Source organism: Mycobacterium sp. IS-1264 (genome assembly GCF_001954195.1).
In the GTDB taxonomy this organism is placed as follows: Bacteria; Actinomycetota; Actinomycetes; order Mycobacteriales; family Mycobacteriaceae; genus Mycobacterium.
Window position 1 is genome coordinate 1 of sequence record NZ_MBES01000058.1, and the last position, 57671, is coordinate 57671.

Here is a 57671-nt window from a genome sequence, read left to right on the forward strand (position 1 = left end):
GTTTTCGCTCCGGCCGGGGGGGGGGCCGGGCCGCGCTGCACAAGGTGGCGCATGATCCCCGGCTGGCCCGCTCCAATCTCGTCGCGACGGTGCGCGCCGATCTGCTGCGGCGCGCCGCCCGGCCGGCCGACGCGGTGGCCTGGTACCGAATCGCGTTGGAGTCCAACGGTTCCGAGCCGGGCCGCGAGTTCTTGCGCCGACGCATCGCCGAGTGCGGCGGATAGTCAGGAGGGGTCCCGTGCGCCCAAGTCGCCGTTGAGATATCGGGCGCGGCAGGCGCGTCGCGCCAGCTTGCCGCTGGTGGTTCGCGGGATCACGCCGGCCGCCACCAGCAGCACGTCGGCCAGTGGCAGGCGATGCCGGCGCGATACCGCCGCGCGGATGGCATCGATTACGGGTTGCAGATCGGCCCGCCCCCGGGCCGTCGCGAAAACCGATCGCCAGCGCGCGATTGGCGGCCACCACGGGGGAGTCGGTCATCCGCCACAGCCGGTCGTAGGCGGCGCAGATCGCGACCCAGTCGGTCTGCTCCCAGGACGGGGCCGTCGCGTGCACCGCCGCGATCACCGCCTGCGGCAGGTAGGCGCCCGTCGATCCCGCGGCCGCCCGCAACCGCTGCAGGCCGCGCGCGATGCGGCCGCGGTCCCAACGGCGCCGGTCCTGGTCCTCGAGCGGCACCAGCATGCCGGCGTCGTCCACCCGGGTCGCCCGTCGCGAATCGTGTAGCAGCATCAGGGCCGCCAGGGCGTGCGCCTCCGGCTCGTCGGGCATCAGCGCGCACAATTCTCCGGCCAGCCGAATTCCCTCGTCGCACAGCTCGTCTCGAATTGCGGACGGCCCCGCGGTCGACCAATAGCCCTCGGTGAACACCGAGTAGATGCAACCCAGCACGTGCGGTGTGCGCTCGGCCAGCAGCTCGGCCGGAGGCACCCGCAGCGGGATGTTGGCGTGCCGAATCTTGTTCTTGGCACGCGTGATTCGCTGGCCGATGGCCGGCTCGGTCTGTAGCAGGGCGCGGGCGATCTCGGCGACGGTCAACCCGGACACCAGCCGCAGCGTCAGCGCCAGCTGCGACTGCCGGTCCAGCGCCGGGTGCGCGCAGGTGAACATCATCCGCAACTCGTCGTCACGGACCGGGTGCACGTCCACCCGGTCGGTCCGGGCCCTGATCTCGTCGACCACCGCCGCCAATTCCTTTCCGGGACGGATGGATTCGCGACGCAGCCGGTCGCGCGCGCGGTTGCGGGCGACGGTCACCAGCCACCCGCCGGGACTGTCGGGCACGCCGTCGCGCGGCCAGGTCCGAAGCGCCTCGGCGCAGGCCTCCTGGACGGCGTCCTCGGCGACGGTGAGGTCCCCGGACCACCGCGCGAGCGCGGCGACGGCCGGTCCCCATTCCCGGCGGAAGACGCCGTCCAGGTTGGCCATTCGCGAATCTAGAGCCCTGAAACCCCGGCCAGTTGCCGCAGCTCCACGGTGGAGGCGGGGATCATTCCGGCCAGCTTGACCGCCTCGTCGCGATCCGCGGCGGCCAGCAGGTAGAAGCCGGTCGCAATCTCGGCGCCTTCCGCGTAGGGCCCGTCGGTCAACAGCACCTGGCCGTCGCGGACGCGCATCGTCGTCGCCGTCGTCGGCTCGCGCAATGCGGCGCCCCCGACAATGTGATCGCCTGCGGCAGCGGCGAATTCACCGTGCCGCGCCGCTTCCGCCTCCCATTCCGGCGTGCCCGGGGTATTGGCGGATGCCGGCGACTCCAGGAGCAGTGCCAGCCATTGGCCGCCGGTGCCTTTCCAATCGGGATCGAACGCGTGGTAGGTCGGCCGGACTTCGATCGCGCCGTGCTGGGCGGCGGGAACGTCGCGGGCCAGCTTCAGCGCCTCGTCGAGGTCCTCGGCCTCGAACACGTAGTAACCGCATGCCACCTCGGCGGCCTCGGCGAATGGACCGTCGGTGACCACGGGCGAGTCGGGTCCGCCGGTGATGCGCACACCCGTCGCCGTCGGTAGCAGGGCGTCACCGGCGCGGATCGCCGAGCCGGCCTTGGCGTGGAAGTTCTGGTAAGCCGTCATCACGGGCTCCCGCTCGTCGGGGGTCAGCTCCCGTTCCTGGCTGATCAACAGCGCGAAATACTGCATGTTCGTCACCTCCGGTCGTGAGCGAAGCCCTGTGCTCCACTCTCTACCTGTTCGACGAACGCCGCAGCGCCGATCCGACACCCGGCGAAAAAAATTAGGCGGCGGCCCCCGGCTTGAGGTAGGTCACCAGGCTGACGTCAAGCATTTCTTCGGTGAAGTAGTGCTCGCAGCCCCGCAGGTACTTGATGTAGCGGTTGTAGACCTCTTCGGAAGTGACCTCGATGGCCTTGTCTCTGTTGGACTCGAGCGTGTCGCCCCAGATGTGCAGCGTCTTGATGTAGTGCGGGCGCAGCGAAAGCGGTTCGGGCACCACAAAACCCGCTTTCTCGCCGTGGTCGACCATCATCTGAGTGGACGGCAGCCGGCCACCCGGGAAGATTTCGGTGATGATGAACTTGATGAAACGGGCCGTCTCGAAGGTCAACTTCTTGCCGAGGGCCGCCATCTCGTAGGGGTGGTAGCTGACGCTGCTCTGGACGGTCATCCGCCCGTCCTCGGGCATGATGTCGTAGCACCTCTTGAAGAAGTCGTCGTAGTTCTCGTGCCCAAAGTGTTCGAAGGCCTCGATCGACACGATGCGGTCGACGGGCTCGTTGAAGTCCTCCCAGTTCTGCAGGCGGACCTGGCATGACCGGTTCGTGTCCAGGGCCCCCAGCACCTGCTCGCAGCGGGCGTGCTGATTCTTTGACAACGTCAGGCCGATGACATTGACGTCGAACCGCTCGACGGCGCGCTTCATGGTGGTGCCCCAGCCGCAGCCGATGTCCAGCAGGGTCATGCCCGGCTTGAGGTCCAGCTTGTCCAGGTTGAGGTCGATCTTGGCGTACTGCGCCTCTTCCAGCGTCATGTCGTCGTTTTTGAAGTAGGCGCAGCTGTAGGTCCTGGTCGGGTCCTGGAACAGGGCGAAGAAGTCGTCCGAGACGTCGTAGTGCGCCTGAATGTCTTCGGGAGCCGTCCGTATCTTGGTCGGGCTAGCCGGTTGATCAGCCATTTTCGCCTTCTTCTCCTGGATGATGGTCATTGCCTGGGGCAGGCACGCATCTCGGTCGGTGTCAAAGGATACCCAATGTCAAGGCGGGGTTTGACCGACACAGGCCGAATTTCGACGGGGCGCGGCCGGTCAGCGGAACTGGTAATCGCTCAGCGGGAATCGTGATCCTTCACGTACCGCGTTGCGCGTCGACGTGGGCCGCAGCAGGGTCGCCTCGCCATCGGGGTTGAAGTAGTAGGACCGCGAGGTGGCACAGTCGCCCGCGTAGAACACCGTGTTGTCGAGAAGGTCGGTCATCCGTTCCAGGAAGCGCGCATTCGCTTCCTCGGTCACCTCGAATTCCGTCGCTCCTCTGCGCTGCATTTCCCCGAACAGCCGGTCCATGTGCCGCATCTGGTATTCCATCGTGTTGAAGAACGACAGGCCGGAAAAGGCGAACGGACTGGCCAAGCTCAAGTAGTTGGGGAAGTACGGAATGGACACCCCCTCGTAGGCCTGGAACCGGTTCTCTCGCCACCACTTCCCCAGGTTGCGGCCTTGGCGCCCGATCACCTCGATGGCCGGAAAGTTGGTGTTCCAGAGATCAAAACCGGTGGCCAGTGCCAGCGTGTCGATGACGGTCTTGCGCCCGTCGGCGGTGACGATGCCGTCGGGCTCGATCCGCTCGATGCTGTTGGTCTCCAGATGCACATGCGGCTTGGTAAAGGTCCGGTAATAGCTGTTGGACCAGGTGGGTCGCTTGCAGCCGAAGTCGTAGTCGGGCGTCAGTCTGCGCCGCAGTTCCTTGTCGCGGACCGAGATGAACCGGTTGATTTTGGCAAGATCCGCCGCGGCAATGTTCAGCCGCCGGAACTGCCGGTAGTGCAGCACACCGGTCACCATCATCAACTCGAAGAGCGTGTCGGTGACCAGCCGGAAGGCCCGGTGCACCAGCGGCACCCGAGCGAATACCCGCTGCAGCCAAACCGGGATCGCGAAGTCGATCTTGGGCACCACATGGATCGCCGTCCGCTGGTACACCGTCAGCTCGGCGACTTTGGCGGCCAGCTCGGGTATCAACTGAACCGCGGTCGCCCCGGTACCGATGATCCCGACGCGACGGCCGTCGAACTCGTAGTCGTTGTCCCACGCGGTGGTGTGGATGACCTTGCCTTCGAAAGTCTCCATTCCTGGGATGTCGGGGGTGTGTGGCTGGGACAGGAAGCCTGTCGCGGTGATCAGAAAACGTGTCGTCAGGCTCGTGCCGTCGGCCAGCGCCACCTGCCATAACCGCTGGTCCTCATCCCAGCTTGCGCTCTCGACCGTCGCGTTGAATCGCATGTGGCGGCGCACGTCGTACTTGTCGGCGACGCGTTCGGCGTACCGCTTCAGTTCGGCGCCCGGCGCGAACAGCCGCGACCAGTACGGATTGGGCTCGAACCAATACGAGTAGGTGGTGGACGGGATGTCGACGGCCAGCCCGGGGTAATGGTTGACGTGCCAGGTCCCGCCCAGGTCCGAGTCGCGATCGAGGATGACGATGTTGTCGTATCCAAGCCGCTTGAGCTGGATGGCTGTGCCAATCCCCCCGAAACCTGCACCGACTATGACGGCGTCGAGATTGTCCATGGTGCGTGAAAGGGTCCTTTCGTGGAGCCGGGCAACCGGCGCGTCGCCAGCTGCCCTCCACGGCGAACTTGATCAGGTGAAATCTTAGTAGGAAATCCGATTCGTCGCCCACACGCCCTGGCCACGGGTTGGTTTGAGCTCAGTCACATCTATATAAAAATGCGCGCTACTTCTTCTCCAGGGTGAATTGGTTGACGTCGGCGTAGCGCGTGCGGAATGCCTTCGCGCAGCCGGTCAGGTACTTCATGTACCGCTCGTAGACCTCCTCGGACTGGATCGCGATGGCCTCGTCCCGGTGCGCCTGGAGCGCCTCCGCCCACAAGTCGAGGGTCCTGGCGTAGTGCAGCTGCAGTGATTGCCGGCGGGTCAGCGTGAAGCCGGCCTTCGACGAGTGCTGCTCGACCTTCTCGATAGACGGCAACCGGCCGCCCGGGAAGATCTCGGTGACGATGAACTTGATGAAGCGGGCCATCTCGAAGGTCAGGGGGATGCCCTGTTCAGTGCACTCCTGCGGCGTCAGCCCGGTGATCGTGTGCAGCAGCATCACCCCGTCGGCGGGCAGGACGGTGTGGGCCATCCGGAAGAAGTCGTCGTAACGCTCGTGGCCGAAGTGTTCGAACGCGCCGATCGACACGATCCGGTCGACGGGCTCGTCGAACTGCTCCCAGCCGTTCAGCAGCACCCGTTTGCTGCGTGGGCTGTCCATCTCGTCGAACATCTTCTGCACGTGGGCGGCCTGGTTCTTCGACAACGTCAAGCCGACGACATTCACGTCGTAGCGCTCGATGGCCCGCCGCATGGTGGCGCCCCAGCCGCAGCCGACGTCGAGCAACGTCATGCCCGGCCGCAGGCCCAGCTTGCCCAGCGCCAGGTCGATCTTGGCGATCTGAGCCTCTTCCAGCGTCATGTCCTCGCGCTCGAAGTACGCGCAGCTGTAGGTCTGCGTTGGGTCTAGGAACAGGCGGAAAAAGTCGTCAGAGAGGTCGTAGTGCGCCTGCACGTCGGCAAAGTGCGGCGTCAGTTTCTCGGCCATGGCGTGGTGCGTCCCCCGGCTAATCGTTACTTGGTGAGCGTGTACTGCGCGACGTTGGAGATCCCTTTGCGGAAAAGGTCCGCGCAGCCGGTCAGGTAGCGCATGAAGCGGTTGTAGACCTCTTCGGACTGGATGGCGATGGCGCGTTCGCGATTGGCCTGCAGATTGGCCGCCCACGTATCCAGAGTCCGCGCGTAATGCTGCTGGAGATATTGGATCTTCTCGATCGTGAAACCGCTCTCTTGCGCCAGGTCGACGATGTCGCGTTCGCCGCACATCTGGCCGCCGGGAAAGATTTCCGTGCCGAGGAAGTGGAAGAAACGCAGGTCCGTCATCGTGATCGGGATGCCGCGCTCCTTCCACTGCGACTGCGGATACGTGAAAATGCTGTGCATCAGCATCCGGCTGTCCCCCGGAAGGGTCTTGTAGGCCCAATCCCAGAACGCGGGCCAGCGTTCCTTCTTGAACGCGTCGAAGGCCTCGAAGCTCATGATCCGATCGGCTTGGCCGTCAAACTCTTCCCAGCCCTGTAGCCGCGCCTCGGCGTGGCGCGTCGTGGGGATTTCGGCCAGCCGGGCCTTGCTGCGCTCGTAGTGATTGCGGCTCAGCGTGAGCCCGATGACATTGACGTCGTACTTCTCGACCGCGCGGACCAGCGCTCCGCCCCAGCCGCAACCTACGTCGAGCAGCGTCATGCCGGGTTCGAGGTTCAGCTTGTCCAGCGCAAGGTCCAGCTTGGCGAGCTGCGCCTCTTCCAGCGTCATGTCGTCGTTTTCGAAATAGGCGCAGGTGTACACCATGTTGGGGTCGAGGAAGAGCGCGAAGAAGTCGTCAGAAATGTCGTAGGTTGCTTGCGACTCTTCGTAATACGGCTTCAGCTCCGCCATTAACAGACATCCTCCCGACGCCAACGGTATCAACCCTGTGAGACGTGTGTGAAATTCGGCAGGGATACCCTAAACGCCGCCCTGTCCGGGATTTAGCGGGCCTCGGCGAAGTTACTAGTCAGCACGCTGATCAGCGGATCCCACAGTTGCTGAGGCAGGTCGTGGCCCATGCCGTCGAACAAGATTAGCCGAGCGCCGCTGATGGCGCGCGCGATCGCCCGGCCACCAAAGGGCCGCATCAGCTTGTCGGAGCGGCCGTGGACCACCACCGTCGGCGCGGCGATGCGGCGGTCGTAGGGCGCCAGGCTGCCGCTGCCCAGGATCGCCGCGAAATGGCGGGCGATGCCCTGCGGGTAGTAGTTGCGGTCGTACCCCTCGGCCGCGTCGGTGCGAACCTGCTCTTCGGGCATGCGATAGCGGGGGCTGCCGATGATATTGCTGACGCGCACCGCGTTGTCGATGATCACATCGCGCGGCGCGTTCCGCGGTGGACCCTTGAGGAGCGCGAGCAAAGCGCTCGGGGCCGGCGGCGGCAGGAACGGTGAGTTGTTGCTGGAGAACAGGATTCCCAACGTTTTCGTCCGCGTCGGGAAGCGTGCCGCGAAAACCTGGGCGATCATGCCGCCCATCGATGCCCCGACGATGTGGGCGTGCTCGAGACCCAGGTGATCGAGCAGCGCGGCGGCGTCGTCGGCCATGTCCTCCAGCGTGTATGCCGCGTTGCTGCGCAGGCCGAGCCAGGACCGGGCCAGCCGCGTCACCAGCGGCTGCCCGGAGCTGCGGTGCTCGGTCTTGCTGGACAGGCCGACGTCGCGGTTGTCATAGCGGATCACCCGCAGGCCCTGCCCAACGAGCTTCTCGCAGAACGCCGTTCGCCACAGCAACAGTTGCGCGCCCAGGCCCATGATCAGCAGCACGGGCGGGTCGGCAAGGTCGCCCATGTCTTCGTAGTAGAGCTTCACCTCGCCCGGGGCGTCGCGCGAGGTGGCCCCCGCTATCGCGTAGCCGCTGCGGATCTGCACTAGACCGCCCCTATACCTCGACGTCGGTCTGGTGCTCGCGGCTGACCTCGACCATGAAGTTCGCGAAGTATCCCGTCAGCTGCGGATCCGACATCATCTGCCACTTGGGTGCGAGCAGCTTCATGTACCGCTCGACGTAGAGGAACTGCTTGCCGATCAGGACCAGCTCCCGGGGCAGCTTGACGTCGTAGGCGTCGGCCAGCGCGGAGAGCTGGCGGCCGATGTCGGCATAGGACAACTCGCCCAGGGTCTGCATGGTCAGCGGCGTGGCGAAGCGCTCCAGGTCCTTCGCGGCCTGGGCTTCGGGCTTCATGGTGCCGACGGCGCCCATCAGCACGACGATCTTGCCTGCCGCGGCGTGGTCCTTCTTCACCAGCAGCGCGTACACGAGTTCGCGCAGCAGCCAGCGGGTGCGCGGGTCGATGCGGCCCATGATCCCGAAGTCGAAGAAGACGATGCGGCCCTGGTCGTCGACGTAGAGGTTGCCCGCGTGCAGGTCGCCGTGGAACAGCCCGTGCCGCAGACCGCCCTCGAACAGGCTGAATAGCAACGCTTTAACCAGCTCGGTGCCGTCGAACCCGGCCTTGCGGATGGCGGCGGCGTTATCGATGCGGATGCCGTGCACCCGCTCCATCGTCAGCACCCGGTCGGTGGTCAGGTCCCAGTACACCTGGGGGACCCGGATGTTGCGGCCCAGCGGTGAGGCGTGCAGGTGGGACACCCAGGCCTCCATCGACTGCGCCTCCAGGCGGAAGTTCAGCTCCTCGGCTAGGTTGTCGGAAAAGTCGGCGACGACGTCTTGGGCGGACAACCGCCGGCCGAGCTTCGCCAGCTCCACCGTCTGCGCGAAGCGCTTCAGGATCTGTAGGTCCGCGGCGACGCGGCGGCGGATGCCCGGCCGCTGGATCTTGACGACGACGTCTTCGCCGCTGTGCAGGGTCGCGTAGTGCACCTGGGCGATGGACGCCGACGCGAACGGTTCTTCCTCGAAGCTGGCGAACAGCTCCGACGGCTGGGCGCCGAGCTCCTCGGCGAACAGCTTGTGCACCTCGTCCTTGTCGGCCGGTGGCACGCGGTCGAGCAGGTCGCGGAATTCGCGGGACAGCGACTCGCCGAACGCACCGGGGCTGGACGCGATGATCTGCCCGAACTTCACGTACGTCGGCCCCAGATCGGCAAAGGTCTGCGGGAGCTGCTTGATCACCTTCTGCTGCCACGGACCCCTGCCCGGCAGCTTGGTGACGACGCGAGCCGCGGTGCGGGTGACCTGCCAACCGGTGGCTGCCACCCGGGCCGCTTCGACCGGCAAGGGCACCCGGTCGAGCCTGGCCACCTCGCGGTGTTTGGTAGAACTCATTCCAGCAGTCTGCCAAACCGGCGGTGTCAAGTCGCAATTCGGTGTGAGGACACTCACTTTGCTTTCCAGGGCTGTACCCAGCCCTCGATCTGCCAGTTCTCCAGGCCGGCGATCAATTCGTACATGGTGGCGCCGTCGATGGTCTCCCGGATGATGTCGGCGTGCCCGGCGTGCCGGGCCAACTCGTTGATCACGTGCAGGATCACCCAGCGCACCGACCATGCCGGCTGGTTTTTGGGGAACCACGGGATGTCTCGGGGAACCGGCACCGCCGCGTCGAGATCCGCGGTTTCCGCCAGCCGCAGCGATTTCTCGTTCTGCGCTTCGAACGCCCGCAGCAGCCCGTCCAGCGTCTCGTCGGGCCGCATCACGTGCTGCTCGCCGAACTCCTGGGCGATCTGCTCGAACGGGCGAGTGTCCTTCGGCGGCTCCTCCGGCGCGGCGGCGACGCGCGCCATCCAAGTGCGTTGCATCGCGGTTGCGTGCTTGACCAGCCCGCCGATCGACAGCGCACTGACCGTGGGTGCGGACCGGGCCTGCTCGTCGGTCAGGCCGTACGACACGGCGAAGTACGCGCTTTGGTGAAACGCCAAGTATTCGCGCAGGGCGCTGCGTTCGTCGGCGACGGGCGGGGCAAGTGCGGGCATTCTCAATCCTCCTGAATGGTGTGGCTGTGCAGGTAGAGGTCTCGGAGGCAGGCGATTTCGGCACCATGGTGGATCGCTTCTCGATTGATGTGCAACACCAGCTCGCTCAGCGGATAGTCGGCGTAGGGCCCTTCGGCCGGGCCGCAGCGGCGGGTCAGGTCGGTGTCCGACAACGACCGCACGCCGTTGATCCACGCCGCGTACGTCTCGTCAAGTTGCCGCAGGGCGGTGGCGGCGTCGGTGGCATAGTGCCAACTCTGGTAGTCGGCGGACGGTCCACCGAAATGATGATGGGCACGCATGGCGAAAACGCCGACAATGACGTGTGCCATGCGCCACGCGATCGTGGTGAACGGTACGGGGCTGGGCGCCGGGAAGGCGAAATCTATCGACCCATCGGGATGCACGGTCCAGCAGTTGGGCACCGGCTGCCAGAAGTACTCGTCGTCGGTCAGCCCGTCCAGGCGTGGGCGCAGCTGGTTGCGCCAGTGCCAGTCGAGCTGGTCGGCCAGTTGGGTGGTCAGATCTGCCATGGCACCGAGCTTTCCACCAGCCGGTGACAGTCGTCCCTACGCGACGGCGATTTCGCGGCGCCGGCCGCGTAAAGTGCGGACATGCAGGTGATTTCGGCGGAGCCGACGGAGCTTTTCGTCGGGCCGCCGGACGCGCCGTCGCAACTGGTGCGCGTCAGCCTCGCCGGGGTGGCCGCGCCGACGCGGGTCCGCATCGACGGCGACGGTCTGCGGGGGGAGGCGGTCGCCGACGCCGGCGCCGAGTTCGTCGAGGTTCCGGTCACCGTCGACCGTCCGGTCGTCGGTCAGCGTCGCGCCGCGCGCGTGCACGCCGGCGGCGCGGGCACGCCGTTCGAGTTCGTCGTCGCCGAGCCCGGCTGGACGATGTACATGATCAGCCACTTCCACTACGACCCGGTGTGGTGGAACACGCAGGGTGCCTATACCAGCGAGTGGGCCGCGGACCCGCCGGACCGGCAGGCCAACGCCTTCGAGCTGGTGCACGCGCATCTGGAGATGGCGCGCCGCGAGCCCGAATACAAGTTCGTGCTGGCCGAGGTGGATTACCTCAAGCCGTACTGGGACACCCGGCCCGAGGACCGCGCCGATTTGCGCCGCTTCCTCGCCGAGGGCCGCGTCGAGGTGATGGGCGGCACCTACAACGAACCCAACACCAACCTCACCGGACCGGAAACGACGATCCGGAACCTGGTGCACGGCATAGGTTTTCAGCGCGAGGTGCTCGGCGCCGATCCGGCCACCGCTTGGCAGCTCGACGTGTTCGGCCACGATCCGCAATTTCCCGGAATGGCCGCCGACGCCGGGCTGACGTCGAGTTCGTGGGCCCGCGGGCCGCACCATCAGTGGGGCCCGACCCACTCCGGCGGTGTCGAAGGCATGCAGTTCTGCAGCGAGTTCGAGTGGATCGCGCCGTCGGGTCGCGGCCTGCTGACCCACTACATGCCCGCGCACTACGGCGCGGGCTGGGGGATGGACTCGTCGACCAGCCTGCAGGAGGCGCAGGACGCCACGTACCGGTTGTTCCGTCAGCTCAAGAAGGTCGCGCTGACCCGCAATGTGCTGTTGCCGGTGGGCACCGACTACACCCCGCCGAACAAGTGGGTCACCGCGATCCACCGCGACTGGGCCCGGCGCTACACCTGGCCGCGATTCGTGTGCGCGCTGCCGCGGGAGTTCTTCGCGGCGGTGCGCGCCGAACTCGCCGAGCGGGGGTGTGCGCCGTCGCCGCAGACCCGGGACATGAACCCGATCTACACCGGCAAGGACGTGTCGTACATCGACACCAAACAAGCCAACCGGGCCGCCGAGAACGCCGTCCTGGACGCCGAGCGCTTCGCGGTGTTCGCCGCGCTGATGACCGGCGCCGAGTACCCGCAGGCGGCCCTGGCGAAGGCGTGGGTGCAGTTGGCCTACGGCGCGCACCATGACGCGATCACCGGGTCGGAATCCGACCAGGTGTACCTGGACCTGCTGACCGGTTGGCGCGACGCGTGGGAGCTGGGCCGCGCGGCCCGCGACAACTCGCTGGCGTTGCTGTCCGGCGCGATCGATACCGGCGGACGTTCGGTCGTGGTGTGGAATCCGCTGACACACCAGCGCACCGACATCGTCACCGCCCGGCTCGATTCGCCGGTCGCGGCGGGGGTGCGGGTGCTGGGTCCCAACGGCGAGGAGTCGCCCGCGCACGTCGAGGACGACGGCCGCTCGGTCACCTGGCTGGCCAGCGATGTGCCTTCGCTGGGCTGGCGGGCTTATCGGCTGGCGCCTGGCGGCGAAGTGGCCGGCTGGGAACCGGTGCCCGGATCCGAGATCGCCAACGAGCACTACCGGCTGGCGGTCGACGCGGCGCGCGGCGGGGCGGTCTCCTCCCTGGTTCAGGACGGTCGCCAGCTGATCGCGGCCGGCCGGGTGGGCAACGAGCTTGCCGTCTACGAGGAATACCCGGCGCACCCGACGCAGGGCGAGGGCCCGTGGCACCTCCTGCCCAAGGGGCCGGTGGTGTGCTCGTCGGAATCGCCCGCGCGCGTGCGGGCCTACGCCGGCCCGCTCGGTCAGCGGCTGGTGGTGCGCGGCGGTATCGGCACCCTGCTGCGCTACACCCAAACCATCACCCTGTGGCGGGGCGTCGCGCGGGTGGACTGCCGCACCACCATCGACGAGTTCACCGGGGAAGACCGCTTGTTGCGCCTGCGCTGGCCGTGCCCGGTTCCCGGCGCCATGCCGGTCAGCGAGGTGGGTGACGCCGTCATCGGGCGGGGTTTCGCCCTGCTGCACGACGGGTCGCAGTCCGTGGACACCGCGCGCTACCTGTGGACGCTGGACAACCCGGCCTACGGCTGGTTCGGGCTTTCGTCGGCGGCCCGGGTCCGGGTTTCGAACTCGGCCGTGCGGGCGGTTGCCGTGGCCGAGGTGGTGTCGCCGGCCGAGACGACGTCGGGACCGCTGGCCCGCGAGCTGATGGTCGCGCTGGTCCGCGCCGGCGTCACGGCCACCTGCAGCGGCGCCGACCAACCGCGCTACGGCCGCCTCGACGTCGACTCCAATCTGCCCGACGTGCGGATCGCCCTGGGCGGGCCCGGCCGCAACGCCTTCACCAAAGCTGTTCTCGCCGAGGCGGTTCCGGACTACACCGCCGAACTCGAACGCCAGCTGGCCGAGACCGGACGGGCCCGGGTGTGGGTGCCGGCGGCGACGCCATTGGCACAGGTGTGGGTGCCCGGCGCCGACCTGCGTGGGGTCCGCGCCCTGCCGGTGCTGGTGATCGCCGGCTCCGACGACACCAACCTGGACGACGAAATCGCCGCGGTGGCAACGGATCTCGGCGATGCCGAAATCGAGGTCACCCAGCAGGCGCCGGCGGCGATGGAGCCCTTCGAGGCCCGCACTGTCGCGCTCCTCAACCGGGGCGTGCCGAGCTTCGCCGTCGACATCGAAGGCACCCTGCACACCGCGCTGATGCGGTCGTGCACGGGCTGGCCGTCGGGCGTCTGGATCGACGAGCCCCGCCGCACCGCTCCCGACGGCTCGAACTTCCAACTGCAGCACTGGACACACGATTTCGACTACGCGTTGGTCGGCGGCGACGGGGACTGGCGGCGGGCCGGAATTCCGGCCCGCAGCGCGCAGTTCGCCCAACCGCTGCTCGCCGTCGTCGCGGGCGAGGGGCGGGGCGAGCTGCCGCCGACCGGATCGCTGCTGCGAGTCGACCCCGCCGACGCGGTGCACCTCGGGGCGCTCAAGGCGGCAGGCAACCCGCTGACCGCGGGCAGCGCGAAGCCGGTCGACCCCGCCGCGGTGGCCCTGCGGCTGGTGGAAACCCGCGGCGCACCCGCCCGCGTCAGCATCGGTTCGGCGCTGGGCAAGGTGAGTGCGCTCGAGCTCGCCGACCTCCTGGAGACGCCGCGGGGACGAATACGATCGATCGACCTGCGCGGCTATCAGCTCGCCACCGTGCTGGCCCGGCTTGACGTGCCGTTCTCCGGCGGCGGCGACGGCCGGCCCGTCGCGCTGGCCCCGAACGCCGAGGCCGCCCAGCCGCTTTACGCGCGCTATTGGCTGCACAATCGCGGGCCGGCGCCGCTCGGCGGCCTGCCCGCGGTCGCCCACCTGCATCCGCGCCTCGTTACCGCGCGGCCCGGCGACGGGGTGGCGTTCCGGCTCACCGCGGCCAGCGACTGCAGCGATTCCGCGCTGGAGGGCGCGGTGGCGGTGGTGTGCCCGGACGGCTGGTCGGCCACACCCAGCGAGCGGCCGCTGACGCTGTGCAGCGGCGAGTACCGCGAGACCGACGCGGTGGTGGACGTCCCGGCGAACGCACCACCCGGCCTGTACCCGATCCGCGCCCAGCTGCGGCTCTCCGGGGACTCGGTGCCGGCCGCGTGGCAGCAGGCGGTCGAGGACGTGGCGGTGGTGGCCGTCGGCGTGGACGCAGTCGACCTCGCCGACCTGCTCTACCTCGTCGACGGGCCCGCCGACGTCACGCTGCGCGCCGGCGACACGGCCCGATTGACCGTTACGGTCGGCACCCACGCCTGCGCGGAGGTCGCGCTAGAGGCGCATCTGATCAGCCCGTGGGGCACTTGGGAGTGGATCGGCCCGGCCGCGCTCGGCGCGGCCCTGCCCGCACGCGGCACGGTCGAGCTCGCCTTCGCCGTCACCCCGCCGGCATGGCTGGAACCCGGCCAGTGGTGGGCGCTGGTCCGAGTCGGGTGCGCCGGCCGGCTCGTCTACTCCCCGGCGGTGAAGGTGACGGTGAAGTGAGCGCGCGCCTGGTCGCGACCGTCGCCGGCACGCCGATTGGGGTCGACGAGGTCGACGCCCGCGAGGCGCGGTTGCGCAGCGGTCCGCGCGCGGCCGCGCTGCCCGCCGGCGGCACCAGCGAGGGACGGCAGCTGCGGCGCTGGCTCACCCAATTGATCGTGACCGAAAGAGTCGTCGCGGTCGAGGTGGCCGCGCGCGGCCTGACCGCGGGGGACGCCCCGGGCGAGACGGAGCTACTGCCCGACGACACGGCCCGGCTGGAGATCGGGAGCGTGGCCGCGGCAGCGCTGGCCGATCCGGCCGCGCGGGCCCTGTTCGCCGACGTCACCGCCGCAGTCCGGGTCAGCGACCAAGACGTGGCCGACTATCACGCCCGCAACCCGCTGCGGTTCGCCGCGCCGCGCCCGCGCCGTCACGGCTGGCGCGCCCCGTCGCGGGTCGGCCCGCCGCTGGGACAGGTGCGGTCCGCGATCGCCGAGCATCTGCGCGGCGCCGCGCGGCGGCGCGCCTTCCGGGTGTGGCTCGACGCGCGCACCGCGGAGCTGGTGCGGCTCGCTCCCGGCTACGAGCATCCCGGCGATCCCCACCAGCCCGACAACACCCACCGGCACTGATCGCCGATGCTCACCCTCTGCCTGGACATCGGCGGCACCAAGATCGCCGTCGGCCTGGCCGACGACGACGGCGCGCTGGTGCACACGTCCATCCGACCGACCCCGCCCGGCGGGTCGGCCGAAGAGATCTGGGCCGCGGTCGCGGCAGCGATCGCCGACGCCCTCGGCGCGGTCGACGGCGGGGTCGTCGCGGTGGGCATCGCGTCGGCCGGCTCGATCGACCTGCACACCGGGTGCGTCAGCCCGATCAACATCGGGTCCTGGCGCGGCTTCCCGTTGCGGGACCGCGTCGCGGCAGCGGTGCCCGGCGTGCCCGTGCGGCTGGGTGGTGACGGCACGTGCATGGCCCTGGGCGAGCACTGGCGCGGCGCCGGACGCGGGGCGCGCTTCCTGCTGGGCATGGTGGTGTCCACCGGCGTGGGCGGCGGGTTGGTGTTCAACGGCGCCCCCTACACCGGGCGCACCGGCAATGCCGGCCACGTCGGTCACGTGGTGGTCGACCCGGACGGCCTGCCCTGCACCTGCGGCGGCCGCGGCTGCGTCGAGACCGTTGCGGCCGGCCCGTCGCTGGTGCGTTGGGCCCGGGCCAACGGCTGGTCCGCGCCGCCCGGTGCCGGCGCCGAGCAGCTGGCCGACGCCGCGACGCGCGGCGACGCCGTGGCGCTGCGGGCGTTCGACCGGGCCGCCAGTGCGCTCGCGGCGATGATCGCCTCGGTGGCGGCGGTCTGCGACCTCGACCTCGCCGTCGTCGGGGGAGGAGTGGCGAAATCCGGTCGCGTGCTTTTCGACCCGCTGCGGGCGACACTGGCCGACTACGCCGGACTGGATTTTCTGCACGGCCTGCGGGTGGTGCCCGCCGAGCTTGGCGGCGAGGCCGGTCTCGTCGGCGCGGCCCGGCTTGCGCGTTTTGGCTGATCGCGGGTGGTCACGCTATTGTGGTTGCCGATCCACCGAAGACCGTCGGTCACCGAGCAATCGGTTGAAGGTCCGGGAACATCCCGGCGGCCCACGCAGGAGGACGAGGCATTACCGCCGGCGTGCGCCGGCGCATTTCAACGCCCCGGCCGCTTCCTGCGCCGGGGCGTTCGTCGTTCTCCGGTGATCACAGACCACAAGTCGCACTAGGACTTTCACCACAGGAGGTATGCATGGCAAAGGCTGACAAGGCCACCGCCGTTGCAGACATCGCCGAGCAGTTCACCGGCTCGACGGCCACCTTGATCACCGAATACCGCGGTTTGACGGTGGCCAATTTGGCCGAGCTGCGGCGGTCTCTGGCGGGGTCGGCCACCTACTCGGTGGCCAAGAACACGCTGATCAAGCGTGCGGCGTCGGAAGCCGGGATCGAGGGTCTCGACGAGCTGTTCGTCGGCCCGACGGCCATCGCGTTCGTCACAGGTGAGGCGGTTGACGCCGCCAAGGCCCTCAAGAAGTTCGCCAAGGACAACAAGGCGCTGGTCATCAAGGGCGGCTACATGGATGGCCACCCGTTGACGGTCGCCGAGGTCGAGCGCATCGCGGACCTGGAGTCCCGCGAGGTGTTGCTGGCCAAGTTGGCCGGCGCGATGAAGGGCAACATGGCCAAGGCGGCCGGCCTGTTCAACGCGCCCGCCTCGCAGGTTGCTCGCCTGTTGGCCGCACTGCAGGAAAAGAAGCCCGCCGAACCCGCTGCCGCGGCCGAACCCGCCGCCGAAGCGCCCGCCGAAGCGGCCGCCGAACCCGCCGCCGAAGCACCCGCCGAAGCCCCCGCTGCCGAGGCATCCACCGAGACACCGGCTGAAGCCGAATAACCCAACCCAAACCAACCCAGGAAGGACCCACACCATGGCAAAAATCTCCACCGACGACCTGCTCGACGTCTTCAAGGAAATGACCCTGTTGGAGCTCTCGGACTTCGTCAAGAAGTTCGAGGAGACCTTCGAGGTCACCGCGGCCGCGCCCGTCGCGGTCGCCGCGGCCGGCCCCGCCGCCGGTGGCGCACCGGCCGAGGCCGCCGAGGAGCAGTCCGAGTTCGACGTCATCCTCGAGGCCGCCGGCGATAAGAAGATCGGCGTGATCAAGGTTGTCCGCGAGATCGTCTCCGGCCTGGGCCTCAAGGAGGCCAAGGACCTGGTCGACGGCGCACCCAAGCCGCTGCTGGAGAAGGTCGCCAAGGAGGCCGCCGACGAGGCCAAGACCAAGCTCGAGGCCGCCGGCGCCACCGTCACCGTCAAGTAGTTCACTGCACGAAACCCCCGGACTTTCTTCGGAAGGCCCGGGGGTTTCGTCTGCTTAGCCGGCGCGGATTGCCGCGTGCCGCGACTGCTCGATCCGCTCGGGTGAATCTCCCAGGGCGACAAGCAGATTCGTCGTGATCGCACCAAGGACCGGCCCGACGGCCTCGCCTTCGTTGCCATAGAAACCCGCGAGTTCGAGCATCACGAACCCGTGAATCAGCGCCCAGAACTGGGCCGCGGTCGCCACAACCGAGGCGTCGTCGTCCGCGGAACACGCGGTGATCCGGCCCGCCAGCACCGACCGGTGCACAGCCCGCACGACGTGCGCGAAGCTGGGTTGATGCTGCTCGATCTCGGCGATGGTCAGCGTCAGGACGTTCCCCGCGGGCGCGTTGATGCCGTGGGCGCTGGTACTGCCGAACATCAGCCGGTACATGTGCGGCCGCTCGATGGCATAGCGGCGATACGCGGCCCCGACGGCCATCAGATCCGCCACCGGGTCGTCCGTCCGAGGCACTGTCAGCGCCGTGTCGAACTGACGCAACCCTTCTTGCGCGACCTCGGCGATCAGCGACCGCATCCCGCCGAAGTGCGTGTATACCGCCATCGTCGAGGTCCCCGCGGCACCGGCCACCTTGCGGGTCTGCAGCGCGTCGGGCCCGTCGTCGTCGAGCAGGCAGACGGCCGCGTGGAGCAGCTCGTCGCGCACGGTCCGTTCCGTCTGCGAAGTCATCCTTGCCATCTTCTCATCGGGGGCGTACGTTGCCAATAACAGCGAAATAACAATGTTATAGGAGCTCAGCCGTGACCGTCGCGCACACTGTCAAGTCCCGCAACCCGTACCTCGAGGGCTTCCTGGCGCCGGTGAGCGCCGAAGTGACCGCGACCGACCTGCCGGTCACCGGGAACATCCCCGAACACCTCGACGGGCGCTACCTGCGCAACGGGCCCAACCCGGCTGCCGAGGTTGACCCGGCCATCTACCACTGGTTCAGCGGCGACGGCATGGTGCACGGCGTCGCGCTGCGCGACGGCAAGGCGTGCTGGTACCGCAACCGCTGGGTGCGCACTCCGCCCGTATGCGCCGCGCTGGGAGAACCGGCGCCCACCGGACTGGACCCGCGGATCGGAATGCTGTCGGTGGGCCCCAACACCAACGTGCTGGCCCACGGCGGCCGGACATTGGCGCTCGTCGAGGGAGGCGGCGCCAATTACGTGCTCACCGACGACCTGGACACCGTGGGGCCGTGCGATTTCGACGGAACCCTGTTCGGTGGTTTCACCGCGCATCCGCACCGCGACCCGGCGACCGGCGAATTGCACGCGCTGTCCTACTCGTTCGCACGCGGACGGACCGTGCAGTACTCGGTGATCGACACCCAGGGACGCGCGCGGCGGACCGTGGACATCGAGGTCAGCGGGTCGCCGATGATGCACGACTTCTCGCTGACCGACAAATACGTGGTGATCTACGACCTGCCGGTGACGTTCGACCCGATTCAGATCGTGCCGATGGAGGTGCCGCGCTGGCTGAATTCGCCCACCCGGCTGGTACTGCAGTCCTTGCTCGGTCGGGTCCGCATCCCCAGCCCGATCGCGACGATGATCAACCGCAATCCGCAGCCGATCAACAAAATGCCCTACAGGTGGAACGACAACTATCCGGCGCGCATCGGGGTCATGCCGCGCGAGGGCGGCAATAAGGACGTCCGCTGGTTCGACATCGAACCCTGCTACGTCTACCACCCGCTCAACGCCTATTCCGAGATGCGGGACGGCACAGAGGTTTTGGTGCTCGACGTGGTCCGCTACTCACGGATGTTCGACCGGGACCTTCGTGGTCCGGGCGACAGCCGGCCCACGCTCGACCGCTGGACAATCGACCTGGCGACCGGTGCGGTGAGAAGCGAACGCCGCGACGATCGGCCGCAGGAGTTTCCGCGCATCAACGAGACCCTGCTGGGGGGGCCGCACCGGTTTGGCTACACCGTCGGCGTGGACGGCGGGTATCTCTCGGGCGGCGCATCGGACATGTCCACCGCGCTGTACAAGCACGACTACGCGACCGGATCCAGCACCGTGGCCGACCTGGACCCCGCCCTTTTGATCGGCGAGATGTCATTTGTGCCCAACCCCGGTGCCGACCCGCGCAAGACCGGCGAGGACGACGGCATCCTGATGGGCTACGGCTACCACCGCGGCAGCGACGAAGGCCAGCTGATCTTGCTGGATGCGCAAACTCTCGCGTCGATAGCGACGGTGCATCTGCCGCAGCGGGTGCCGATGGGCTTCCACGGCAACTGGGCGCCGGCCAGCTAACGCTGGCTTAGACACGTGTTGACCAGCGCCGCGGCGCTGCGTTTCAACTTGGGCAATTTTTCCCCTGGGTGCTGTCCAACCCTGATGCGGCGCGTCGGGCGTGCGCTACAGTGACTCAAGCCACAACAAACGGGCAGGTTGCGGGCATGAGCGTCGACGGAAGGATTCCCCATGGGCGTCGCTATCGAGGTGAATGGACTTACGAAGTCCTTCGGTTCCTCGAGGATCTGGGAAGACGTGACGTTGGATATCCCCGCCGGGGAGGTCAGCGTCCTGCTGGGGCCGTCGGGTACCGGCAAATCGGTGTTCCTCAAGTCCCTCATCGGTCTGCTGCGCCCGGAACGCGGCTCGATCATGATCGACGGCACCGACATCATCGAATGCTCGGCTAAGGAGCTCTACGAGATCCGCACGCTGTTCGGCGTCATGTTTCAGGACGGCGCGCTGTTCGGCTCGATGAATCTGTATGACAACACGGCGTTCCCGTTGCGTGAGCACACCAAGAAGAAGGAAAGCGAAATCCGTGACATCGTCATGGAGAAGCTGGAAATGGTCGGTCTTGGTGGTGACGAGAAGAAGTTCCCCGGCGAGATCTCCGGCGGTATGCGCAAGCGCGCGGGCCTGGCCCGCTCATTGGTCCTCGACCCGCAGATCATCCTGTGTGACGAGCCCGACTCGGGTCTGGACCCCGTCCGCACCGCCTACCTGAGCCAGCTGATCCTCGACATCAACGCCCAGATCGACGCCACCATCCTGATCGTCACGCACAACATCAACATCGCCCGCACGGTGCCGGACAACATGGGCATGCTGTTCCGCAAGCACCTGGTGATGTTCGGCCCCCGCGAGGTCCTGCTGACCAGCGACGAGCCCGTGGTGCGGCAGTTCCTCAACGGCCGCCGCATCGGGCCGATCGGCATGTCGGAGGAAAAGGACGAGGCCACCATGGCCGAAGAGCAGGCCATGGTCGACGCGGGCCACCACTCCGGCGGCGTCGAGGAGATCGAGGGCGTGCCGCCGCAGATCGTCGCGACGCCGGGCATGCCCGAGCGCAAAGCGGTCGCGCGCCGCCAGGCCCGCGTGCGCGAGATCCTGCACACCCTGCCCAAGAACGCCCAGGCGGCGATCCTCGACGACCTCGAGGGCACCCACAAATATCAGGCGCACGAGTTCGGCGGCTAGCGCGGCCGCAGCACCGAACGCATCGCCCGACCAGCACGGTTTGGCGGGTTTTGCCGCCGCGCGCGCACGGTAGGCCGCGACCCGAAATTTTCACGATAACTTCGCGCAACTTGCCGCCCTTCCTCTTGACGACGGGGCGCAAACGGGTCAGTCTGTTGGGCAGCATGTGCCCACGGGAACGCAAGATGCCTGCCAGCGCCGATGTTCCCTGGATGGGTACTTGAGGAATGCGCGCGCCTGCGCTATTGTTGGACGTTGCGCTGGCTACTTCCTGCCCACCTCACCCGCCACTCGACACCGTGGTCTTAGCCTGAGCCCCCTCTTCGGCCCAGCTATTTAGTTGCGCGCGTGAGATCTGGGCAGATCGTTCGCCGGCCTAACCGACACAATTCGCGGCGAACAGGCCCGGTGGCCCCGGTTCTCGTGAGTCGCACGAGGTGCTGGAAGGATGCATCTTGGCAGATTCCCGCCAGAGCAAGCGTCGCCACAAAAGTTCCACCAATGGCTCCGTGCCTGGAGCACCCAACCGAATTTCCTTCGCCAAGCTCCGCGAACCGCTCGAGGTTCCGGGGCTTCTTGACGTGCAAACCGACTCGTTCGAGTGGTTGATCGGCTCGCCGCGCTGGCGCGAAGCCGCGGCGGCACGCGGAGACGTGAAGCCGGTGGGTGGCCTCGAAGAGGTGCTCTACGAGCTCTCTCCGATCGAGGACTTCTCCGGCTCGATGTCGCTGTCGTTCTCCGACCCGCGGTTTGACGAGGTCAAGGCGCCGGTCGACGAGTGCAAAGACAAGGACATGACGTACGCGGCCCCGCTGTTCGTCACCGCGGAGTTCATCAACAACAACACCGGTGAGATCAAGAGCCAGACGGTGTTCATGGGTGACTTCCCGATGATGACCGAGAAGGGCACGTTCATCATCAACGGCACCGAGCGTGTCGTCGTCAGCCAGCTGGTGCGCTCACCGGGTGTGTACTTCGACGAGTCGATCGACAAGTCCACCGAGAAGCTGCTGCACAGCGTCAAGGTGATCCCCAGCCGCGGCGCGTGGCTGGAGTTCGACGTCGACAAGCGCGACACCGTCGGCGTGCGCATCGACCGCAAGCGCCGCCAGCCCGTCACCGTGCTGCTCAAGGCGCTCGGTTGGACCAACGAGCAGATCACCGAGCGGTTCGGGTTCTCCGAGATCATGATGTCCACGCTGGAGAAGGACAACACCGCCGGCACCGACGAGGCGCTGCTGGACATCTACCGCAAGCTGCGTCCGGGCGAGCCGCCGACCAAGGAGTCCGCGCAGACGCTGCTGGAGAACCTCTTCTTCAAGGAGAAGCGCTACGACCTGGCCCGCGTCGGCCGTTACAAGGTCAACAAGAAGCTCGGCCTGCACGCCGGTGAGCCGATCACCAGCTCGACGCTGACCGAAGAAGACGTTGTCGCCACCATCGAATACCTGGTGCGCCTGCACGAGGGGCAGGCCACGATGACCGTCCCCGGCGGCACCGAGGTGCCGGTGGAGACCGACGACATCGACCACTTCGGCAACCGCCGGTTGCGCACCGTGGGCGAGCTGATCCAGAACCAGATCCGGGTCGGCATGTCGCGGATGGAGCGTGTCGTCCGCGAGCGGATGACCACTCAGGACGTCGAGGCGATCACGCCGCAGACGCTGATCAACATCCGGCCGGTGGTCGCCGCGATCAAGGAGTTCTTCGGCACCAGCCAGCTGTCGCAGTTCATGGACCAGAACAACCCGCTGTCGGGTCTGACGCACAAGCGCCGGCTGTCGGCGCTGGGCCCGGGTGGTCTGTCGCGTGAGCGCGCCGGGCTGGAGGTGCGCGACGTGCACCCGTCGCACTACGGCCGGATGTGCCCGATCGAGACCCCGGAGGGTCCGAACATCGGTCTGATCGGGTCGCTGTCGGTGTACGCGCGGGTCAATCCGTTCGGCTTCATCGAGACGCCGTACCGCAAGGTGGTCGACGGTGTGGTCAGCGACGAGATCGAATACCTGACCGCCGACGAGGAGGACCGCCACGTGGTGGCGCAGGCCAACTCGCCGATCGACGACGACGGTCGCTTCACCGAGGCGCGCGTCCTGGTCCGCCGCAAGGCGGGCGAGGTCGAGTACGTGTCCTCGTCCGAGGTCGACTACATGGACGTCTCGCCGCGCCAGATGGTGTCGGTGGCCACGGCCATGATTCCGTTCCTCGAGCACGACGACGCCAACCGTGCCCTGATGGGTGCCAACATGCAGCGCCAGGCGGTTCCGCTGGTGCGCAGCGAGGCGCCGCTGGTGGGTACCGGCATGGAGCTGCGTGCCGCGATCGACGCCGGCGACGTCGTCGTCGCCGAGAAGGCCGGTGTCATCGAGGAAGTCAGCGCCGACTACATCACCGTGATGGCCGACGACGGCACCCGGCACACCTACCGGATGCGCAAGTTCGCCCGCTCCAACCACGGCACGTGCGCCAATCAGTCGCCGATCGTGGACGCCGGGGATCGGGTGGAGGCCGGCCAGGTGATTGCCGACGGCCCCTGCACCGACAACGGCGAGATGGCGCTGGGCAAGAACCTGCTCGTCGCGATCATGCCGTGGGAAGGCCACAACTACGAGGACGCGATCATCCTCTCCAACCGCCTGGTTGAGGAGGACGTGCTCACCTCGATCCACATCGAGGAGCACGAGATCGACGCCCGCGACACCAAGCTGGGCGCCGAGGAGATCACCCGGGACATCCCGAACGTCTCCGACGAGGTGCTCGCCGACCTCGACGAACGCGGCATCGTGCGCATCGGCGCCGAGGTTCGTGACGGCGACATCCTGGTCGGCAAGGTCACCCCGAAGGGGGAGACCGAGCTGACGCCGGAGGAGCGGCTGCTGCGCGCGATCTTCGGTGAGAAGGCCCGGGAGGTCCGCGACACCTCGCTGAAGGTGCCGCACGGTGAGTCCGGCAAGGTGATCGGCATTCGGGTGTTCTCCCGCGAGGACGACGACGAACTGCCGGCCGGCGTCAACGAACTGGTCCGCGTCTACGTCGCCCAGAAGCGCAAGATTTCCGACGGCGACAAGCTGGCCGGACGGCACGGCAACAAGGGCGTGATCGGCAAGATCCTGCCCGTCGAGGACATGCCGTTCCTGCCGGACGGCACGCCGGTGGACATCATCCTGAACACCCACGGTGTGCCGCGACGGATGAACATCGGCCAGATCCTGGAGACGCACCTCGGTTGGTGCGCGCACAGCGGCTGGAAGGTCGACACCGGCAACGGGGTTCCCGACTGGGCGGCCAAGTTGCCCAAGGAACTGCTGGACGCCGAGCCGAACGCCATCGTGTCGACGCCGGTGTTCGACGGTGCCCAGGAAGCCGAGTTGCAGGGGCTGTTGTCGGCCACGCTGCCCAACCGGGACGACGAAGTGCTGGTGGACGCCGACGGCAAGGCAGTGCTGCTCGACGGCCGCAGCGGTGAGCCGTTCCCGTACCCGGTGACCGTTGGCTACATGTACATCATGAAGCTGCACCACCTGGTGGACGACAAGATCCACGCCCGCTCCACGGGGCCGTACTCGATGATCACCCAGCAGCCGCTCGGTGGTAAGGCACAGTTCGGTGGCCAGCGTTTCGGTGAGATGGAGTGCTGGGCCATGCAGGCCTACGGTGCCGCGTACACGCTGCAGGAGCTGCTGACCATCAAGTCCGACGACACCGTCGGTCGGGTCAAGGTGTACGAGGCGATCGTCAAGGGCGAGAACATCCCGGAGCCGGGTATCCCCGAGTCGTTCAAGGTGTTGCTCAAGGAGCTGCAGTCGCTGTGCCTCAACGTTGAGGTGCTCTCGTCCGACGGCGCGGCGATCGAGCTGCGCGAGGGCGAGGACGAGGACCTGGAGCGGGCAGCCGCGAATCTCGGAATCAACCTGTCCCGCAACGAATCCGCGTCCGTTGAGGACCTGGCTTAACTAGTTACTAAACCCGCAAGGGGAAAGGGAGTTACGTGCTCGACGTCAACTTCTTCGATGAACTCCGTATCGGCTTGGCCACCGCGGAGGACATCAGGCAATGGTCTTACGGCGAGGTCAAGAAGCCGGAGACGATCAACTACCGCACGCTGAAGCCTGAGAAGGACGGCCTGTTCTGCGAGAAGATCTTCGGACCGACTCGCGACTGGGAGTGCTACTGCGGCAAGTACAAGCGCGTCCGCTTCAAGGGCATCATCTGTGAGCGCTGTGGCGTCGAGGTGACCCGCGCCAAGGTGCGCCGCGAGCGGATGGGTCACATCGAGTTGGCCGCTCCGGTGACGCACATCTGGTACTTCAAGGGTGTGCCCTCGCGCCTGGGGTACTTGCTCGACCTCGCGCCGAAGGATCTCGAGAAGATCATCTACTTCGCCGCGTACGTGATCACCTCCGTCGACGAGGAGATGCGGCACAACGAGCTGTCCACGCTCGAAGCCGAAATGGTGGTGGAGCGCAAGGGCGTTGAGGACCAGCGCGACGCCGAGCTGGAGGCCCGTGCGCAGAAGCTCGAAGCCGACTTGGCCGAGCTGGAGGCCGAGGGCGCCAAGGCCGACGCCAGGCGCAAGGTTCGCGACGGCGGCGAGCGGGAGATGCGCCAGATCCGTGACCGCGCCCAGCGTGAGCTGGACCGGCTGGAGGACATCTGGAGCACCTTCACCAAGCTGGCTCCCAAGCAGCTGATCGTCGACGAGAACCTCTACCGCGAACTGGTCGACCGCTACGGCGAGTACTTCACCGGCGCCATGGGCGCGGAGTCGATCCAGAAGTTGATCGAGAACTTCGACATCGACGCCGAGGCCGACTCGCTGCGTGACGTCATCCGAAACGGCAAGGGGCAGAAGAAGCTTCGTGCGTTGAAGCGCCTCAAGGTGGTCGCCGCGTTCCAGCAGTCGGGCAACTCGCCGATGGGCATGGTGCTCGATGCCGTCCCGGTGATCCCGCCGGAGCTGCGCCCGATGGTGCAGCTCGACGGTGGCCGGTTCGCCACCAGCGACCTCAACGACCTGTATCGCCGCGTGATCAACCGGAACAACCGGCTCAAGAGGCTGATCGACCTCGGTGCGCCCGAGATCATCGTCAACAACGAGAAGCGGATGCTGCAGGAGTCCGTGGACGCGCTGTTCGACAATGGCCGTCGCGGCCGCCCGGTCACCGGGCCGGGTAACCGCCCGCTGAAGTCGCTGTCGGATCTGCTCAAGGGCAAGCAGGGCCGGTTCCGCCAGAACCTGCTCGGTAAGCGCGTCGACTACTCGGGCCGTTCGGTCATCGTGGTCGGCCCGCAGCTCAAGCTGCACCAGTGCGGTTTGCCCAAGCTGATGGCGCTCGAGCTGTTCAAACCGTTCGTGATGAAGCGGCTCGTCGACCTCAATCACGCGCAGAACATCAAGAGCGCCAAGCGGATGGTGGAGCGTCAGCGTCCCCAGGTGTGGGATGTCCTCGAAGAGGTCATCGCCGAGCACCCGGTGCTGCTGAACCGCGCGCCCACCCTGCACCGGCTGGGTATCCAGGCCTTCGAGCCGATGCTGGTGGAAGGTAAGGCGATTCAGCTGCACCCGTTGGTGTGTGAGGCGTTCAACGCCGACTTCGACGGTGACCAGATGGCCGTGCACCTGCCGTTGAGTGCGGAGGCGCAGGCCGAGGCGCGCATCCTGATGCTGTCCTCGAACAACATCCTGTCGCCCGCGTCGGGCCGGCCGCTGGCCATGCCCCGACTGGACATGGTGACCGGGCTGTACTACCTGACCACCGAGGTCGAGGGCGACACCGGCGAATACGTCCCCGCCGCCAAGGACCGTCCGGAGACCGGCGTGTACGCCTCGCCCGCCGAGGCGATCATGGCGGCCGACCGCGGCGTGCTGTCGGTGCGGGCCAAGATCAAGGTGCGGCTGACCCAGCTGCGTCCGCCCGCCGAGCTCGAGGCCGAGCTGTTCGGCGAGTCCGGCTGGCAGCCGGGTGACGCATGGATGGCCGAGACCACGCTTGGTCGGGTGATGTTCAACGAGCTGCTGCCGCTGGGGTATGCGTTCGTGAACAAGCAGATGCACAAGAAGGTGCAGGCCTCCATCATCAACGACCTGGCCGAGCGCTACCCGATGATCGTGGTCGCGCAGACCGTCGACAAGCTCAAGGACGCCGGTTTCTATTGGGCGACCCGCAGTGGTGTCACGGTGTCGATGGCCGACGTGTTGGTGCCGCCGCGCAAGAAGGAGATCCTCGACCAGTACGAGGAGCGGGCCGACAAGGTCGAAAAGCAGTTCCAGCGTGGTGCTTTGAACCACGACGAGCGCAACGAGGCGCTCGTGGAGATCTGGAAGGAAGCCACCGACGAGGTGGGTCAGGCGCTGCGGGAGCACTACCCCGCCGACAACCCGATCATCACCATCGTCGACTCGGGTGCAACGGGTAACTTCACGCAGACCCGAACGCTGGCCGGCATGAAGGGTCTGGTGACCAACCCGAAGGGCGAGTTCATCCCGCGTCCGGTCAAGTCGTCGTTCCGCGAGGGCCTGACCGTGTTGGAGTACTTCATCAACACTCACGGCGCTCGAAAGGGCTTGGCGGACACCGCGTTGCGTACCGCCGACTCGGGTTACCTGACCCGGCGCCTGGTGGATGTCTCTCAGGACGTCATCGTCCGCGAGCACGACTGCGAGACCGAGCGCGGCATCGTGGTCGAGCTGGCCGAGATCCAGCCCGATGGCACCCTGATCCGCGACCCGTACATCGAAACCTCGGCGTACGCACGGACTTTGGGCACCGACGCGGTCGACAAGGACGGCAACGTCGTCGTCGCTCGCGGCGAGGACCTGGGTGACCCGGAGATCGACGCGCTGCTGGCGGCCGGCATCACATCGGTCAAGGTGCGCTCGGTGCTGACGTGCACCACGGGCACCGGCGTCTGTGCGACCTGCTACGGGCGCTCCATGGCCACCGGCAAGCTGGTGGACATCGGCGAGGCCGTCGGCATCGTCGCCGCCCAGTCCATCGGTGAGCCCGGCACGCAGCTGACCATGCGCACCTTCCACCAGGGTGGTGTCGGTGAGGACATCACCGGTGGTCTGCCACGCGTGCAGGAGCTGTTCGAGGCCCGCGTGCCGCGCGGCAAGGCGCCGATCGCCGACGTCACCGGCCGGGTCCGTCTCGAGGACGGTGAGCGCTTCTACAAGATCACCATCGTTCCCGACGACGGCGGCGAGGAAGTCGTCTACGACAAGCTCTCCAAGCGGCAACGGTTGCGTGTGTTCAAGCACGACGACGGTTCCGAGGGAGTGCTGTCCGACGGTGACCACGTCGAGGTGGGCCAGCAGCTGATGGAAGGCTCGGCCGACCCGCACGAGGTGCTGCGCGTGCAGGGCCCCCGCGAGGTGCAGATCCACCTGGTCCGCGAGGTCCAGGAGGTCTACCGCGCACAGGGTGTGTCGATCCACGACAAGCACATCGAGGTGATCGTTCGCCAGATGCTGCGCCGGGTCACCATCATCGACTCGGGCGCGACGGAGTTCCTGCCCGGCTCGCTGATCGAGCGTGCGGGGTTCGAGGCGGAGAACCGCCGCGTGGTGGCCGAGGGCGGCGAGCCCGCCGCCGGCCGTCCGGTGCTGATGGGCATCACGAAGGCGAGCCTCGCCACCGACTCGTGGCTGTCCGCGGCGTCGTTCCAGGAGACCACGCGAGTGCTGACCGACGCGGCGATCAACTGCCGCAGCGACAAGCTCAACGGTCTCAAGGAGAACGTGATCATCGGAAAGCTGATCCCGGCCGGTACCGGTATCAACCGCTACCGCAACATCCAGGTGCAGCCCACCGAGGAGGCCAGGGCCGCGGCGTACACGATCCCGTCCTACGAGGATCAGTACTACAGCCCGGACTTCGGCCAGGCCACCGGCGCCGCCGTTCCGCTGGACGACTACGGCTACAGCGACTACCGGTAGTCAGTGCGAAAAAGCCCCCGCCGTGTGCGGGGGCTTTTTCGTGCGCCGAACGTGTAGTGGCTGCGACTTTTCGGGCGAAATATCGCACTGAGTGCACGCTCGCCACCCGTCGCAACCCCTCACTACACTGGCCGACGTGCTCATCGGTTCACACGTCCACCAAGACGATCCCCTGGCCGCCGCTCAGGCGGACGGCGCCGACGCGGTGCAGTTCTTCCTCGGCAACCCGCAGAGCTGGAAGAAGCCGAAGCCGCGCGACGACGCCGCGGCGCTCAAGGCGTCGACCATCCCGCTGTACGTCCACGCGCCGTACCTCATCAACGTCGCATCGGCCAACAACCGCATCCGCATCCCGTCGCGAAAGATATTGCAGGACACCTGCGACGCCGCCGCCGCAATCAACGCGACGGCGGTGATCGTGCACGGCGGCCACGCCGACGACAACGACATGGAGGCCGGCTTCGAGCGCTGGGTAAAGGCGCTGGACTACCTCGAAACGGATGTGCAGGTGTACCTGGAGAACACCGCGGGCGGTGACCACGCGATGGCCCGCCACTTCGACACGATCGGACGGCTCTGGGATCACATCGGAGACAAGGGAATTGGCTTCTGTCTGGACACCTGCCATGCCTGGGCCGCGGGCGAGGAGCTGGTCGACGCGGTCGACCGGATCAGGGCCCTGACCGGTCGCATCGATCTGGTGCACTGCAACGACTCACGGGACGCGGCGGGCTCGGGCGCCGACCGCCACGCCAACCTGGGCAGCGGCCAGATCGATACCGACCTTCTCGTGGCGGCGGTCAAGGCCGCCGATGCGCCGGTGATCTGCGAAACCGCCGACGCGGGCCGCAAGGACGACATCGCCTTCCTGCGGGAGAAGACCACCTAGTCAAAGCCTCAGCCGCTATTACACCTCTTGTGCGGCTGTCGGAAAAATGTAACATGGACGGCATGCCCGATACCCATGCCGTCACCAACCAGGTTCCCCCGCTGGAGAACTACAACCCCGCGACGTCCGCCGTCCTCGTCGAGGCCCTGATCCGCGAGGGCGGGCAATGGGGCATCGACGAGGTGACGGAGGTGGGCGCGATCGCGGGTAGCCGCGAAGCCCAGCGCTGGGGTGAGCTCGCCGACCGCAACCGGCCCATCCTGCACACCCACGACCGCTACGGTCACCGCATCGACGAGGTCGAGTACGACCCGGCCTACCACGAGCTCATGCGCACCGCGATCGGGCACGGCCTGCACGCCGCGCCGTGGGCCGACGAGCGGCCGGGCAACCATGTGGTGCGAGCCGCCAAGATGTCGGTCTGGAATGTCGAGCCCGGACACACCTGCCCGGTCTCGATGACCTACGCCGTCGTCCCGGCGCTGCGCTACAACCCGGAATTGGCGTCGGTTTACGAGCCGTTGCTGACCAGTCGCGAATACGACCCCGAACTCAAGCTGGCCACGACCAAGCGGGGCATCACGGCCGGCATGTCGATGACGGAGAAGCAAGGCGGTTCCGACGTGCGCGCCGGCACCACCGAGGCAACCCCCAACGGCGACGGCAGCTACAGCCTGACCGGTCACAAATGGTTCACCTCGGCGCCGATGTGCGACATCTTCCTGGTGCTCGCGCAGGCCCCGGGCGGTCTGTCCTGCTTCCTGCTGCCGCGGATACTGCCCGACGGCAGCCGCAACCGAATGTTCTTGCAGCGCCTCAAGGACAAGCTCGGCAACCACGCCAACGCCTCGAGCGAGGTCGAATACGACGGCGCCATCGCGTGGTTGGTGGGCGAGGAGGGCCGCGGCGTGCCGACCATCATCGAGATGGTCAACCTCACCCGGCTGGACTGCACCCTGGGCAGCGCCACCAGCATGCGCACCGGCCTGACCCGTGCCATCCACCACGCCCAGCACCGAAAGGCGTTCGGCGCCTACCTGATTGACCAGCCGTTGATGCGCAATGTGCTGGCCGACCTGGCGGTGGAGGCCGAGGCCGCCACCATCGTCGCGATGCGGATGGCCGGTGCCACCGACAAGGCGCTGCGCGGGGACGAAAGGGAGGCGTTGCTGCGCCGCATTGGCTTGGCGGCCAGCAAGTACTGGGTGTGCAAGCGCGCCACCCCGCATGCCGCCGAGGCGCTGGAATGCCTAGGCGGCAACGGCTATGTCGAGGACTCGGGCATGCCGCGCCTGTTCCGTGAGGCGCCGCTGATGGGCATCTGGGAGGGCTCGGGCAATGTCAGTGCGCTGGACACGTTGCGCGCCATGGCAACTCGCCCCGAATGCGTCGAGGTGCTGTTCGCCGAACTCGACGAAAGCACCGGCCAGGATCCGCGACTGGGCCGCCACGTCGAGGGGCTGCGGCAAGACCTGACCGACCTGGACACAATCGGTTATCGCGCCCGTAAGGTGGCCGAGGACATCTCGCTGGCGCTGCAGGGGTCGCTGCTGGTGCGCCACGGCCATCCCGCCGTCGCCGAGGCCTTCCTGGCCACCCGGCTAGGCGGCCAGTGGGGTGGTGCGTACGGCACCATGCCGACCGGCCTGGACCTCGCGCCCATCCTCGAGCGTGCTCTAGTAAAGGGATGACTCACGCCATCAGGCCTGTCGATTTCGACAACCTGAAGACGATGACCTACGAGGTCACCGACCGGGTTGCCCGCATCACCTTCAACCGGCCCGAGAAGGGCAACGCCATCGTCGCCGACACCCCGCTGGAGCTCTCTGCGTTGGTGGAGCGTGCCGATCTCGACCCGAACGTGCATGTCATCCTCGTGTCCGGTCGGGGTGAGGGTTTCTGCGCCGGCTTCGACCTGTCCGCCTATGCCGACCGGACCGGTTCGGCCGGCGGGACGGGCGCGTACGCGGGCACGGTGCTCGACGGCAAGACGCAGGCGGTCAACCACCTGCCGGATCAGCCGTGGGACCCGATGATCGACTACCAGATGATGAGCCGCTTCGTGCGCGGCTTCTCCAGCCTGATGCATGCCGACAAGCCGACTGTGGTCAAGGTCCACGGCTACTGCGTGGCCGGCGGCACCGACATCGCGCTGCACGCCGACCAGGTGATCGCCGCCGCCGACGCCAAGATCGGCTACCCGCCGACGCGGGTGTGGGGGGTCCCGGCGGCAGGCCTGTGGGCGCACCGGCTAGGTGACCAGCGCGCCAAACGCCTTCTGCTGACCGGTGATTGCATCACCGGTGCGCAAGCCGCCGAATGGGGCCTGGCCGTCGAGGCGCCCGATCCGAAAGACCTCGACGAGCGCACCGAGCGGCTGGTGGAGCGGATCGCCGCGGTTCCGGTCAACCAGCTGATCATGGTCAAGCTCGCGCTGAATTCCGCTCTGCTGCAACAGGGTGTGGCGACCAGCAGGATGGTCAGCACCGTGTTCGACGGTGTTGCCCGGCATACGCCGGAGGGCCACGCCTTCGTCGCCGATGCGGTCGAGCACGGCTTCCGGGACGCGGTCAAGCATCGCGACGAGCCCTTCGGGGACTACGGCCGTCAGGCGTCACAGGTGTAGCCATGCCCAACATGACGGCGCGTTCGGTGGTGCTCAGTGTGCTGCTCGGCGCCCACCCCGCCTGGGCCACGGCCAGCGAATTGATCAGGCTGACAAATGATTTCGGCATCAAGGAGGCGACGTTGCGGGTCGCCCTGACTCGCATGGTCGGCGCCGGCGACCTGATCCGCTCCGCCGACGGCTACCGGCTTTCGGATCGCCTGTTGGCCCGCCAGCGCAGGCAGGACGATGCCATCGATCCACGGGTCCGGGCCTGGCGCGGAGACTGGGTCCTCCTGATCGTGACCAGCGTGGGCAACGATGCGCGTACCAGAGCGGCGCTGCGAACCGCCATGCACAGCAAGCGCTTTGGCGAACTTCGCGAGGGCGTTTGGATGCGGCCGGACAACCTGGAGCTGGACCTGGATCGCAAGCTCGAAGCCCAGGTGCGGACGCTGACGGCGCGCGACGACGCCCCGGCCGAGCTGGCCGGGCGGTTGTGGGATCTGCCCGCGTGGGCGCACACCGGGCACCGGCTGCTCGACGAGATGGCCGCCGCCCCGGACGTTCCCGCCCGCTTCATGGTGGCCGCTGCGACCGTGCGGCACCTGCTCACCGATCCCGTGCTGCCCGACGAATTGCTGCCGTCCGACTGGCCGGGTGCCCGGCTGCGCGCGGCGTACCACGACTTCGCCGCCGAGCTACTCAAGCGACGCGAACCGACCCAACTCCAGGAGGCGACATGAGTGACCCGGTGCGAGTGGAGCGCAATGGCCCGGTGACGACGGTGATCATCAACCGGCCGGAGGCGCGCAACGCCGTCAACGGTCCGACGGCCGCGGCGCTGTACGCGGCTTTCGAGCAATTCGACCGCGACGATTCGGCGTCGGTGGCCGTGCTGTGGGGCGATGGCGGAACCTTTTGCGCGGGAGCCGATTTGAAATCCTTCGGCACGGCGGAAGCCAACGCGGTGCACCGGACCGGTCCCGGCCCGATGGGCCCGTCGCGAATGGTTCTTTCCAAGCCGGTGATCGCCGCGGTCAGCGGTTACGCCGTGGCCGGGGGTTTGGAGTTGGCGTTGTGGTGCGACATGCGGGTGGCCGAGGAGGACGCCGTGTTCGGCGTCTTCTGCCGCCGCTGGGGCGTGCCGCTGATCGATGGCGGCACCGTGCGGCTGCCGCGGCTGATCGGGCACAGCCGGGCCATGGACATGATCCTCACCGGCCGCGGTGTCAAAGCCGACGAAGCGCTCGCGATGGGATTGGCGAATCGGGTTGTGCCCAACGGCCGGGCCCGGCAGGCGGCCGAGGACTTAGCAGCCGAATTGGCCGCCCTGCCGCAGCAGTGCCTGCGCTCGGATCGGCTGTCGGCGCTGCATCAGTGGGGCCTGCCGGAATCCGCGGCGCTGGACGGCGAATTCGCCAGCATTTCCCGGGTCGCCGCGGAGGCGCTAGAGGGGGCGGGCCGATTCGCCGGGGGAGCAGGCCGACACGGCGCGCCCGCGAATTAGGGAGGCCGTCAACAGCTTTCGCCTCAGCCGCCCTTGTTGATGGTGTTGCCGGAGCCGTGGTTTGAGACCTTTGGATCGCCGTCTTTATAGGTGATGGTGTTGTCGGTTCCTAGCACTGTGAGTTTGGTGTTGATCTTGTCGATCGTGATCTTGTTGTTGGCGCCGCCGATGTCTACCTTCTCGCAGGTGCCGGTCACGGTCAGCGTGTTGTTCGAACCGAGCACGTTCAGCGATTTGCCGCTGGCGCAGTCGAGCGTGGCAGTGGTTCCCATCGATCCGTAGTTCAGCGTGTTGCCGATCTCGACCGATGCGGTCGTGCTCGCGCCGCTGGTGCTCGTGGCACCCGCGCTCGTCGTCGTGGTCGCGCTGCTCGCGGTCGTCGTGGCGGATCCGCCGGGCGGGTTGGCCGTCGAACTACAGCCGGCCAGCACCAGGGCCGCGAGCGCGGGCGCCAGCGCGAAGGCGGCCAGGCCGCGTGGGTGCTCAATGTTCAGGGCTGCACGCATCATTCGTCGATTCCCCTTGTCTCAGGCGGGCACCTGCTGGAGCCGGTTGGTCATGCCCAGTTCGCGGCCGCGGTCCCACAGTATCGGCGCACCGTTGTGGTAGAAGACCGTCTGGTTGTAGCCGTACACGGTGATGTCGTGCGTCACCGAGTCCGCGATGACGGTATTGCCCGAACCCATCACGGTCACGGCCCAACAGTTGCCCATCGCGTTGACGGTGTTGTTGGTGCCGTTGACGATCAGGGTGGCGTCATTGCAGTCCAGCGTCTGCTCGACGCCCTGGCCGACGACGTGGGTGTCGCCGTTCTTGGCGTGGGCCGGGGGTACCCCGGCGCCCAGCGAAACGATGACACAGGTTGCAAGCGACCCGGCGACAGTTGTCCACCTCACTGCCGGCCCCCTTCGCTTCGGCTGATGTTCGCTGGACTGAGCGTACGTGCATTTGCCTGCTCGATGGCAGACTTTTTTCTCCCACATCGCCGCGCCGGCGCCCCGGCCTGGCCGGAGCCGTTTCGCGCCGCCGTCAACTAGAGTCATTAGTTGACCTCCAACCGTTCAGTGAAATCGAGGTGCGGTCGCCATGACAGCTCAGCCGGAACAACCGCCAGCCGGCGGGCGACAACGCGCCGGGAGGTCCGCCTCCCGTCCGGCCAAGCTGAGCCGCGACGGCATCGTCGACGGCGCGCTGACCTTCCTGGACCGGGAGGGCTGGGACTCGCTGACCATCAACGCGCTCGCGACGCAGCTGGGCACCAAGGGCCCGTCGCTCTACAACCACGTGGACAGCCTGGAGGACCTGCGGCGCGCGGTGCGGATCCGGGTCATCGACGACATCATCACGATGCTGAACCGCGTCGGCGAGGGGCGAGCCCGCGACGACGCGGTGCTGGTCATGGCCGGTGCCTACCGCAGCTACGCCCACCACCATCCGGGGCGCTACTCGGCGTTCACCAGGATGCCGCTGGGCGGCGACGACCCCGAGTACACCGCCGCCACCCGCAACGCGGCCGCGCCCGTGATCGCGGTGCTGTCCTCCTACGGACTGGACGGGGAGGAGGCGTTCTACGCGGCGCTCGAATTCTGGTCCGCGCTGCACGGCTTCGTGTTGCTGGAAATGACCGGTGTGATGGACGACATCGACACGGATGCGCTGTTCTCCGACATGGTGCTGCGCCTCGCGACGGGCCTGGAAAGGCGGACGGCGCACAAGGGCGCGAACCCGACCTAAGCCACTTTGACCTGCACGACCAGCGGCGGGTATTGTGGTTGCTCGTGCCTGGCGGCTTACGGCGCCTGACGTAAGGAAGTGGATGCCGGGCGAATTCGCATGTCCACGATGCAACGGATGAATCCGGTGCTGAGCGCATGCGACACCACCCGTGCTAGCAAGACGCCGAACACAGAAAGCCGGTAGATGCCAACCATTCAGCAGCTGGTCCGCAAGGGTCGTCGGGACAAGATCGGCAAGGTCAAGACCGCGGCTCTGAAGGGCAGCCCGCAGCGCCGTGGCGTATGCACCCGCGTGTACACCACCACCCCGAAGAAGCCGAACTCGGCCCTTCGCAAGGTTGCGCGCGTGAAGCTGACGAGCCAGGTCGAGGTCACCGCCTACATCCCCGGCGAGGGCCACAACCTGCAGGAGCACTCGATGGTGCTGGTGCGTGGTGGCCGAGTCAAAGACCTGCCCGGTGTGCGGTACAAGATCATCCGCGGTTCGCTCGACACCCAGGGCGTCAAGAACCGCAAGCAGGCTCGCAGCCGTTATGGCGCCAAGAAGGAGAAGAGCTAATGCCGCGCAAGGGGCCCGCGCCCAAGCGTCCGCTGGTCAACGACCCTGTCTACGGATCGCAGCTGGTCACTCAGCTGGTCAACAAAGTTCTGCTCAAGGGGAAGAAATCGCTGGCCGAGCGCATTGTTTATGGAGCGCTCGAACACGCCCGGGACAAGACCGGCACCGATCCCGTCATCACCCTCAAGCGTGCTCTGGACAACGTCAAGCCCGCCCTGGAGGTGCGCAGCCGCCGCGTCGGTGGTGCGACCTACCAGGTGCCCGTCGAGGTGCGGCCGGACCGGTCCACCACGCTGGCGCTGCGCTGGCTTGTCAGCTTCTCGCGGCAGCGCCGGGAGAAGACCATGATCGAGCGGCTGGCAAACGAGATCCTGGATGCCAGCAACGGCCTCGGGGCCTCCGTCAAACGGCGTGAGGACACCCACAAGATGGCCGAGGCAAACCGCGCGTTTGCGCACTATCGCTGGTAGGGGCCGGAACGGCGCCAACCGGCAGTGCTGCCGGCCGGGCGCAAACCGACAGCGAATTAACTAAGCAACCGGAAAGAGTGGGAAGACTTCTGTGGCTCAGAAGGACGTGCTGACCGACCTGAGCAAGGTCCGCAACTTCGGCATCATGGCGCACATCGATGCCGGCAAAACGACGACCACCGAGCGGATCCTGTACTACACCGGCATCAACTACAAGATCGGTGAGGTCCATGACGGCGCCGCCACCATGGACTGGATGGAGCAGGAGCAGGAACGCGGAATCACCATCACCTCCGCGGCCACGACGACGTTCTGGAAAGACAACCAGCTCAACATCATCGACACCCCGGGACACGTCGACTTCACCGTCGAGGTGGAGCGCAACCTGCGCGTGCTCGACGGGGCCGTTGCCGTGTTCGACGGCAAGGAGGGTGTCGAGCCGCAGTCCGAGCAGGTCTGGCGGCAGGCCGACAAGTACGACGTCCCCCGCATCTGCTTCGTCAACAAGATGGACAAGATCGGTGCGGACTTCTACTTCTCGGTCCGCACGATGGAGGAGCGCCTCGGCGCCAACGCGGTGCCGATCCAACTGCCGATCGGCTCGGAGAACGAGTTCGAGGGCATCGTCGACCTGGTCGAGATGAACGCCAAGGTGTGGCGCGGTGAGACGAAGCTCGGCGAGACCTACGACACCGTCGAGATCCCGGCCGACCTGGCCGAAACGGCCGAGGAATACCGGACCAAGCTGCTCGAGGTCGTCGCGGAGACGGACGAGGAGCTGCTGGAGAAGTACGTCGGCGGCGAGGAGATCACCGTCGACGAGATCAAGGCCGCGATTCGCAAGCTGACCATCGCGTCGGAGATCTACCCCGTGCTGTGCGGCAGCGCGTTCAAGAACAAGGGCGTGCAGCCCATGCTCGACGCCGTCGTGGACTATCTGCCCTCACCGCTGGACGTGCCGCCGGCCGTCGGCCACGCGCCGGGCAAGGAGGACGAGGAGGTCGTGCGCAACGCGACGACCGACGAGCCGTTCTCCGCGCTGGCGTTCAAGATCGCCACGCACCCGTTCTTCGGCAAGCTGACCTACATCCGCGTCTACTCGGGCACCGTCGAGTCCGGCAGCCAGGTCATCAACGCCACCAAGGGCAAGAAGGAGCGGCTGGGCAAGCTGTTCCAGATGCACTCCAACAAGGAGAACCCGGTCGAGCGCGCGTCGGCGGGTCACATCTACGCGGTGATCGGCCTCAAGGACACCACCACCGGTGACACCCTGAGCGACCCGAACCAGCAGGTCGTGCTGGAGTCGATGACCTTCCCCGCCCCGGTGATCGAGGTGGCCATCGAGCCCAAGACCAAGAGCGACCAGGAGAAACTGTCCCTGTCGATCCAGAAGCTCGCCGAAGAGGACCCGACGTTCAAGGTGCACCTCGATTCCGAGACCGGCCAGACCGTGATCGGCGGCATGGGCGAGCTGCACCTGGACATACTCGTGGACCGGATGCGCCGCGAATTCAAGGTCGAGGCCAACGTCGGCAAGCCGCAGGTGGCCTACAAGGAGACCATCAAGCGCGTCGTGCAGAACGTCGAGTTCACCCACAAGAAGCAGACGGGCGGCTCGGGCCAGTTCGCGAAGGTCATCATCAACCTCGAGCCGTTCACCGGCGAAGACGGTGCGACCTACGAGTTCCAGAACAAGGTCACCGGTGGCCGCATCCCGCGCGAGTACATCCCGTCGGTGGATGCCGGTGCGCAGGACGCCATGCAGTACGGCGTGCTGGCCGGGTACCCGCTGGTGAACCTGAAGGTCACCCTGCTCGACGGCGCGTACCACGAGGTCGACTCTTCGGAGATGGCGTTCAAGATCGCGGGGTCGCAGGTACTGAAAAAGGCTGCGGCGCAAGCCCAGCCGGTGATCCTCGAACCGATCATGGCGGTCGAAGTGACCACACCCGAGGACTACATGGGTGACGTGATCGGCGACCTGAACTCCCGCCGTGGCCAGATCCAGGCCATGGAGGAGCGGGCCGGTGCGCGCGTCGTTCGGGCACACGTGCCGCTGTCCGAGATGTTCGGCTATGTCGGCGACCTGAGGTCCAAGACGCAAGGCCGGGCGAACTACTCCATGGTGTTCGACAGCTACGCCGAAGTCCCGGCGCAGGTGTCGAAGGAGATCATTGCGAAGGCGACGGGCGAGTAGACAAAACGCTACGAGTAAGCTGACGCGGTCACCGCGGCACAACGGAAATCATCAACACTGCTTAACAAGCACCAAACAAGTCGGAGGACACAAAAGTGGCGAAGGCGAAGTTCCAGCGGACCAAGCCCCACGTCAACATCGGGACCATCGGTCACGTTGACCACGGCAAGACGACCCTGACCGCGGCTATCACCAAGGTCCTGCATGACAAGTTTCCGGACCTGAACGAGTCGAAGGCGTTCGACCAGATCGACAACGCTCCCGAGGAGCGTCAGCGCGGTATCACGATCAACATCGCGCACGTCGAGTACCAGACCGACAAGCGCCACTACGCGCACGTCGACGCCCCTGGTCACGCTGACTACATCAAGAACATGATCACCGGTGCCGCCCAGATGGACGGCGCGATCCTGGTGGTCGCCGCGACCGACGGCCCGATGCCGCAGACCCGCGAGCACGTGCTGCTGGCCCGCCAGGTCGGTGTGCCTTACATCCTGGTGGCCCTGAACAAGGCCGACGCCGTGGATGACGAGGAGCTGCTCGAGCTGGTCGAGATGGAGGTCCGCGAACTGCTGGCCGCCCAGGAGTTCGACGAGGAGGCCCCGGTGATCCGGGTCTCCGCGCTCAAGGCGCTCGAGGGCGACGCCAAGTGGGTCGAGTCCGTCGAGGAGCTGATGGCCGCGGTCGACGAGTCGATTCCGGACCCGGTCCGCGAGACCGACAAGCCGTTCCTGATGCCCGTCGAGGACGTCTTCACGATCACCGGCCGCGGCACCGTGGTCACCGGTCGTGTCGAGCGCGGCGTGATCAACGTGAACGAGGAAGTCGAGATCGTCGGCATCCGCCCGGAGACCACCAAGACCACGGTCACCGGCGTGGAGATGTTCCGCAAGCTGCTCGACCAGGGCCAGGCCGGCGACAACGTCGGGCTGTTGCTGCGTGGCATCAAGCGTGAGGACGTCGAGCGCGGCCAGGTCGTGACCAAGCCCGGCACCACCACGCCGCACACCGAGTTCGAGGGCCAGGTCTACATCCTGTCCAAGGACGAGGGCGGCCGGCACACGCCGTTCTTCAACAACTACCGTCCGCAGTTCTACTTCCGCACCACCGACGTGACCGGTGTGGTGACGCTGCCGGAGGGCACCGAGATGGTGATGCCCGGTGACAACACCAACATCACGGTGAAGCTGATCCAGCCCGTCGCCATGGACGAGGGTCTGCGATTCGCGATCCGCGAGGGTGGCCGCACCGTCGGCGCCGGCCGGGTCGTCAAGATCATCAAGTAAGTCTGTTCCGCAAAGCCCGGATTGCCGCTCTCGGCAGTCCGGGCTTTGTGCGTTCCGGCCTGGGACGAAGCTGGCCAAAAAGTCGCAAAAGCCCGGGTAGGGGCCTACGATTTGGTTTGTCCAGTCTGCGGTTGGCGGCCGGGTGTTTTCCTGACCGCCGTGGCCTGGTCGGAGGGTCCAGATGTCGTATGTAAACGCGACGCCCGCATACGTGGCGGCGGCGGCATCCGACTTGGCCAACATCGCCTCCACGATCGGTTCAGCAAACGCCGCCGCGGCGGTGCCGACGTCCAGCGTGCTGCCGCCCGGCGCCGACGAGGTCTCGGCGAGCATCGCCGCGTTGTTCGGCACACACTCCCAGGTCTACCAGCAGCTCAGCGCCCAGGCGGCGCTGTTCCATCAGCAGTTCGTGCAGTTGATGAGTTCCAGTGGGGCCGAGTACGCGGCCACCGAGGCCGCAAATGCGGGGCCCCTGCAGGCCGCCGGGCAAACCGCTCTGGGAACCGTGGGCTCGGCGGGTTCGATGGTGGCCGGGGTGCCGGCGGCGGCGACGGCCGGGCTGACGGGCGCACCGGCGGCCGCGGCACCGGCGGCAAACCTGGCGGCGGCGGTGTCGCCGGCGCCCGCGGGCCCGGCGGCGCCCCCAGCGGCGGCCGCCCCGCTCGCGGCGACTCCGGTGCGGCCCGGGCCGCTGGCCCCGGCCGGCGCGCCGCCGGGGGCGGTGCAGCCGGAAACCCATTCCCCGACGCAGGCGACGCTCGTGCACAGCACCCAGCCCGCCGCGGGCGCGGAGGCGGAAACGCCGGAGGCCCCGCCGGCCTCGGCGATGCCGGCACCGCTCGCCGCGTCGGCGGCGGCATCCGCCGCTGTTTCGCCGGCAAAGCGTGCTTTTTCTCCGGCGGCGGGAGCAGGGGCGTCGTTCACGGGGCAGCCGGCGCACCAGGCGCCGCAGTGACACCCGGACGGGGTTTGCACGGATGACGCGCGCCGGGGGGACCGCGGGCGTTAATCTGGCACGGATTCCCAGCAAGGCGAGGAGAGACACGTGTTTGCGCGCTACCTGAAGACCCAGTTAGTGGTGTTGCTGTGCGGCGGCCTGGTTGGGCCGATCTTTTTGGTCGTCTACTTCACGATGGGGCTGGGCAGCCTGCTGTCGTGGATGTTCTATGTCGGCCTACTCATCACGGTGGCCGATGTGTTGATCGCGCTCTGGCTGACCAATTTCGGGGAGAAGTCGGCCGCCAAGACCGCCGAACTCGAGCAGCACGGGGTGCTGGCGCTCGCTCAAATCACCGGACTGACCGAAACGGGAACCCGGATCAACGAGCAACCGCTGGTGAAGGTGGACCTGCACATCGCCGGGCCCGGATTCGTGCCGTTCGACAGCCAGGACCGCGTGATCGCCAGCGTGACCCGGCTGGGCAACCTCACCGCGCGCAAGCTCGTCGTCCTGGTCAACCCCACCACCCAGGAATACCGGATCGACTGGGAGCGAAGCGCTTTGGTCAACGGGTTGGTGCCCGCCCAATTCACCGTCGCCGAAGACAACCGGACCTACGACCTCAGCGGGCAGGCCGGCCCGCTGATGGAGATTTTGCAGATCCTCAAGGCCAACAACGTCCCGATCAATCGGATGGTCGACATCCGGTCGAATCCGGCATTGCGGCAGCAGATCCAGGCCGTGGTGCGCCGGGCGGCCGAACAGCAGCCACAACCCGCGGGCGCGGGCGCACCGGCCCCTCCGCCACCGCCGCAAGCGTCGATCGCCGACCGGCTCGCCGAGCTCGAGAAGCTGCGGGCCAGCGGTGCCCTGAGCGACGAGGAGTACACCAACCGGCGGACTCAGATCATCTCGGAGATCTGAATCTCGGCCGAGTTAGAACACGTTCCAGTTTCGCTGCTAGCCTGTCTTCGTGGCTGCACAGGTTGGATCACTACAAGGACGGGTGGCATTCGTCACCGGCGCCGCCCGCGCCCAGGGGCGCTCGCACGCAGTGCGACTGGCCCGCGAGGGCGCCGACATCATCGCGCTCGATATCTGCGCGCCGGCGTCGGACACCCTGACCTACACGCCGGCCACGCCCGAGGATCTCACCGAGACCGTCCGCCTGGTGGAAGCCGAGGGACGCAAGGTGCTGGCCCGCGAGGTGGACATCCGCGACGACACCGCCCTGCACCAACTGGTGGCCGACGGCATCGAACAATTCGGCCGCCTCGACGTTCTGGTCGCCAACGCCGGTGTACTGGGCTGGGGCCGGGTCTGGGAACTCACCGATGAGCAGTGGGACACCGTCATCGGGATCAACCTGACCGGCACCTGGCGCACGCTGCGCGCCACGATCCCGGCGATGATCGAGGCCGGCAACGGGGGATCCATCATCGTCGTCAGCTCGTCGGCGGGCATCAAAGCGACGCCCGGCAACGGCCACTACGCCGCCAGCAAGCACGGGCTGACCGCGCTGACCAACACCCTGGCGATCGAGCTCGGCGAATACGACATCCGGGTCAACTCCATCCACCCGTACTCGGTCGATACCCCGATGATCGAGCCGGAGGCGATGATGGAGATCTTCGCCAAGCACCCCCGCTTCGTGCACAGCTTTCCGCCAATGCCGTTGCAGTACAAGGGGTTCATGACGGCCGACGAGGTATCCGACGTCGTGGTGTGGCTCGCCGGCGACGGCTCGGGCACGTTGTCGGGCACCCAGATCCCCGTCGACAAGGGTGCCCTGAAGTACTAGCGGGCCAGCGTGGTAAGAACTCCACGTGACCGAAAAGGGCTTCGAAAAGGGGGTCGTGATCGTCGGCGGCGGGCTCGCCGGTGCGCGGACGGCCGAGCAACTGCGTCGATCCGACTACTCCGGTCGCATCACCATCGTCAGCGACGAGGTTCACCTGCCCTACGATCGCCCGCCGTTGTCCAAGGAAGTACTGCGCAAAGAGGTCGACGACGTCGCCCTCAAACCGCGCGAGTGGTACGACGAGAACGACATCACGCTGCGGTTGGGCTCGGCCGCCACACGCCTCGACACGACCGCGCAGACCCTGACCCTCGACGACGGCACAGAGCTGGGCTACGACGAGCTCGTCATCGCGACCGGCCTGGTGCCGCGGCGCATTCCGGCGTTCCCCGACCTCGAGGGCATTCGGGTGCTGAGATCGTTCGACGAGAGCATGGCCCTGCGCCAGCACGCATCGCAGGCGCAGCGGGCCGTGGTCATCGGCGCCGGCTTCATCGGCTGTGAGGTCGCGGCGAGCCTGCGCAGCCTGGGCGTCGACGTGGTGCTGGTCGAGCCGCAGCCGACCCCACTGGCATCGGTGCTCGGCGAGCAGATCGGTGAGCTGGTGGCGCGGTTGCACCGCGACGAAGGTGTCGACGTTCGCCTCGGTGTCAGCGTGGCGGAAGTGCGTGGGGATTCCCGCGTCGACACCGTGGTACTCACCGACGGCACCGAACTGGCGGCCGACCTGGTGGTGGTCGGCATCGGCTCACGACCGGCGACCGAGTGGCTCGAGGGCAGCGGCGTCGAGGTCGACAACGGCGTCATCTGCGACGAGGCCGGGCGCACCAGCGCGCCCAACGTGTGGGCGCTGGGCGACGTCGCCTCGTGGCGCGATGCAACGGGACACCAAGCGCGCGTGGAACATTGGAGCAACGTCGCCGACCAGGCCCGGGTGGTGGTGCCGGCGATGCTCGGCCAGGACATGCCGTCCGCCGTGGTCGTCCCGTACTTCTGGAGCGACCAGTACGACGTCAAGATTCAGTGCCTGGGCGAGCCGGAGGCCACCGACATCGTGCACGTGGTCGAGGACGACGGGCGCAAGTTCCTGGCCTACTACGAGCGCGACGGGGTCGTCGTCGGCGTGGTGGGCGGCGGGATGCCCGGCAAGGTAATGAAGGTCCGGGCCAAGATCGCCGCCGCGACACCCATCTCGGAAATTCTGAATCCCGCCTAGAACTCGCCCAGGTAGAAGCGGGCGCCCTGATCGTCGACGCATTCGGCGGAGACGCCGTACGGCTGACGGGCCGGCTCGGCCAGCACGGTGCCGCCCGCTTCCCGCACGCGTGCGACGGCCACCTCGATGTCCGCCACCGTCCACATCGGCACGGTGATCGAACCGCGGCCGCCGCCGGCGGCACCGGCCATCGGATGCGTTCCCACCACCTGCCAGCCGTCCGCAATTCGGCCGGGTTCGAATGTCCAACCCAGCACCCGCCCGTAGAAATCGCGGAAGCCGGCCGAATCCGGCACCTCGTAGGTGACATACGACAGCTCGCCGGGTCCAGATCCGTTGAGTTCCGGGCGCTTTTGCCCCGCGGCCGGTTGGTACACCGCGAACGGCGCACCCTGTGGGTCGGTGGCGTCGAGCACGGTGCCATAGCCGGTGTCACGGATTTCGCCCGGGACCCCACCCGCCGCGGCGATCGCCGTCCGGGCGGCCGTTACGTCGTCGACGGCGTAGCAGCAGAACAGGGTGGGCGGTCCGGTGCTGGCCGAAATCCCCGTCGGCAGTTCGGTATTCGTGACCTGATGTGCCGCGGGATCGTATGCCCAGCCCAGCACGTGACCGTAGAAGGCGGCCGCCCGCTCGGCGTCGGGGACCCACACCGAGACGTAACCGATGTCGCCGTGGCGGATGCCGGCAACCGTCGGGCCGGACAGCATCCAGCGATGGCCGAACGGGTCGATGATGGTGGCGCTGCGCGACCCGTAGTTCTCGTAGATCTCGCGTTGGACGGCGGCGCCGTGTTCACGCGCCTTCTGCAGGGCCGCATCGGTGTCATCGACGCGCAGCATCAGGCTGACCGAAACCGAGCCGGGCACAGGCGCTTTGAGCCCGAGCTCGGGATACTCGTCGGCGAGATACAGCACGCCGCCCGCGATCGCCAGTTCCGCGTGACCAATTCGCCCGTCGTCCATCACAATTGGTTCGCCAACCACCGCCGCGCCGAAAGCGTCCGTGTACCAGGCGATGGCCGCACGCGCGTCCGCCACACTGAGGTAGGGCAACGCCGCCGGGCGCGGATCCCGCTGGGGCGTGGACGGTTCGGTCAACTCGGAAATTGTGCTAGCGGTACCGCTCATGACAACTCCTTCCGGAAGGGATAGTGCGGATTCCAGCCGGCGGCGCAGCCGGGCGGCGAACGCCGGATCGGGTTGGACCGGAAGGTCATCGGTGTGCAGCACGCTCAATGGATCGTTGAGTTGACTCACGACGTGCCTCCTTCCGGATATTGCTGTCTGAAAGCGCGCCGGGCGCGGACCAGGAGCGCCTCGGTGGCATGGACGGTGCGGCCGATGAGCTCGGCGCATTCGGGCACCGAGCAGTCGTCCATGTAGCGCAGCACGAGCACCGTGCGATGGGGCTCTGCCAGCCGGGCCAGCACCGCTTCGGCGATCATGCGATCCAGCTCGGCGTCCCAGTCGTCGGCTGCCGCAGCACCGACCGGTTCGGGTGGCTCGGCCATCGGCACCGTCGGCCGGGCCGCCCGGCGCCGATAGTGGTCGGCCAGCTTGTGCCGCGCCACGCCGAGCAACCACGGCACCGAGATCGCCGGCGCGTCGCTCCTGCGCGCGGCGTCCATCGCCGCGAGGAACGTCTCCGACGTCAGGTCCTCGGCCGCATCGCCACAGCGACGGGCGAAGTAGCCGTACACCACCGGCAACGCCTCGTCGTACAGCGCCAACAGCTCGCGTCGAGGATCCGATCGGTGGTCCGCTTCGGCGCTCACACCCTCATCGTCGTCGCGGCTGGCCAAACTCCGACGGGGTGTGCGCGAAAATCTTTGGCGATTGCCTCTATTGCCAGTTCACCGGCGGGCCGTGCGGATGGCATTCGCCCAGAATGTCCAGCTCGCCACCCGGCCAGCGACGGGCCCGCACCAGGAACTTGACGGGTGTGCCGGGCCCGTCGCGCGTGGGTTCCAGGGTCAGGTGGGCGAACGGCGCGGAGGCGGTGGCACGCGCTCCGAGCGCGTCGACGCCGCTGCGAATCGTGGCGCGTTCGTCGGCGGCGAGATATTGCCAGGTGATCGAATGCCACAGCACGGTCAGCGCGCCGTCGGCCAGCGTCAGATCCGCGACCGCGTCGCCGGCCCGCCGGCGGTGCAGTCGCGCGGGCACCGCGCGCGCGACGGCGATGGCGCCGCGCAGCCGATCCAGCCGGGCGGCCTGGTCGGGCCAGACGTAGCTCAGCGCGGTCATTTCCCCGTCGGCCGCGGTGACGTCAATGGGCGCGATGTCGTAGCCGTGGCGCTCCACGATCCGCACCGTGCCATCGGGCGGCGGCCGCCCGCGCCAGGCGTCGTCGATGGTCACCGGCGAGCCGACCGGTCCCCACCCGCCGCCGGCGTAGCGGTAGTGGTAGTGGTCGGCACGCAGGTTCAGCCCGGCGCTCGATCCGATCTCGAAAAGCCTTACCGGCAAAGCGAATCCGCGATCCAGCCGCAGCAGGCCGCCGATCAGTGCGGCGGAGCGGCCCACCTCGTTGGTCTGCGGTGGTTGGGCGAGCGCATCGCGCAGTGCGTCGGCATGGTCGCCCGCGACGTGGGTGATTGCGGGCCACGCGGGTTCGGCGTCCCAGGTGCCGCCGGTGCTGGGATACCAGCGGCGCAACTCCGCGGCCCGGCCGTCGATCACCAACCGGTGCAGGCCGCCCAGCAGCCGAAGCGGCACGGCTTCACGCGCCGGATCGTCTTCGTGGCCGGCGAGGATGCTCGCGAATACACCCCCGGCCTCGACGTCGGCGGCCACGAGTTCGAACAGCTCGTCGTACATCTGGGATCCCGACGCGCCGCAGAACCGCCCCTGCGACCGCAGGGTGTGCACCAGGTGCTCGGTGCCGCTCATCGCCCAAGCCTCCCCAGTCCGGCGCCGACGACGTCGAAGGCGTTGCCGAGCGCGGTCGGCAACGTGACGGATCCGTCGCCCAGCCAATGCTCGTAGGCCGACAGCGCGACGGCGAGCATGCTCCAGGCGACCGTCTGGGGCAGCAGGTCGGTCGTCTTGAGGCCCGAGCGCCGGGCGACGAATTCGGCGATCACCTCGCGCCAGCCGGCGTACATCGTCATCGAATAGGCCTGCAGTTCCGGCGTTTGCAGGATGACCCGCATGCGCTGGCGGTGCCGGACGCTCTCGGACTCGTCAAAAGTGTTGAAGGCCAACAGCGCTGCGCGCAGCGCCCGGCCCAGCGGGACGCGCGGGTCGACGTTGTCCAGCAGATCCCGTAGGTGCGCGAGGTGGATATCGAACTCGCCCCAGGGGATGGCGTTCTTGGACGCGTAGTAGCGAAACAGCGTGCGGCGGGAGATGCCGGCGGCCTGCGCGACGTCGTCGACGCTCACCTCGGCGAAACCCCGGGCGGTGAACAACTCGATGGCGACTTCGGTGATGTGTTCCGGTGTCGTCGAGCGGCGCCGGCCCACCCGCGACTGCGGCAGCATCAGACCCGCCCTTCCATTTCGGCACTCGATGCCATATTCTGACGACGATTGTGACAAGATCGACGATCGTTGTCGAGACCTGACGAGAGGCAATGCACATGGACCGCGAGACCGACACGGACACCGAGCTCGTTACCGAGACTCTGGTCGAAGAGGTGTCCATCGACGGGATGTGCGGGGTCTACTGACTCCCGTGCTCGACCCCGACCGCGGCTGGCGGTTGCACCCGCAGGTGGCGGTTCGCCCGGAACCCTTTGGCGCACTGCTGTATCACTTCGGCACCCGCAAGCTGTCCTTTCTGAAGAGCCGCACCATTCTCGAGGTGGTGCGGACGCTGGCCGACCATCCGGACGTCCGGTCCGCCTGCCGCGCGGCCGGGGTGGACGACTCGGGCCAGCAGCCGTATTTGCACGCGCTGGGTGTGCTCGCCGAATCCAACATGCTGGTGCCTCAGGAGGCTTCATGACGCTGGCCGTACCGCGACTTATCGAGCAATTCGAGCATGGCCTGGACGCCCCCATCTGCCTGACCTGGGAGCTGACGTACGCGTGCAACCTGGCCTGCGTGCACTGCCTGTCCTCCTCGGGCAAGCGGGACCCGCGCGAATTATCCACCCGTGACTGCATGGACATCATCGACGAGCTGGAGCGCATGCAGGTGTTCTACGTCAACATCGGCGGCGGGGAACCCACTGTGCGGCCTGATTTTTGGGAGCTCGTCGACTACGCCACCGCGCACCACGTCGGCGTCAAGTTCTCCACCAACGGGGTCCGGATCACGCCGGAGGTCGCCGCGCGGTTGGCGGCCAGCGACTACGTCGACGTCCAGATTTCGCTCGACGGTGCCACCGCCGAGGTCAACGACGCCGTCCGCGGGCCGGGGTCGTTCGCGATGGCGGTGCGGGCGCTGGAGAACCTGGCCGCCGCGGGCTTCCGTGACGCGAAGATCTCCGTCGTGGTGACCCGGCACAACGTCGACCAGCTCGACGAATTCGCCGCGCTGGCAAGCCGTTACGGCGCGACCCTGCGGATCACCCGGCTCCGTCCGTCGGGGCGCGGCGCGGACGTCTGGGACGAGCTGCACCCCACCGCCGCCCAGCAGGTGCAGCTCTACGACTGGCTGGTCGCCAAGGGGGAGAAGGTGCTCACCGGCGACTCGTTCTTTCATCTGTCGCCGCTCGGCTCCTCCGGCGCCCTGGCCGGCCTCAACATGTGCGGGGCCGGGCGGGTGGTCTGCCTGATCGACCCGGTGGGCGACGTGTACGCCTGCCCGTTCGCCATTCACGATCGCTTCCTCGCGGGAAACGTGTTGTCCGACGGCGGTTTTGACAACGTCTGGAAGAACGCCCCACTGTTTCGCGAGTTGCGTGAGCCGCAGTCCGCGGGCGCGTGTGGCAGTTGCGGGCACTACGACAGCTGCCGGGGCGGGTGCATGGCGGCGAAGTTCTTCACGGGCCTGCCGCTGGACGGCCCGGATCCAGAATGCGTCCAAGGGCACAGCGTCGCGGCGCTGGACCGGACGCGCGAAACACCCCGGCCCCGGGCCGACCACTCGCGCGGGGTGCGCCAGCCGGTGCCGTTGACACTGACCATGCGACCTCCGGCCCAAACGCCGGCAAATCCGCCGGCGCGCCTTTGCAACGAAAGCCCGCTATAAAATGGCCGACGAATGGTTTGAAACGGTCGCCATCGCGCAGCAACGCGCTAAGCGGCGGCTACCAAGATCCGTTTATTCCTCGCTGATTTCAGCGAGCGAAAAAGGAATTACGGTCTCCGACAATGTCGAAGCCTTCAGTGAGCTGGGCTTTGCACCGCATGTGATCGGTGCGCAAGAAAAGCGTGACCTGTCGACCACCGTTATGGGACAAGATATTTCGCTGCCAGTAATCATCTCGCCGACCGGCGTGCAGGCGGTTGACCCCGACGGTGAGGTTGCTGTCGCGCGTGCTGCGGCCGCGCGAGGAACGGCGATGGGGCTTTCGTCGTTTGCTAGCAAACCCATCGAAGATGTCGTCGCAGCAAACCCCAAAGTCTTCTTCCAGGTGTATTGGCTCGGCGGGCGGGACGCGATCGCCGAGCGGGTGGAACGGGCGCGCCAGGCCGGCGCGGTCGGGCTGATCGTCACCACCGACTGGACGTTCTCGCATGGCCGCGACTGGGGCAGCCCCAAGATTCCCGAGGCGATGAACCTGCGGACCATCCTGCGGTTGTCGCCCGAGGCGATCCTGCGGCCGCGCTGGCTCTGGAAGTTCGGCAAGACGGGCAGGCCACCGGAGCTGCGGGTGCCGAACCAGGGCCGCCGCGGCGAGCCCGGGCCGCCGTTCTTCGCCGCCTACGGGGAATGGATGTCGACGCCGCCGCCGACCTGGGAGGACATCGCCTGGCTACGGGAACTGTGGGGTGGGCCGTTCATGCTCAAGGGCGTGATGCGCGTCGACGACGCGAAAAGAGCCGTGGACGCGGGTGTTTCGGCGATATCGGTGTCCAACCACGGCGGCAACAACCTCGACGGTACGCCGGCGTCGATCCGCGCCCTGCCCGCGGTGGTCGCCGCGGTCGGCGACCAGGTGGAGGTGTTGCTGGACGGTGGCATCCGGCGGGGCAGCGACGTCGTCAAGGCGGTGGCCCTGGGGGCGCGCGCCGTGATGATCGGCCGCGCCTATCTGTGGGGCCTCGCGGCGGCCGGCCAGACCGGCGTCGAAAACGTTCTCGACATCCTGCGCGCGGGCATCGACTGCGCGCTGATGGGCCTCGGCCACTCCTCTGTGCACGCGTTGGGTCCGGACGATGTCGTGGTGCCCGCCGGTTTCACGCGGGCGCTGGGAGTTCCGGGTGCGCGGGACGCGCGGGCCTAATTCGGGTCAAACCGGGCAGCTTTCCCCACATAGTTGACGTGAAAATCGTGGTACCGACGTGGCGACCGTGACGGACGAGCCGAAAATCGCACCGATCGGTGAACGGCCGAGAAAAAAATTTGCTTTGAACGTACAACAATTGGTGCACGCCAGGTGAATTCGTCCTACCATCAGCCAGTGCCCGCACTCGGCGAATTAGGAACTGTGACGTCGAGCCAGCTATTAAACACCTCGCCGCCGCTATTTATCCCGCTGGGATCGACCGAACAGCACGGTCCACACCTGCCGCTGGATACCGACACCAGGATCGCGACCGCGGTCGCCCGGGGGGCTGCCACGCGGCTCGGGCAAGAGTGGTTGGTGGCTCCGGCCATCGCCTATGGCGCCAGCGGCGAGCATCAAAGTTTCGCGGGAACGATCTCGATCGGCACCGAGGCCCTGACGATGATGCTGGTGGAGTATGGCAGGTCAGCCGCGTGCTGGGCCCGGCGCCTGGTCTTTGTCAACGGCCACGGCGGCAATGTCGGCGCACTGAACAAGGCGGTGGCCACGCTGCGCGCCGAAGGCCGGGATGTCGGGTGGTCGCCATGCGCCGCCGCGGGTGGTGATGCCCATGCGGGCCATACCGAAACGTCACTGTTGCTCCATATCTCGCCGACCGACGTGCTGACCGGCCGGTGGCTGCCGGGCAACCGTGCGCCCCTGCCCGAGTTGCTCGAACCGATGCGCCGCGGCGGAGTCGCGGCGGTCAGCCGCGTGGGTGTGCTGGGGGACCCGACCACCGCCACCGCCGCCGAGGGCAAGCGCATCTTGGCGGAGATGGTCGACGGGTGTGTGCGTCGAGTCGCCCGGTGGGCGCCCGGGCCCGACGGGATGCTGACATGAGTGGGCCCCGCCTCCCGGACGGGTTCGCCGTCCAGGTCGATCGCCGCGTGCGGGTGCTCGGCGATGGCTCGGCCCTCCTGGGTGGCTCGCCGACCCGTCTGCTGAAGCTGGCACCCGCCGCTCAGGACATGCTCGCCGATGGCCGGCTGAAGGTCCGCGACGACCTCAGCGCCCAGCTGGCGCGCACCCTGCTGGACGCCACGGTGGCCCATCCGCGGCCCGCGGGTGGGCCGTCGCACCGCGACGTAACCGTGGTAATTCCGGTGCGGAACAACGTTTCTGGTGTCCGTCGCCTGGTAAGCTCGCTGCGCGGGCTGCGCGTCATCGTGGTCGACGACGGCTCGTCACCCGCCATTGAGCCCGAGGACTTCGTCGGCGCCCACTGCGACATCGAGGTGCTGCGCCACCCGTATAGCAAGGGCCCGGCGGCGGCCCGCAACACCGGGCTGGCCGCCTGCGCCACCGACTTCGTCGCCTTCCTGGACTCCGACGTCTCGCCGCGCCGCGGCTGGCTGGAGGCCTTGCTCGGTCATTTCTGCGACCCCACCGTCGCCCTGGTCGCGCCGCGCATCGTCGGCCTGTCCCACAGCGAGAACCTGGTGGCGCGCTACGAGGCCGTGCACTCGTCGCTGGACCTCGGGGAGCGCGAAGCCCCGGTGTTGCCCCACAGCACGGTGTCGTATGTGCCCAGCGCGGCGATCATCTGCCGCCGCTCGGCGATCGGCGATGTCGGGGGATTCGACGAGTCCATGCAGTCCGGCGAGGACGTCGACCTGTGCTGGCGGCTCATCGAAGCGGGCGCGCGGCTGCGCTACGAGCCGATCGCGCTGGTCGCCCATGATCACCGCACCGAACTACGGGATTGGTTGGCGCGCAAGGCTTTTTACGGCGGCTCGGCGGCCCCGCTGTCGGTGCGCCACCCGGACAAGACGGCGCCGGTGGTGATATCCGGCTGGGCCCTGATGGCATGGATACTCATGGCCCTCGGGACGAGCCTTTCGCGGATGGCGTCGCTCGTGGTCGCCATCCTGACGGGTCGCCGGATCGCCAAAGCCATGCGCACCGCCGAGACCTCGGTCGCCGACGTGCTGCTGATCGCGGCCCGCGGCTTGTGGTCGGCGGCCCTGCAGCTGGCGTCGGCCCTGTGCCGGCACTACTGGCCCCTGGCGCTGCTGGCGGCCATCGTCTCGCGACACTGTAGGCGGGTCGTGCTCGTCGCGGCCGTCATGGACGGCGTGGTGGACTGGCTCAGCCGCCGGGACGCCAACGACGACGACGAGCCGATCGGGTTGCTGACCTACCTGTTGCTCAAGCGGGTCGATGACCTGGCCTACGGCCTGGGGCTGTGGTGGGGTGTAGTGCGCGAGCGCAACCTGCGCGCGCTCAAACCGCAGATCCGGAGTTAGCCGTCGCCTTGGCTTCGCCTTGAGTAGAGCCGTCCCGCACAGCGATGTGCTGATCGTCGGCGCGGGAAGTGCTGGATCGGTTGTCGCCGAACGTCTTTCCGCAGATCCCAGCCGCATGGTGACCGTCCTGGAAGCCGGGCCCGCGCTCGCCGATCCGCAATTACTGGCTCAGGCCACCAACGGGTTGCAACTGCCGATCGGGGTCGGCAGCCCGCTGGCGCTGCGCTACCTGACCCGGCTCACCGACCGGCACGCTCTCCAGCTGCCGATCGTGCGCGGATCCACGGTCGGTGGCTCGGGGGCGATCAACGGCGGTTACTTCTGCCGCGCGTTGCCGCGCGACTTCGATCGCGCCGCGATACCCGGCTGGGCGTGGTCGGATGTGCTCAGCCATTTTCGCGCCATCGAGACGGACCTGGATTTCGACGGTCCGGCCCACGGCGACAGCGGTCCCATCCTGGTGCGTCGAACACGCGAAATGACCGGCACCACTGAACTTTTCATCGCTGCCGCCGAACGTGCGGGCTTTTCCTGGATCGCCGACCTCAACGATTGTGGGCCGGAACTCGTCTCGGGCGTGGGCGCGGTCCCGCTCAACATCGTCGACGGCGTGCGCATCGGATCGGGTGTCGGATATCTGTTGCCCGCCCTTGGGCGGTCGAACCTGACCTTGCTGGCGGCGACGCGGGCCGCGCGATTGCGTTTCTCCGGTGCGGGCGTGGTGGGGGTGGACGCGATCGGCCCGGACGGGCCGATCAGTCTGAGCGCCGATCGAATCGTATTGTGCGCCGGCGCGATTCAGTCTGCCCACCTGCTGATGCTCTCCGGCATCGGCGACGAGTCGATGCTGCGCGCCGCCGGCGTGCCGCTGGTGGCGCCCCTACCGGTCGGAATGTTCTGCAGCGACCACCCCGAGTGGGTGCTGCCGACCAATTGGACGGTGGCCCCGGGCCGGCCCGTCGTGGAGGTCATCCTCAGTACCGCGGACGGGCTTGAGATCAGGCCATACACGGGTGGGTTCGTCGCCATGACCGGCGACGGCACCGCGGGCCATCCGGATTGGCCGCACATCGGGGTGGCGCTGATGGAGCCCCGCTGCCGCGGACGGATCACGCTCACCTCGCCCGACGCCCGCGTCGCGCCGCGGATCGAGCACCGCTACGACAGCGACCCCGACGACGTCGCGGCGCTGCGCCGGGGCAGCGAATTGGCACGCGAATTAGCCGGTGCGGCAACCCATGTCGGGTCGCCGGTGTGGTCGACGTCCCAGCACCTGTGTGCCAGCGCACCGATGGGCGCCGAGGGCGACCCGCGGGCGGTCGTAGATCACCGCTGCCGGGTGCGCGGCGTGGACAACCTATGGGTGATCGACGGGTCCGTCCTGCCCACGGTCCCCAGCCGCGGTCCGCACGCCACGATCGTGATGCTCGGGCACCGGGCGGCCGAGTTCGTTGAATGAGGGCGGGTCCCGGCCCGCTGAAAGTCGGGCCGGGCACGACCCGCCCTCGAGAGAGCGAACGTTCGTGCGGTCCACGTAGATGGCCACGACAAGTGGCGATGCGCGCGCAGGAGTGCGTCAGCGCGACTATGCGTCGCAATATTCGCGGACGGCGCGACGGCCGCTCCCTTTCGTTGTGTCGTGATTCTCTGTCCGATCACCCCCTCGCATGGTGAATACCGCTGGCAGGGTACGCATCACGACCGAATCGGAGGTGAGCGTTCCCGCGCCCAGACGGCGCCGACTGGGCGCCGCGGTCGCAGCCGGCCGTGCTGAGCGGTCAAGGGGTGTGACGTCGGCATGGTGGTGACCACGGTGCGAACTCGGCGCCGACTGCGCAGGCGTGCGCGAAGCCCACAGCTGGCATGGTGAACCGGCGCGCTCGAGCGCCTCAGGCGGATCCACTCGGCCTCCACAATCGCCGCCGCCTCGAACACCGCCGGGCATACCGGTTCAACCACCGCCGGCGCGTCGCCGCGCACCGTGGGCACGTCCATCAACATCACATCCACCCCACCTGCGAGATGATCTGTACCTGTCGATATATATTTCTGATACCAGAACAAACACATCGTTTCAAGTATCCGAACGAACTTAATTGGTGCCGGGTTAGCCGAGGCCTAGGGGCTCGTTGTTGTTCTCCCGCACAACATTTGGGAGCGGAGCCGGCGCACCGGCCGCAGCTGCCGACCGTCGCGTCCGGGGGCCCACAGCCCGATCAGGAGCGCGGCGAACGCGACTATCGCGGCCATCGTGATCGTGGAAGCGTGCATGGCCGCCAGGAATGCGGCCTTGCTGATCTCGGCCAACGCCGTCCCCTGCGGTCCGAGCCTGCCGGCCACTTCGACCGCTTTGGCCAGCGAGTCGGTAGCGGGGCCGCGGACCGGCGCGGGAAAGGTTGCCAGTTTCGGCGCGAGCTCGTGGGAATACCGCCCGGCCAGGATCGAGCCGGCCACGGCGATTCCCAGCGCCCCGCCCATCTCGCGCGACGTGTCGTTCACCGCGGAGGCGACGCCCTGCTTCTCGTCGGGAACCGCCCCCATGATCGCCGAGGTCGTCGGCGCGGTGCACATGCCGATGCCGGTGGCCAATATCAGTGTTGGCCAGGCAAATTCGACGTACGTCGAATGCAGGGTCAGAAAGGACATGCACGCGAAGCCAACCGCCATCAACAGCGTGCCGATGAATAACACAAGGCGCAGGCCCAACTTCGGCACATACCAGAAAGACAACGCGGAGAAAATGGCCAACGGGACCATGAACGGACCGAAGGCCAATGACGTCGTCAGCGCCGAGTAGCCCATGATCTGCTGGACGTACTGCATGCCGATGAAGAAGAACCCGAAGGTTGCGCCGAACAGAATGACGATCGCCGCGACACCGGTGGCGAAATTGGGATCGGCGAACAACCGAACGTCCAGCAGCGGGTGCCGCCTGCGCAGTTCGACCACCCCGAAAACCGCCGCGGCGACGACGCCCACGGCTATTCCGCCCCACACCAGCGGATCACTCCACCCGCGCTCGGGCGCGTCCAGAATGGCAAACACGGCGATCGCCACCGCCGCGCCGATGAGGACCGCACCGAGCCAATCGACTCGGGGAGCGTGGGTTTCGCGAGACGAGGACACCGTGCATCCGAGGGCGAAGATCAGCAGTCCGGCGGCGCCCAGCGACCAGAAGATGGCGTGCCAATCCCAAAACCGAAGCAGCAGACCGGAACCGAGCATGCCGAGGACTCCGCCGGAACCGGCCGTGCCGGCCCAGATACCGACGGCCTTCATCCGGTCTTCCTTCGGGTAGGCCACGGTCAGCAGCGACAGCGTCGCGGGCATCACAAAGGCGGCGCCGATACCGGCCACTGCCCGGCCCGCGATGATCTGCAGCGGATTGTGCAATATCGCCGGCGCCGCCGAGCCGAGTGCGAACACCACCAAGCCGGCGAGCAGCGCACCCCGCCGGCCATAACGGTCTCCGATCGCCCCGGCCGGAAGCAGCAGGCAGGCCAGCGCCAGCGTGTATCCGTCCACGATCCAGGTCAGTTGCGTCTGCGTCGCCGAGGTGGCCACCGCGAGGTCCCCCAGCGCGGTGTTCAGCGCGGTCATCGACCCGACGACCAGCGCGACACCCATGCAGGCGACGGTCAGCGTCCAAGTGCGCGCTCGGGGACTACCGCCGATGCTCGCCACATCAGTACGCTGGTCAGGCCGGATAAGTGTTGCGACCATAGAAAAGCGCCTCCCCTCGGGGCGTAGAGGTTTTGAGACTAATGGTCTTGTACGTAGACCGATAGTCTTGTTTTCAAACGGTTTCAAACAGGGAGGTGGCTCACAATTACCGAGGCGACTACCGATCCCCGTCCCGCGCGGTCCCGGGCTCGCTTGCTCGAGGCCGCGGCGGCGCTGCTGCGCTCGGGGGGTCCCAGCGCGGTGACCGTCGATGCGGTCACCCGAAGCGCCAACGTAGCGAGAGCCACTCTGTATCGCCACTTTCCCAGCGGAAACGATTTGCTGGCGGCGGCGTTCAACAGCCTCATACCGCCGTCACCGGCGCCCCCGGACGAGGGCTCCCTGCGGGATCGGCTGATCGCGATCGTGCTCGCTCAAGCCGAAGCGGTGGCCCAGGCGCCGGCCGTCATGACCGCCATGTCCTGGTTGGCCCTCGGGCGCGACCTCGAAGAGATGCCGGGGCCCCGGCACGCCCGCGGCGCCGACAGCTCCTCGATCACCACGTTGCGGGAACGCATCGCCGCGCAGTACGCGGCGCCGTTCGACGCCGTATTCGACAGCCCGGAGGCCGCCGCGGAGCTCGGGGAAGTCGACCGATCGCGCGCCATCGCGCTGCTGATCGGCCCGCTGGTGCTGGGGCGCTTGTCCACCCTGCCGGACTTCGACTACCGGGAGTGTGCGCGCGCCGCCGTCGACGGCTTCCTGCACGTTCAGCGGGCGCAGCACAGATCCGCCGCGGCGAGTGCCGAATCGGAGGGCGCCTGACCCCGATTCGGCCGCGGCAAACGGGGGTCTGACCACCGGATTCACCGCCGGACGGGGCCATGCCGGCGAGGTTTGCCCGAGATTTGGCCAGAGCCGCGGTCGTCAGGCATACTGTTCGGGTTGCCTTGCGCCGGGTTCACGCCTGGCCGGGCATACGACCAGCGCCCAACCGGGCGCGTCCGGTCCCATCCTTGGAACGCGACTATTTGGCCGCGAACGAGGCTGCGTCAGGGTGACACACCCGACCGCGGGGGCCGGTGGACCACGACAGGTAAACAGCGGCGCAGTATCCGGCGCGACGCTCGATCGGCCCTGACCGGCCGGGTCGATTCGGCGCGCCGGGGGCACCAGGTCCGGACCCGGACCTTAAGTGGAGTGAGGGTAGGAGAAGCGTGGCGGGACAGAAGATCCGCATCAGGCTCAAGGCCTACGACCATGAGGCTATCGACGCATCGGCGCGAAAGATCGTCGAGACCGTCGTCCGTACGGGTGCCAGCGTCGTAGGGCCGGTGCCGCTGCCGACTGAGAAGAACGTGTATTGCGTCATCCGCTCTCCGCATAAGTACAAGGACTCGCGAGAGCACTTCGAAATGCGGACG

The 57671-nt window shown here is 67.5% G+C and carries 50 protein-coding genes and 2 pseudogenes (1 of these 52 running past the window's edge); 33 read left to right on the plus strand and 19 right to left on the minus strand.

The window, feature by feature from the left end; genetic code table 11:
• Window positions 1-224: pseudogene (locus tag A5744_RS12505) on the plus strand (RNA polymerase subunit sigma-24); the annotation flags it as partial.
• A gap of 175 nt (window positions 225-399) precedes the next feature.
• On the opposite strand, the pseudogene A5744_RS12515 reads toward A5744_RS12505, so the two are convergent.
• The 10 genes and pseudogenes from A5744_RS12515 to A5744_RS12560 all read right to left on the minus strand — a co-directional run.
• Window positions 400-1428, minus strand: a pseudogene (locus tag A5744_RS12515) (sigma-70 family RNA polymerase sigma factor); the annotation flags it as partial.
• An 8-nt stretch (window positions 1429-1436) separates the two neighbouring features.
• A complete protein-coding gene (locus A5744_RS12520) occupies window positions 1437-2135 on the minus strand; it encodes a YciI family protein (protein WP_076061425.1) in 699 nt (232 codons plus the stop codon).
• A 94-nt stretch (window positions 2136-2229) separates the two neighbouring features.
• Window positions 2230-3126, minus strand: a complete 897-nt coding sequence (mmaA4, locus tag A5744_RS12525) for a hydroxymycolate synthase MmaA4 (RefSeq protein ID WP_076061726.1) — start codon at window positions 3124-3126, stop codon at window positions 2230-2232.
• Window positions 3127-3255: 129 nt separating this feature from the next.
• The gene (locus A5744_RS12530) at window positions 3256-4734 is read right to left on the minus strand and encodes an NAD(P)/FAD-dependent oxidoreductase (RefSeq protein WP_076061427.1); all 1479 of its coding nucleotides are present in this window, start codon (window positions 4732-4734) and stop codon (window positions 3256-3258) included.
• A gap of 166 nt (window positions 4735-4900) precedes the next feature.
• On the minus strand, window positions 4901-5767 hold the full coding sequence (mmaA2, locus tag A5744_RS12535) for a cyclopropane mycolic acid synthase MmaA2 (RefSeq protein WP_076061428.1): 867 nt from the start codon (window positions 5765-5767) through the stop codon (window positions 4901-4903).
• Between the two features lie 26 nt (window positions 5768-5793).
• Entirely contained in the window at window positions 5794-6654 is an 861-nt protein-coding gene (locus tag A5744_RS12540) for a cyclopropane mycolic acid synthase family methyltransferase (protein WP_076061430.1), read from the minus strand.
• 92 nt (window positions 6655-6746) lie between these two features.
• Window positions 6747-7595: an alpha/beta hydrolase gene (locus tag A5744_RS12545; protein WP_139331336.1), complete on the minus strand. Its 849-nt coding sequence runs from the start codon at window positions 7593-7595 to the stop codon at window positions 6747-6749.
• A gap of 91 nt (window positions 7596-7686) precedes the next feature.
• Window positions 7687-9033: an AarF/ABC1/UbiB kinase family protein gene (locus tag A5744_RS12550; protein ID WP_139329664.1), complete on the minus strand. Its 1347-nt coding sequence runs from the start codon at window positions 9031-9033 to the stop codon at window positions 7687-7689.
• 53 nt (window positions 9034-9086) lie between these two features.
• Window positions 9087-9680, minus strand: a complete 594-nt coding sequence (locus A5744_RS12555; protein ID WP_076061433.1) for a DinB family protein — start codon at window positions 9678-9680, stop codon at window positions 9087-9089.
• Between the two features lie 2 nt (window positions 9681-9682).
• Window positions 9683-10213 (minus strand): DinB family protein, encoded by a 531-nt coding sequence (locus tag A5744_RS12560; RefSeq protein WP_076061435.1) that lies wholly within the window; start codon window positions 10211-10213, stop codon window positions 9683-9685.
• 81 nt (window positions 10214-10294) lie between these two features.
• Between A5744_RS12560 and A5744_RS12565 the strand changes: the two genes are divergently transcribed.
• From A5744_RS12565 to rplL, 5 genes are all read left to right on the plus strand, one after another.
• Entirely contained in the window at window positions 10295-14473 is a 4179-nt protein-coding gene (locus A5744_RS12565) for an NEW3 domain-containing protein (protein WP_076061437.1), read from the plus strand.
• Window positions 14422-15087, plus strand: a complete 666-nt coding sequence (locus A5744_RS12570) for a malonyl CoA-ACP transacylase (RefSeq protein ID WP_139331328.1) — start codon at window positions 14422-14424, stop codon at window positions 15085-15087. The genes A5744_RS12565 and A5744_RS12570 overlap by 52 nt, the downstream gene beginning before the upstream one ends.
• A gap of 6 nt (window positions 15088-15093) precedes the next feature.
• On the plus strand, window positions 15094-16002 hold the full coding sequence (locus tag A5744_RS12575) for an ROK family protein (protein WP_076061441.1): 909 nt from the start codon (window positions 15094-15096) through the stop codon (window positions 16000-16002).
• Window positions 16003-16235: 233 nt separating this feature from the next.
• Complete coding sequence (rplJ, locus tag A5744_RS12580; RefSeq protein WP_076061443.1) at window positions 16236-16877, plus strand: 50S ribosomal protein L10; 642 nt, start codon at window positions 16236-16238, stop codon at window positions 16875-16877.
• Window positions 16878-16911: 34 nt separating this feature from the next.
• Window positions 16912-17304 (plus strand): 50S ribosomal protein L7/L12, encoded by a 393-nt coding sequence (gene rplL, locus A5744_RS12585; RefSeq protein ID WP_076061444.1) that lies wholly within the window; start codon window positions 16912-16914, stop codon window positions 17302-17304.
• 54 nt (window positions 17305-17358) lie between these two features.
• Here rplL and A5744_RS12590 read toward each other — a convergent pair whose 3' ends face one another.
• Window positions 17359-18036, minus strand: coding sequence for a TetR/AcrR family transcriptional regulator (locus tag A5744_RS12590; RefSeq protein WP_076061446.1), 678 nt, complete (start codon window positions 18034-18036; stop codon window positions 17359-17361).
• 71 nt (window positions 18037-18107) lie between these two features.
• On the opposite strand from A5744_RS12590, the gene A5744_RS12595 reads away from it, so the two are divergent.
• The 9 genes from A5744_RS12595 to A5744_RS12635 all read left to right on the plus strand — a co-directional run bounded on the left by A5744_RS12595 (window position 18108) and on the right by A5744_RS12635 (window position 33747).
• Window positions 18108-19622: a carotenoid oxygenase family protein gene (locus tag A5744_RS12595; RefSeq protein ID WP_076061448.1), complete on the plus strand. Its 1515-nt coding sequence runs from the start codon at window positions 18108-18110 to the stop codon at window positions 19620-19622.
• A gap of 171 nt (window positions 19623-19793) precedes the next feature.
• Window positions 19794-20804 carry an ABC transporter ATP-binding protein gene (locus A5744_RS12600; RefSeq protein ID WP_076061450.1) on the plus strand — a complete coding sequence of 337 codons (1011 nt, stop codon included), beginning with the start codon at window positions 19794-19796 and terminating at the stop codon, window positions 20802-20804.
• Window positions 20805-21259: 455 nt separating this feature from the next.
• Window positions 21260-24757, plus strand: coding sequence for a DNA-directed RNA polymerase subunit beta (locus A5744_RS12605; RefSeq protein ID WP_139329666.1), 3498 nt, complete (start codon window positions 21260-21262; stop codon window positions 24755-24757).
• A gap of 35 nt (window positions 24758-24792) precedes the next feature.
• A complete protein-coding gene (locus A5744_RS12610; RefSeq protein WP_076061454.1) occupies window positions 24793-28743 on the plus strand; it encodes a DNA-directed RNA polymerase subunit beta' in 3951 nt (1316 codons plus the stop codon).
• A gap of 136 nt (window positions 28744-28879) precedes the next feature.
• Window positions 28880-29632: a deoxyribonuclease IV gene (locus tag A5744_RS12615; protein WP_076061456.1), complete on the plus strand. Its 753-nt coding sequence runs from the start codon at window positions 28880-28882 to the stop codon at window positions 29630-29632.
• A 62-nt stretch (window positions 29633-29694) separates the two neighbouring features.
• Complete coding sequence (locus A5744_RS12620; protein ID WP_076061730.1) at window positions 29695-31323, plus strand: acyl-CoA dehydrogenase family protein; 1629 nt, start codon at window positions 29695-29697, stop codon at window positions 31321-31323.
• On the plus strand, window positions 31320-32258 hold the full coding sequence (locus tag A5744_RS12625; RefSeq protein WP_076061458.1) for a crotonase/enoyl-CoA hydratase family protein: 939 nt from the start codon (window positions 31320-31322) through the stop codon (window positions 32256-32258). Before A5744_RS12620 ends, A5744_RS12625 begins: the two co-directional genes overlap by 4 nt.
• Before the next feature lie 2 nt (window positions 32259-32260).
• The gene (locus A5744_RS12630) at window positions 32261-32983 is read left to right on the plus strand and encodes a PaaX family transcriptional regulator C-terminal domain-containing protein (protein WP_076061460.1); all 723 of its coding nucleotides are present in this window, start codon (window positions 32261-32263) and stop codon (window positions 32981-32983) included.
• Entirely contained in the window at window positions 32980-33747 is a 768-nt protein-coding gene (locus tag A5744_RS12635; protein ID WP_076061462.1) for a crotonase/enoyl-CoA hydratase family protein, read from the plus strand. Before A5744_RS12630 ends, A5744_RS12635 begins: the two co-directional genes overlap by 4 nt.
• 23 nt (window positions 33748-33770) lie before the next feature.
• On the opposite strand, the gene A5744_RS12640 is transcribed toward A5744_RS12635, so the two are convergent.
• Both A5744_RS12640 and A5744_RS12645 read right to left on the minus strand, forming a co-directional pair.
• The gene (locus tag A5744_RS12640) at window positions 33771-34253 is read right to left on the minus strand and encodes a DUF3060 domain-containing protein (RefSeq protein WP_076061732.1); all 483 of its coding nucleotides are present in this window, start codon (window positions 34251-34253) and stop codon (window positions 33771-33773) included.
• 21 nt (window positions 34254-34274) lie between these two features.
• Window positions 34275-34643, minus strand: coding sequence for a DUF3060 domain-containing protein (locus A5744_RS12645; RefSeq protein ID WP_076061463.1), 369 nt, complete (start codon window positions 34641-34643; stop codon window positions 34275-34277).
• Window positions 34644-34833: 190 nt separating this feature from the next.
• Between A5744_RS12645 and A5744_RS12650 the strand changes: the two genes are divergently transcribed.
• The 9 genes from A5744_RS12650 (at window position 34834) to A5744_RS12690 (ending at window position 43952) form a co-directional block, all read left to right on the plus strand.
• Window positions 34834-35481 carry a TetR/AcrR family transcriptional regulator gene (locus A5744_RS12650; protein ID WP_076061465.1) on the plus strand — a complete coding sequence of 216 codons (648 nt, stop codon included), beginning with the start codon at window positions 34834-34836 and terminating at the stop codon, window positions 35479-35481.
• Between the two features lie 186 nt (window positions 35482-35667).
• A complete protein-coding gene (gene rpsL, locus A5744_RS12655) occupies window positions 35668-36042 on the plus strand; it encodes a 30S ribosomal protein S12 (protein WP_003879423.1) in 375 nt (124 codons plus the stop codon).
• Window positions 36042-36512, plus strand: a complete 471-nt coding sequence (gene rpsG / locus A5744_RS12660) for a 30S ribosomal protein S7 (protein ID WP_076061467.1) — start codon at window positions 36042-36044, stop codon at window positions 36510-36512. Before rpsL ends, rpsG begins: the two co-directional genes overlap by 1 nt.
• A 91-nt stretch (window positions 36513-36603) precedes the next feature.
• Window positions 36604-38709 carry an elongation factor G gene (gene fusA / locus A5744_RS12665; RefSeq protein WP_076061468.1) on the plus strand — a complete coding sequence of 702 codons (2106 nt, stop codon included), beginning with the start codon at window positions 36604-36606 and terminating at the stop codon, window positions 38707-38709.
• 95 nt (window positions 38710-38804) lie between these two features.
• Window positions 38805-39995, plus strand: coding sequence for an elongation factor Tu (gene tuf / locus A5744_RS12670; protein WP_076061470.1), 1191 nt, complete (start codon window positions 38805-38807; stop codon window positions 39993-39995).
• A gap of 181 nt (window positions 39996-40176) precedes the next feature.
• On the plus strand, window positions 40177-40950 hold the full coding sequence (locus tag A5744_RS25225; protein ID WP_083662963.1) for a PE family protein: 774 nt from the start codon (window positions 40177-40179) through the stop codon (window positions 40948-40950).
• Window positions 40951-41040: 90 nt separating this feature from the next.
• A complete protein-coding gene (locus tag A5744_RS12680) occupies window positions 41041-41859 on the plus strand; it encodes an SHOCT domain-containing protein (protein ID WP_076061472.1) in 819 nt (272 codons plus the stop codon).
• A gap of 49 nt (window positions 41860-41908) precedes the next feature.
• Window positions 41909-42736, plus strand: coding sequence for a mycofactocin-coupled SDR family oxidoreductase (locus A5744_RS12685; protein WP_076061473.1), 828 nt, complete (start codon window positions 41909-41911; stop codon window positions 42734-42736).
• A 25-nt stretch (window positions 42737-42761) separates the two neighbouring features.
• The gene (locus A5744_RS12690) at window positions 42762-43952 is read left to right on the plus strand and encodes an FAD-dependent oxidoreductase (protein ID WP_076061475.1); all 1191 of its coding nucleotides are present in this window, start codon (window positions 42762-42764) and stop codon (window positions 43950-43952) included.
• On the opposite strand, the gene A5744_RS12695 is transcribed toward A5744_RS12690, so the two are convergent.
• The 4 genes from A5744_RS12695 to mftR form a co-directional block, all read right to left on the minus strand.
• Entirely contained in the window at window positions 43949-45211 is a 1263-nt protein-coding gene (locus A5744_RS12695) for a VOC family protein (protein WP_076061476.1), read from the minus strand. The two genes, A5744_RS12690 and A5744_RS12695, sit on opposite strands and share 4 nt — an antisense overlap.
• On the minus strand, window positions 45208-45729 hold the full coding sequence (locus A5744_RS12700; RefSeq protein ID WP_076061733.1) for a sigma-70 family RNA polymerase sigma factor: 522 nt from the start codon (window positions 45727-45729) through the stop codon (window positions 45208-45210). Before A5744_RS12700 ends, A5744_RS12695 begins: the two co-directional genes overlap by 4 nt.
• Window positions 45730-45796: 67 nt before the next feature.
• Window positions 45797-46846 carry a DUF2332 family protein gene (locus A5744_RS12705; RefSeq protein ID WP_076061478.1) on the minus strand — a complete coding sequence of 350 codons (1050 nt, stop codon included), beginning with the start codon at window positions 46844-46846 and terminating at the stop codon, window positions 45797-45799.
• A complete protein-coding gene (mftR, locus tag A5744_RS12710; RefSeq protein ID WP_170874481.1) occupies window positions 46843-47439 on the minus strand; it encodes a mycofactocin system transcriptional regulator in 597 nt (198 codons plus the stop codon). The genes A5744_RS12705 and mftR overlap by 4 nt, the downstream gene beginning before the upstream one ends.
• A gap of 98 nt (window positions 47440-47537) precedes the next feature.
• Here mftR and mftA point away from each other — a divergent pair, with 98 nt between their 5' ends.
• The 7 genes from mftA to mftG all read left to right on the plus strand — a co-directional run bounded on the left by mftA (window position 47538) and on the right by mftG (window position 54043).
• The gene (gene mftA / locus A5744_RS12715) at window positions 47538-47627 is read left to right on the plus strand and encodes a mycofactocin precursor MftA (RefSeq protein WP_076061738.1); all 90 of its coding nucleotides are present in this window, start codon (window positions 47538-47540) and stop codon (window positions 47625-47627) included.
• A 5-nt stretch (window positions 47628-47632) separates the two neighbouring features.
• Window positions 47633-47905: a mycofactocin biosynthesis chaperone MftB gene (mftB, locus tag A5744_RS12720; protein WP_170874482.1), complete on the plus strand. Its 273-nt coding sequence runs from the start codon at window positions 47633-47635 to the stop codon at window positions 47903-47905.
• Window positions 47902-49095, plus strand: coding sequence for a mycofactocin radical SAM maturase (gene mftC / locus A5744_RS12725; protein WP_076061482.1), 1194 nt, complete (start codon window positions 47902-47904; stop codon window positions 49093-49095). The genes mftB and mftC overlap by 4 nt, the downstream gene beginning before the upstream one ends.
• Window position 49096: 1 nt before the next feature.
• On the plus strand, window positions 49097-50293 hold the full coding sequence (gene mftD, locus A5744_RS12730; protein ID WP_076061484.1) for a pre-mycofactocin synthase MftD: 1197 nt from the start codon (window positions 49097-49099) through the stop codon (window positions 50291-50293).
• Window positions 50294-50446: 153 nt separating this feature from the next.
• Complete coding sequence (gene mftE / locus A5744_RS12735) at window positions 50447-51178, plus strand: mycofactocin biosynthesis peptidyl-dipeptidase MftE (RefSeq protein ID WP_076061486.1); 732 nt, start codon at window positions 50447-50449, stop codon at window positions 51176-51178.
• Window positions 51175-52584: a mycofactocin biosynthesis glycosyltransferase MftF gene (gene mftF / locus A5744_RS12740; RefSeq protein ID WP_076061488.1), complete on the plus strand. Its 1410-nt coding sequence runs from the start codon at window positions 51175-51177 to the stop codon at window positions 52582-52584. The genes mftE and mftF overlap by 4 nt, the downstream gene beginning before the upstream one ends.
• A 19-nt stretch (window positions 52585-52603) precedes the next feature.
• Window positions 52604-54043, plus strand: coding sequence for a mycofactocin system GMC family oxidoreductase MftG (gene mftG, locus A5744_RS12745; RefSeq protein ID WP_076061490.1), 1440 nt, complete (start codon window positions 52604-52606; stop codon window positions 54041-54043).
• Between the two features lie 236 nt (window positions 54044-54279).
• Here mftG and A5744_RS24810 read toward each other — a convergent pair whose 3' ends face one another.
• Window positions 54280-54585, minus strand: coding sequence for a hypothetical protein (locus A5744_RS24810; protein ID WP_205866305.1), 306 nt, complete (start codon window positions 54583-54585; stop codon window positions 54280-54282).
• Between the two features lie 117 nt (window positions 54586-54702).
• Window positions 54703-56307: an MFS transporter gene (locus A5744_RS12755; protein ID WP_076061493.1), complete on the minus strand. Its 1605-nt coding sequence runs from the start codon at window positions 56305-56307 to the stop codon at window positions 54703-54705.
• A gap of 153 nt (window positions 56308-56460) precedes the next feature.
• Here A5744_RS12755 and A5744_RS12760 point away from each other — a divergent pair, with 153 nt between their 5' ends.
• Together A5744_RS12760 and rpsJ are read left to right on the plus strand one after the other, a co-directional pair.
• Window positions 56461-57072: a TetR/AcrR family transcriptional regulator gene (locus tag A5744_RS12760; RefSeq protein WP_256385487.1), complete on the plus strand. Its 612-nt coding sequence runs from the start codon at window positions 56461-56463 to the stop codon at window positions 57070-57072.
• Window positions 57073-57464: 392 nt separating this feature from the next.
• A protein-coding gene (gene rpsJ / locus A5744_RS12770; protein WP_003873519.1) for a 30S ribosomal protein S10 crosses the window boundary here: on the plus strand, window positions 57465-57671 show its 5' portion. 99 nt of this gene lie beyond the right edge of the window; the window shows 207 of its 306 coding nt (coding positions 1-207); it begins with the start codon at window positions 57465-57467; its stop codon lies off the right edge, out of view.

Bases quoted from the DNA above. Each gene is read 5' to 3' on its own strand.
- A5744_RS12520 (WP_076061425.1), bottom strand. From the start codon at position 2,135: ATGCAGTATTTCGCGCTGTTGATCAGCCAGGAACGGGAGCTGACCCCC.
- mmaA4 (WP_076061726.1), bottom strand. From the start codon at position 3,126: ATGGCTGATCAACCGGCTAGCCCGACCAAGATACGGACGGCTCCCGAA.
- A5744_RS12530 (WP_076061427.1), bottom strand. From the start codon at position 4,734: ATGGACAATCTCGACGCCGTCATAGTCGGTGCAGGTTTCGGGGGGATT.
- mmaA2 (WP_076061428.1), bottom strand. From the start codon at position 5,767: ATGGCCGAGAAACTGACGCCGCACTTTGCCGACGTGCAGGCGCACTAC.
- A5744_RS12540 (WP_076061430.1), bottom strand. From the start codon at position 6,654: ATGGCGGAGCTGAAGCCGTATTACGAAGAGTCGCAAGCAACCTACGAC.
- A5744_RS12545 (WP_139331336.1), bottom strand. From the start codon at position 7,595: ATGGGCGACCTTGCCGACCCGCCCGTGCTGCTGATCATGGGCCTGGGC.
- A5744_RS12550 (WP_139329664.1), bottom strand. From the start codon at position 9,033: ATGAGTTCTACCAAACACCGCGAGGTGGCCAGGCTCGACCGGGTGCCC.
- A5744_RS12555 (WP_076061433.1), bottom strand. From the start codon at position 9,680: ATGCCCGCACTTGCCCCGCCCGTCGCCGACGAACGCAGCGCCCTGCGC.
- A5744_RS12560 (WP_076061435.1), bottom strand. From the start codon at position 10,213: ATGGCAGATCTGACCACCCAACTGGCCGACCAGCTCGACTGGCACTGG.
- A5744_RS12565 (WP_076061437.1), top strand. From the start codon at position 10,295: ATGCAGGTGATTTCGGCGGAGCCGACGGAGCTTTTCGTCGGGCCGCCG.
- A5744_RS12575 (WP_076061441.1), top strand. From the start codon at position 15,094: ATGCTCACCCTCTGCCTGGACATCGGCGGCACCAAGATCGCCGTCGGC.
- rplJ (WP_076061443.1), top strand. From the start codon at position 16,236: ATGGCAAAGGCTGACAAGGCCACCGCCGTTGCAGACATCGCCGAGCAG.
- rplL (WP_076061444.1), top strand. From the start codon at position 16,912: ATGGCAAAAATCTCCACCGACGACCTGCTCGACGTCTTCAAGGAAATG.
- A5744_RS12590 (WP_076061446.1), bottom strand. From the start codon at position 18,036: ATGACTTCGCAGACGGAACGGACCGTGCGCGACGAGCTGCTCCACGCG.
- A5744_RS12600 (WP_076061450.1), top strand. From the start codon at position 19,794: ATGGGCGTCGCTATCGAGGTGAATGGACTTACGAAGTCCTTCGGTTCC.
- A5744_RS12620 (WP_076061730.1), top strand. From the start codon at position 29,695: ATGCCCGATACCCATGCCGTCACCAACCAGGTTCCCCCGCTGGAGAAC.
- A5744_RS12625 (WP_076061458.1), top strand. From the start codon at position 31,320: ATGACTCACGCCATCAGGCCTGTCGATTTCGACAACCTGAAGACGATG.
- A5744_RS12630 (WP_076061460.1), top strand. From the start codon at position 32,261: ATGCCCAACATGACGGCGCGTTCGGTGGTGCTCAGTGTGCTGCTCGGC.
- A5744_RS12635 (WP_076061462.1), top strand. From the start codon at position 32,980: ATGAGTGACCCGGTGCGAGTGGAGCGCAATGGCCCGGTGACGACGGTG.
- A5744_RS12640 (WP_076061732.1), bottom strand. From the start codon at position 34,253: ATGCGTGCAGCCCTGAACATTGAGCACCCACGCGGCCTGGCCGCCTTC.
- A5744_RS12650 (WP_076061465.1), top strand. From the start codon at position 34,834: ATGACAGCTCAGCCGGAACAACCGCCAGCCGGCGGGCGACAACGCGCC.
- rpsL (WP_003879423.1), top strand. From the start codon at position 35,668: ATGCCAACCATTCAGCAGCTGGTCCGCAAGGGTCGTCGGGACAAGATC.
- rpsG (WP_076061467.1), top strand. From the start codon at position 36,042: ATGCCGCGCAAGGGGCCCGCGCCCAAGCGTCCGCTGGTCAACGACCCT.
- A5744_RS25225 (WP_083662963.1), top strand. From the start codon at position 40,177: ATGTCGTATGTAAACGCGACGCCCGCATACGTGGCGGCGGCGGCATCC.
- A5744_RS12705 (WP_076061478.1), bottom strand. From the start codon at position 46,846: ATGAGCGGCACCGAGCACCTGGTGCACACCCTGCGGTCGCAGGGGCGG.
- mftR (WP_170874481.1), bottom strand. From the start codon at position 47,439: ATGCTGCCGCAGTCGCGGGTGGGCCGGCGCCGCTCGACGACACCGGAA.
- mftA (WP_076061738.1), top strand. From the start codon at position 47,538: ATGGACCGCGAGACCGACACGGACACCGAGCTCGTTACCGAGACTCTG.
- mftC (WP_076061482.1), top strand. From the start codon at position 47,902: ATGACGCTGGCCGTACCGCGACTTATCGAGCAATTCGAGCATGGCCTG.
- mftD (WP_076061484.1), top strand. From the start codon at position 49,097: ATGGCCGACGAATGGTTTGAAACGGTCGCCATCGCGCAGCAACGCGCT.
- mftF (WP_076061488.1), top strand. From the start codon at position 51,175: ATGAGTGGGCCCCGCCTCCCGGACGGGTTCGCCGTCCAGGTCGATCGC.
- A5744_RS24810 (WP_205866305.1), bottom strand. From the start codon at position 54,585: ATGTTGATGGACGTGCCCACGGTGCGCGGCGACGCGCCGGCGGTGGTT.
- A5744_RS12755 (WP_076061493.1), bottom strand. From the start codon at position 56,307: ATGGTCGCAACACTTATCCGGCCTGACCAGCGTACTGATGTGGCGAGC.